59 protein-coding genes and 1 tRNA gene (2 of these 60 only partly in view) are annotated in these 56886 nt (G+C 53.5%); 29 read left to right on the top strand and 31 right to left on the bottom strand.

Annotation, left to right across the window (positions count from 1 at the left end):
- On the top strand, nucleotides 1–7 hold the 3' portion of the coding sequence (mntR, locus tag ACUTSU_RS16740; RefSeq protein WP_261095170.1) for a manganese-binding transcriptional regulator MntR. The gene continues 464 nt to the left of window position 1, outside the view; 7 of the gene's 471 nt are visible here — the last part of the coding sequence; its start codon lies off the left edge, out of view; the stop codon is at nucleotides 5–7.
- A 56-nt stretch (nucleotides 8–63) separates the two neighbouring features.
- Here the strand turns inward: mntR and ptsG are convergent, their stop codons facing one another.
- The 14 genes from ptsG to yceD form a co-directional block, all read right to left on the bottom strand.
- A complete protein-coding gene (ptsG, locus tag ACUTSU_RS16735; protein WP_445650841.1) occupies nucleotides 64–1497 on the bottom strand; it encodes a PTS glucose transporter subunit IIBC in 1434 nt (477 codons plus the stop codon).
- 338 nt (nucleotides 1498–1835) lie between these two features.
- Nucleotides 1836–2612: a metal-dependent hydrolase gene (locus tag ACUTSU_RS16730; RefSeq protein ID WP_012006337.1), complete on the bottom strand. Its 777-nt coding sequence runs from the start codon at nucleotides 2610–2612 to the stop codon at nucleotides 1836–1838.
- Between the two features lie 14 nt (nucleotides 2613–2626).
- Nucleotides 2627–3634, bottom strand: coding sequence for a DNA polymerase III subunit delta' (gene holB / locus ACUTSU_RS16725; RefSeq protein WP_445650839.1), 1008 nt, complete (start codon nucleotides 3632–3634; stop codon nucleotides 2627–2629).
- A complete protein-coding gene (gene tmk, locus ACUTSU_RS16720) occupies nucleotides 3634–4272 on the bottom strand; it encodes a dTMP kinase (protein WP_445654419.1) in 639 nt (212 codons plus the stop codon). Before tmk ends, holB begins: the two co-directional genes overlap by 1 nt.
- Nucleotides 4262–5287, bottom strand: coding sequence for an endolytic transglycosylase MltG (gene mltG / locus ACUTSU_RS16715; protein ID WP_445654418.1), 1026 nt, complete (start codon nucleotides 5285–5287; stop codon nucleotides 4262–4264). Before mltG ends, tmk begins: the two co-directional genes overlap by 11 nt.
- Nucleotides 5288–5300: 13 nt before the next feature.
- Entirely contained in the window at nucleotides 5301–6098 is a 798-nt protein-coding gene (pabC, locus tag ACUTSU_RS16710) for an aminodeoxychorismate lyase (RefSeq protein WP_445650836.1), read from the bottom strand.
- A 174-nt stretch (nucleotides 6099–6272) separates the two neighbouring features.
- Nucleotides 6273–7514, bottom strand: a complete 1242-nt coding sequence (fabF, locus tag ACUTSU_RS16705) for a beta-ketoacyl-ACP synthase II (protein WP_445650835.1) — start codon at nucleotides 7512–7514, stop codon at nucleotides 6273–6275.
- Between the two features lie 81 nt (nucleotides 7515–7595).
- Nucleotides 7596–7832: an acyl carrier protein gene (gene acpP, locus ACUTSU_RS16700; protein WP_004719003.1), complete on the bottom strand. Its 237-nt coding sequence runs from the start codon at nucleotides 7830–7832 to the stop codon at nucleotides 7596–7598.
- Between the two features lie 154 nt (nucleotides 7833–7986).
- A complete protein-coding gene (gene fabG, locus ACUTSU_RS16695; RefSeq protein WP_020826338.1) occupies nucleotides 7987–8721 on the bottom strand; it encodes a 3-oxoacyl-ACP reductase FabG in 735 nt (244 codons plus the stop codon).
- An 11-nt stretch (nucleotides 8722–8732) separates the two neighbouring features.
- A complete protein-coding gene (fabD, locus tag ACUTSU_RS16690) occupies nucleotides 8733–9662 on the bottom strand; it encodes an ACP S-malonyltransferase (RefSeq protein ID WP_445650834.1) in 930 nt (309 codons plus the stop codon).
- Between the two features lie 17 nt (nucleotides 9663–9679).
- Nucleotides 9680–10633, bottom strand: a complete 954-nt coding sequence (locus tag ACUTSU_RS16685; RefSeq protein WP_261088858.1) for a beta-ketoacyl-ACP synthase III — start codon at nucleotides 10631–10633, stop codon at nucleotides 9680–9682.
- A 6-nt stretch (nucleotides 10634–10639) separates the two neighbouring features.
- The gene (gene plsX, locus ACUTSU_RS16680; protein ID WP_445650833.1) at nucleotides 10640–11674 is read right to left on the bottom strand and encodes a phosphate acyltransferase PlsX; all 1035 of its coding nucleotides are present in this window, start codon (nucleotides 11672–11674) and stop codon (nucleotides 10640–10642) included.
- 11 nt (nucleotides 11675–11685) lie between these two features.
- A complete protein-coding gene (gene rpmF / locus ACUTSU_RS16675) occupies nucleotides 11686–11853 on the bottom strand; it encodes a 50S ribosomal protein L32 (protein ID WP_012006327.1) in 168 nt (55 codons plus the stop codon).
- Between the two features lie 16 nt (nucleotides 11854–11869).
- Nucleotides 11870–12391, bottom strand: a complete 522-nt coding sequence (gene yceD, locus ACUTSU_RS16670; protein ID WP_012006326.1) for a 23S rRNA accumulation protein YceD — start codon at nucleotides 12389–12391, stop codon at nucleotides 11870–11872.
- A 141-nt stretch (nucleotides 12392–12532) separates the two neighbouring features.
- Here yceD and ACUTSU_RS16665 point away from each other — a divergent pair, with 141 nt between their 5' ends.
- Nucleotides 12533–13114 (top strand): Maf family protein, encoded by a 582-nt coding sequence (locus ACUTSU_RS16665; protein WP_445650832.1) that lies wholly within the window; start codon nucleotides 12533–12535, stop codon nucleotides 13112–13114.
- 8 nt (nucleotides 13115–13122) lie between these two features.
- Here ACUTSU_RS16665 and rluC read toward each other — a convergent pair whose 3' ends face one another.
- A complete protein-coding gene (rluC, locus tag ACUTSU_RS16660; protein WP_445650831.1) occupies nucleotides 13123–14085 on the bottom strand; it encodes a 23S rRNA pseudouridine(955/2504/2580) synthase RluC in 963 nt (320 codons plus the stop codon).
- A gap of 551 nt (nucleotides 14086–14636) precedes the next feature.
- Between rluC and rne the strand changes: the two genes are divergently transcribed.
- Complete coding sequence (gene rne / locus ACUTSU_RS16655; protein ID WP_445654417.1) at nucleotides 14637–18008, top strand: ribonuclease E; 3372 nt, start codon at nucleotides 14637–14639, stop codon at nucleotides 18006–18008.
- A gap of 62 nt (nucleotides 18009–18070) precedes the next feature.
- On the opposite strand, the gene ACUTSU_RS16650 is transcribed toward rne, so the two are convergent.
- Nucleotides 18071–18358: a putative quinol monooxygenase gene (locus tag ACUTSU_RS16650; protein ID WP_445650829.1), complete on the bottom strand. Its 288-nt coding sequence runs from the start codon at nucleotides 18356–18358 to the stop codon at nucleotides 18071–18073.
- A gap of 224 nt (nucleotides 18359–18582) precedes the next feature.
- Between ACUTSU_RS16650 and pyrC the strand changes: the two genes are divergently transcribed.
- The 7 genes from pyrC to ACUTSU_RS16615 all read left to right on the top strand — a co-directional run bounded on the left by pyrC (nucleotide 18583) and on the right by ACUTSU_RS16615 (nucleotide 23281).
- Nucleotides 18583–19629: a dihydroorotase gene (gene pyrC, locus ACUTSU_RS16645; RefSeq protein ID WP_445650828.1), complete on the top strand. Its 1047-nt coding sequence runs from the start codon at nucleotides 18583–18585 to the stop codon at nucleotides 19627–19629.
- A gap of 80 nt (nucleotides 19630–19709) precedes the next feature.
- Complete coding sequence (gene dinI / locus ACUTSU_RS16640) at nucleotides 19710–19949, top strand: DNA damage-inducible protein I (RefSeq protein WP_153857159.1); 240 nt, start codon at nucleotides 19710–19712, stop codon at nucleotides 19947–19949.
- Between the two features lie 126 nt (nucleotides 19950–20075).
- Nucleotides 20076–20354, top strand: a complete 279-nt coding sequence (locus ACUTSU_RS16635) for a hypothetical protein (protein ID WP_135316079.1) — start codon at nucleotides 20076–20078, stop codon at nucleotides 20352–20354.
- 198 nt (nucleotides 20355–20552) lie between these two features.
- On the top strand, nucleotides 20553–20807 hold the full coding sequence (gene bssS / locus ACUTSU_RS16630; protein WP_012006318.1) for a biofilm formation regulator BssS: 255 nt from the start codon (nucleotides 20553–20555) through the stop codon (nucleotides 20805–20807).
- 268 nt (nucleotides 20808–21075) lie between these two features.
- Nucleotides 21076–22191 (top strand): N-methyl-L-tryptophan oxidase, encoded by a 1116-nt coding sequence (gene solA, locus ACUTSU_RS16625; protein WP_445654416.1) that lies wholly within the window; start codon nucleotides 21076–21078, stop codon nucleotides 22189–22191.
- Nucleotides 22192–22417: 226 nt separating this feature from the next.
- Nucleotides 22418–23044, top strand: coding sequence for a LuxR C-terminal-related transcriptional regulator (locus ACUTSU_RS16620; protein ID WP_445650826.1), 627 nt, complete (start codon nucleotides 22418–22420; stop codon nucleotides 23042–23044).
- 120 nt (nucleotides 23045–23164) lie between these two features.
- Complete coding sequence (locus tag ACUTSU_RS16615; RefSeq protein ID WP_012006315.1) at nucleotides 23165–23281, top strand: DUF2770 family protein; 117 nt, start codon at nucleotides 23165–23167, stop codon at nucleotides 23279–23281.
- Nucleotides 23282–23389: 108 nt separating this feature from the next.
- Here the strand turns inward: ACUTSU_RS16615 and ACUTSU_RS16610 are convergent, their stop codons facing one another.
- Entirely contained in the window at nucleotides 23390–24442 is a 1053-nt protein-coding gene (locus ACUTSU_RS16610) for an AI-2E family transporter (protein WP_445650825.1), read from the bottom strand.
- Between the two features lie 423 nt (nucleotides 24443–24865).
- On the opposite strand from ACUTSU_RS16610, the gene ACUTSU_RS16605 reads away from it, so the two are divergent.
- Both ACUTSU_RS16605 and ACUTSU_RS16600 read left to right on the top strand, forming a co-directional pair.
- The gene (locus ACUTSU_RS16605; protein ID WP_445650824.1) at nucleotides 24866–25420 is read left to right on the top strand and encodes a cytochrome b; all 555 of its coding nucleotides are present in this window, start codon (nucleotides 24866–24868) and stop codon (nucleotides 25418–25420) included.
- A gap of 23 nt (nucleotides 25421–25443) precedes the next feature.
- Nucleotides 25444–26022, top strand: coding sequence for a YceI family protein (locus tag ACUTSU_RS16600; protein WP_445650823.1), 579 nt, complete (start codon nucleotides 25444–25446; stop codon nucleotides 26020–26022).
- A 52-nt stretch (nucleotides 26023–26074) separates the two neighbouring features.
- Here ACUTSU_RS16600 and trhO read toward each other — a convergent pair whose 3' ends face one another.
- The gene (gene trhO / locus ACUTSU_RS16595) at nucleotides 26075–27136 is read right to left on the bottom strand and encodes an oxygen-dependent tRNA uridine(34) hydroxylase TrhO (RefSeq protein WP_445654415.1); all 1062 of its coding nucleotides are present in this window, start codon (nucleotides 27134–27136) and stop codon (nucleotides 26075–26077) included.
- A gap of 175 nt (nucleotides 27137–27311) precedes the next feature.
- Between trhO and ACUTSU_RS16590 the strand changes: the two genes are divergently transcribed.
- Nucleotides 27312–27788, top strand: coding sequence for an oxidoreductase (locus ACUTSU_RS16590; protein ID WP_445650821.1), 477 nt, complete (start codon nucleotides 27312–27314; stop codon nucleotides 27786–27788).
- Nucleotides 27789–27806: 18 nt separating this feature from the next.
- Here the strand turns inward: ACUTSU_RS16590 and ACUTSU_RS16585 are convergent, their stop codons facing one another.
- On the bottom strand, nucleotides 27807–27968 hold the full coding sequence (locus ACUTSU_RS16585; protein ID WP_017892410.1) for a hypothetical protein: 162 nt from the start codon (nucleotides 27966–27968) through the stop codon (nucleotides 27807–27809).
- Nucleotides 27969–28244: 276 nt separating this feature from the next.
- On the opposite strand from ACUTSU_RS16585, the gene ACUTSU_RS16580 reads away from it, so the two are divergent.
- The 4 genes from ACUTSU_RS16580 (at nucleotide 28245) to ACUTSU_RS16565 (ending at nucleotide 33041) form a co-directional block, all read left to right on the top strand.
- Nucleotides 28245–29165: a Kdo(2)-lipid IV(A) acyltransferase gene (locus ACUTSU_RS16580; RefSeq protein ID WP_445654414.1), complete on the top strand. Its 921-nt coding sequence runs from the start codon at nucleotides 28245–28247 to the stop codon at nucleotides 29163–29165.
- A 125-nt stretch (nucleotides 29166–29290) separates the two neighbouring features.
- A complete protein-coding gene (locus ACUTSU_RS16575) occupies nucleotides 29291–29575 on the top strand; it encodes a YciI family protein (RefSeq protein ID WP_261088870.1) in 285 nt (94 codons plus the stop codon).
- A gap of 199 nt (nucleotides 29576–29774) precedes the next feature.
- Entirely contained in the window at nucleotides 29775–31010 is a 1236-nt protein-coding gene (gene mdtG, locus ACUTSU_RS16570; RefSeq protein ID WP_445650819.1) for a multidrug efflux MFS transporter MdtG, read from the top strand.
- Nucleotides 31011–31487: 477 nt separating this feature from the next.
- Nucleotides 31488–33041, top strand: a complete 1554-nt coding sequence (locus tag ACUTSU_RS16565) for a peptide MFS transporter (protein WP_445650818.1) — start codon at nucleotides 31488–31490, stop codon at nucleotides 33039–33041.
- Between the two features lie 95 nt (nucleotides 33042–33136).
- Here ACUTSU_RS16565 and ACUTSU_RS16560 read toward each other — a convergent pair whose 3' ends face one another.
- Genes ACUTSU_RS16560 through ACUTSU_RS16550 form a run of 3 tightly spaced genes read right to left on the bottom strand, consistent with a single transcriptional unit; the run spans nucleotide 33137 to nucleotide 34303 of the window.
- Nucleotides 33137–33556, bottom strand: a complete 420-nt coding sequence (locus ACUTSU_RS16560; protein ID WP_445650817.1) for a DUF6691 family protein — start codon at nucleotides 33554–33556, stop codon at nucleotides 33137–33139.
- A 4-nt stretch (nucleotides 33557–33560) separates the two neighbouring features.
- Nucleotides 33561–33995: a YeeE/YedE family protein gene (locus ACUTSU_RS16555; protein ID WP_445650816.1), complete on the bottom strand. Its 435-nt coding sequence runs from the start codon at nucleotides 33993–33995 to the stop codon at nucleotides 33561–33563.
- Nucleotides 33992–34303 carry an ArsR/SmtB family transcription factor gene (locus ACUTSU_RS16550; RefSeq protein ID WP_445651144.1) on the bottom strand — a complete coding sequence of 104 codons (312 nt, stop codon included), beginning with the start codon at nucleotides 34301–34303 and terminating at the stop codon, nucleotides 33992–33994. The genes ACUTSU_RS16555 and ACUTSU_RS16550 overlap by 4 nt, the downstream gene beginning before the upstream one ends.
- A gap of 141 nt (nucleotides 34304–34444) precedes the next feature.
- On the opposite strand from ACUTSU_RS16550, the gene ACUTSU_RS16545 reads away from it, so the two are divergent.
- The gene (locus ACUTSU_RS16545; RefSeq protein ID WP_445654413.1) at nucleotides 34445–35206 is read left to right on the top strand and encodes an AraC family transcriptional regulator; all 762 of its coding nucleotides are present in this window, start codon (nucleotides 34445–34447) and stop codon (nucleotides 35204–35206) included.
- On the opposite strand, the gene leuA is transcribed toward ACUTSU_RS16545, so the two are convergent.
- Nucleotides 35191–36861, bottom strand: a complete 1671-nt coding sequence (gene leuA / locus ACUTSU_RS16540; protein ID WP_445654412.1) for a 2-isopropylmalate synthase — start codon at nucleotides 36859–36861, stop codon at nucleotides 35191–35193. The genes ACUTSU_RS16545 and leuA overlap by 16 nt on opposite strands.
- Nucleotides 36862–37068: 207 nt before the next feature.
- Between leuA and ACUTSU_RS16535 the strand changes: the two genes are divergently transcribed.
- A complete protein-coding gene (locus tag ACUTSU_RS16535; RefSeq protein ID WP_445650814.1) occupies nucleotides 37069–37446 on the top strand; it encodes a MysB family protein in 378 nt (125 codons plus the stop codon).
- Nucleotides 37447–37511: 65 nt separating this feature from the next.
- The gene (locus ACUTSU_RS16530) at nucleotides 37512–38060 is read left to right on the top strand and encodes a GNAT family N-acetyltransferase (RefSeq protein WP_445654411.1); all 549 of its coding nucleotides are present in this window, start codon (nucleotides 37512–37514) and stop codon (nucleotides 38058–38060) included.
- A gap of 2 nt (nucleotides 38061–38062) precedes the next feature.
- Here ACUTSU_RS16530 and ACUTSU_RS16525 read toward each other — a convergent pair whose 3' ends face one another.
- The 3 genes from ACUTSU_RS16525 to mdoG all read right to left on the bottom strand — a co-directional run bounded on the left by ACUTSU_RS16525 (nucleotide 38063) and on the right by mdoG (nucleotide 42592).
- Complete coding sequence (locus tag ACUTSU_RS16525) at nucleotides 38063–38308, bottom strand: YceK/YidQ family lipoprotein (RefSeq protein WP_445650812.1); 246 nt, start codon at nucleotides 38306–38308, stop codon at nucleotides 38063–38065.
- A 161-nt stretch (nucleotides 38309–38469) separates the two neighbouring features.
- Nucleotides 38470–41031 (bottom strand): glucans biosynthesis glucosyltransferase MdoH, encoded by a 2562-nt coding sequence (mdoH, locus tag ACUTSU_RS16520; RefSeq protein WP_445654410.1) that lies wholly within the window; start codon nucleotides 41029–41031, stop codon nucleotides 38470–38472.
- A complete protein-coding gene (gene mdoG / locus ACUTSU_RS16515; protein ID WP_445650810.1) occupies nucleotides 41024–42592 on the bottom strand; it encodes a glucans biosynthesis protein MdoG in 1569 nt (522 codons plus the stop codon). Before mdoG ends, mdoH begins: the two co-directional genes overlap by 8 nt.
- 259 nt (nucleotides 42593–42851) lie before the next feature.
- Here mdoG and mdoC point away from each other — a divergent pair, with 259 nt between their 5' ends.
- The 5 genes from mdoC to ACUTSU_RS16490 all read left to right on the top strand — a co-directional run bounded on the left by mdoC (nucleotide 42852) and on the right by ACUTSU_RS16490 (nucleotide 48165).
- Nucleotides 42852–43982 (top strand): glucans biosynthesis protein MdoC, encoded by a 1131-nt coding sequence (mdoC, locus tag ACUTSU_RS16510; RefSeq protein WP_445650809.1) that lies wholly within the window; start codon nucleotides 42852–42854, stop codon nucleotides 43980–43982.
- A gap of 217 nt (nucleotides 43983–44199) precedes the next feature.
- Nucleotides 44200–45216, top strand: a complete 1017-nt coding sequence (locus ACUTSU_RS16505; protein WP_445654409.1) for an acyltransferase family protein — start codon at nucleotides 44200–44202, stop codon at nucleotides 45214–45216.
- A gap of 307 nt (nucleotides 45217–45523) precedes the next feature.
- On the top strand, nucleotides 45524–45748 hold the full coding sequence (locus ACUTSU_RS16500) for a hypothetical protein (protein ID WP_445650807.1): 225 nt from the start codon (nucleotides 45524–45526) through the stop codon (nucleotides 45746–45748).
- A gap of 287 nt (nucleotides 45749–46035) precedes the next feature.
- Nucleotides 46036–47757, top strand: a complete 1722-nt coding sequence (locus tag ACUTSU_RS16495) for a potassium/proton antiporter (RefSeq protein ID WP_445650806.1) — start codon at nucleotides 46036–46038, stop codon at nucleotides 47755–47757.
- A 279-nt stretch (nucleotides 47758–48036) separates the two neighbouring features.
- Nucleotides 48037–48165, top strand: coding sequence for a hypothetical protein (locus tag ACUTSU_RS16490; RefSeq protein ID WP_017892392.1), 129 nt, complete (start codon nucleotides 48037–48039; stop codon nucleotides 48163–48165).
- A gap of 80 nt (nucleotides 48166–48245) precedes the next feature.
- On the opposite strand, the gene ACUTSU_RS16485 is transcribed toward ACUTSU_RS16490, so the two are convergent.
- The 4 genes from ACUTSU_RS16485 to ACUTSU_RS16470 all read right to left on the bottom strand — a co-directional run bounded on the left by ACUTSU_RS16485 (nucleotide 48246) and on the right by ACUTSU_RS16470 (nucleotide 49658).
- Complete coding sequence (locus ACUTSU_RS16485) at nucleotides 48246–48377, bottom strand: hypothetical protein (protein ID WP_012006291.1); 132 nt, start codon at nucleotides 48375–48377, stop codon at nucleotides 48246–48248.
- 69 nt (nucleotides 48378–48446) lie between these two features.
- Complete coding sequence (locus ACUTSU_RS16480; RefSeq protein ID WP_445650805.1) at nucleotides 48447–48950, bottom strand: YlaC family protein; 504 nt, start codon at nucleotides 48948–48950, stop codon at nucleotides 48447–48449.
- A 127-nt stretch (nucleotides 48951–49077) separates the two neighbouring features.
- Complete coding sequence (locus tag ACUTSU_RS16475) at nucleotides 49078–49377, bottom strand: hypothetical protein (protein WP_012006289.1); 300 nt, start codon at nucleotides 49375–49377, stop codon at nucleotides 49078–49080.
- Nucleotides 49378–49564: 187 nt separating this feature from the next.
- Nucleotides 49565–49658: transfer RNA gene (locus ACUTSU_RS16470), tRNA-OTHER, on the bottom strand.
- Between the two features lie 238 nt (nucleotides 49659–49896).
- Between ACUTSU_RS16470 and ACUTSU_RS16465 the strand changes: the two genes are divergently transcribed.
- From ACUTSU_RS16465 to proP, 4 genes are all read left to right on the top strand, one after another.
- Nucleotides 49897–51078, top strand: a complete 1182-nt coding sequence (locus ACUTSU_RS16465) for an efflux RND transporter periplasmic adaptor subunit (RefSeq protein ID WP_445650803.1) — start codon at nucleotides 49897–49899, stop codon at nucleotides 51076–51078.
- The gene (locus ACUTSU_RS16460; protein WP_445654408.1) at nucleotides 51075–53015 is read left to right on the top strand and encodes a MacB family efflux pump subunit; all 1941 of its coding nucleotides are present in this window, start codon (nucleotides 51075–51077) and stop codon (nucleotides 53013–53015) included. The genes ACUTSU_RS16465 and ACUTSU_RS16460 overlap by 4 nt, the downstream gene beginning before the upstream one ends.
- Nucleotides 53016–53018: 3 nt before the next feature.
- Nucleotides 53019–54383 (top strand): TolC family protein, encoded by a 1365-nt coding sequence (locus ACUTSU_RS16455; protein WP_445654407.1) that lies wholly within the window; start codon nucleotides 53019–53021, stop codon nucleotides 54381–54383.
- A 406-nt stretch (nucleotides 54384–54789) separates the two neighbouring features.
- Nucleotides 54790–56292: a glycine betaine/L-proline transporter ProP gene (gene proP, locus ACUTSU_RS16450; protein ID WP_445650800.1), complete on the top strand. Its 1503-nt coding sequence runs from the start codon at nucleotides 54790–54792 to the stop codon at nucleotides 56290–56292.
- A gap of 52 nt (nucleotides 56293–56344) precedes the next feature.
- Here the strand turns inward: proP and eptB are convergent, their stop codons facing one another.
- Nucleotides 56345–56886: the 3' portion of a kdo(2)-lipid A phosphoethanolamine 7''-transferase gene (gene eptB, locus ACUTSU_RS16445; RefSeq protein ID WP_445650799.1), read on the bottom strand. Its footprint extends 1111 nt past the window's final position; the window shows 542 of its 1653 coding nt (coding positions 1112–1653); the start codon falls outside the window, past its right edge; its stop codon occupies nucleotides 56345–56347.

Genomic DNA, 56886 nt, shown 5'->3' with positions numbered 1-56886 from the left:
AAAATAAATTCTCGCCAATAAAAAAGGGAGGCTTTCGCCTCCCTCAAAACTCCCCTGCCTGAATTAATGATTACGGATGTATTCGTCCATATCGGTTTTCAGGTTGTCAGATTTGGTACCAAAGATAGCCTGAACGCCCGAGCCTGCGACAACGACGCCGGCAGCACCCAGTTTTTTCAGATCAGCCTGGTCAACCTTGCTCACGTCCGCCACGCTAACGCGCAGACGGGTGATACAGGCATCCAGGTTGGTGATGTTATCTTTACCGCCAAAGGCCTGAACCAGCGCCGCAGACATTTCGGAACCGCCCTGCGCAACCTGCTCAGAAACCGTATCTTCACGGCCTGGGGTTTTCAGATCCAGCTTGGCAATCAGCACGCGGAAGATGGTGTAGTACACCAGACCGTAGATGATACCGACGATTGGGAACAGCCAGATTTTGCTGCTGTTGCCGCTCAGGACGATAAAGTCGATCAGACCGTGTGAGAAGCTGGTGCCGTCACGCATCCCCAACAGGATACAGATCGGGAACGCCAGGCCAGCCAGGATGGCATGGATTGCGTACAGGATCGGCGCAACGAACATGAAGGAGAACTCGATCGGCTCGGTGATACCGGTCAGGAAAGAGGTCAGCGCAGCGGAGATCATGATACCGCCGACTTTAGCGCGGTTTTCCGGCTTGGCTGAGTGCCAGATGGCAATCGCCGCAGCAGGCAGACCGTACATTTTGAACAGGAAGCCACCGGACAGTTTACCCGCAGTTGGGTCACCCGCCATATAACGTGGAATATCGCCGTGGAACACCTGGCCCGCTGCGTTGGTGTATTCACCAATTTGCATTTGGAACGGCACGTTCCAGATATGGTGCAGACCGAACGGCACCAGCGAACGTTCAACCACGCCGTAGATACCAAACGCCACTACCGGGTTCTGATAAGCCGCCCACTGGGAGAAGGTCTGGATAGCCGTACCGATTGGAGGCCAGATAAAGGAAAGCACTACGCCCAGAACGATTGCCGCCAGGCCGGAGATAATCGGCACAAAGCGCTTACCGGCAAAGAAGCCCAGATATTCCGGCAACTGAATGCGGAAGAAACGGTTAAACATATAGGCCGCGATGGAGCCGGAGATAATCCCCCCGAGCACACCGGTATCCGCCAGGTGTTTGGCCGCAATTTCTTCAGCCGGCAGGTGCAGTACCAGCGGTGCAACCACCGCCATGGTTTTCACCATGATGCCGTAAGCCACTACCGCAGCTAACGCGGAGACGCCGTCGTTATTGGTGAAGCCCAGGGCAACACCGATGGCAAAAATCAGCGGCATGTTGGCGAAAACGGAACCGCCGGCTTCCGCCATCACGTGTGAGACTACCGCCGGTAGCCAGCTAAAGTTGGCGGAACCGACGCCCAGCAGGATACCTGCGATAGGCAATACGGATACCGGCAGCATTAGCGACTTACCTACTTTTTGCAGGTTTGCAAATGCGTTCTTGAACATAGTTGAGTGTGCTCCTGAGTAATAGTGCTTTGCTACTTTTCGCGATTCTTCGCGTTGCAAGGGGGGGAGAAAAACCCCTGCAATTCAGGGTGTCTGAGCACCCCTTGAATTATTACGCAGAGTAAAATAAATAGACTGCGCAATGTTTGATGACAGTCACGTTTCGATGAACAAAACCGGGTATTTTTCTTACATCGCCTATTTTTTGGTAAAAATGAGCGAAAAACGCCCGCACTTCGCCCGAAAAACGGGTGAGAACATTACCCGTTTCGGCAATTAATTACGAGCTTAAAAAGAATTCAGATTTCGTTAATCACAGCTATAGCCTAGGTCAAAGATTAGAGTTCGATGTGAAATAAGCGTGAAAAGTTGGCGGTGGTGGCTTCGGCCAGTGTTTCCAGGCTCACACCCTTTAATACCGCCATGTATTCAGCCACATCACGCACATAGGCAGGTTGGTTTTCTTTGCCGCGATGCGGCACCGGAGCCAGATACGGTGAGTCGGTTTCCACCAGAATACGATCCAGCGGCACATAGCGCGCCACTTCACGCAGTTGTTCTGCATTGCGGAAGGTCAGGATTCCGGAGAAAGAAATATAGAACCCCAGATCCAGCAACGCCTCTGCGGTAGCGCAATCTTCGGTGAAGCAGTGCAGCACACCGCCACAGTCCTGGGCATTTTCTTCACGCAGAATAGCCAGTGTGTCTTCTCGCGCATCGCGGGTATGCACGATCACCGGCTTGTTCAGATCGCGACCGATACGAATATGTTCACGGAACGACGCTTGCTGCAACTCAAGATTGTCTTTCTGATAGAAGTAGTCCAGCCCGGTTTCACCCAGTGCCACCACTTGCTCTGCTGCTGCCAAACGGCGCAGCTCAGCGTAGTCGTAGCCACCTTCCAGATTGAGCGGATGCACCCCGCAGGAGAAGGCGACGTCATCGCGTTGGCCAATCAATTGCGTCATCGCCTGATAGCCCGGCAAAGTGGTGGCCACCGCCAGCACGTAACCGACGTCGCGCGCTTTGGCCTTCGCCAAAGCATCATCCACATTTTGATGCAGCGTTTGGTAATCCAGGCCGTCGAGGTGACAATGAGAATCTACTAACAACATAATATTTAACTCTTTTACAGCGAATGGGGGTGAGAATAGCCGGTAGCGCCAAGCAACTGCTCCCAGCCAAGTAACTGTTCGGTCAGCAGCAGTTCACGGTTAACGCCGACGACACCAAGCAACTGATGGCGACAATGCAGCCATTGCTGCACGGCTTGCTGCAGCGACGTACTGCTCAGACGGCTGGCCAGTTGATGCACCAGCGGTTGCTGATCCTGGTTCAGAACAAAGCTGGCGGCACCCTGCTGCCACTTCATGGCGTCCATCAGCAATGAACATAGCCAGTGAAGCCGCTCAGCGACGTCTTCGTGATTCAATACCGGCAACAACGACAACATGTCGTGCTGCGGCAAAGCGGCGCTCAGGGCCGTGCACAACACGCTACGCTGTTGCCAACGTTCCGGCTGGAGCAATTGCTCTGCGGCCAACGGCGCACCGTCATGCAGGCGCAAGGCAGTCAGGAGATCAACCTGATTACCCGGCGTCTGTCGATTCAGCCATTGCAGGCTGAGCGGTTCGTCCGGACTGGCGAGATGCCAGTACAAACAACGGCTGCGTAACGTCGCCAGCAACCGTGATGGCTCGCGGCAGCTCAGCAGAAAATAGGTTTTTTCCGGCGGTTCTTCCAGCGTTTTCAACAGGGCATTAGCGGCAGCCTCGGTCAGCAACTCCGCCTGTGGCAACCAAATCACCTTGGCACCGCCCTGCTGCGCATGAGAATAAAGGACATCAATCAGCTGGCGGATGGGTTCCACCCCCAGGCTGCTTCTACCTTTTTCCGGCGTCAACACGTGGTAATCCGGGTGATTTCCCGCCAGCATCAACCGGCAGCTATGGCATTCACCGCAGCTTTTCTCACCGTTGCGACGTTGACAGATCAGCCAACGGCTCAGGCCATAAGCCAGCGCATCCTCACCATGGCCCACAGCAGCATGCAATAACAGAGCGTGATGTCCACGCCCGGTAGCATATTGCCCGACCAACTGCCGGTAAGGGGTATTCAGCCACGGGTACCAGTTCATTACACGCCTTCCTGCTGCTGTAACCATTGGCTGACGCAATGACGAATCGTCGCCGTCACCTGGTCAAGCGATTGAGAAGCATCTACGGTGATGATGGACGCATCTTGCGCCGCCAACTCCTGATAACGTGCGCGGGTACGTTCAAAGAATGGCAGTGCTTCCTGCTCGATACGATCCAGTTCGCCCCGTGCTCGGGCACGCTGCAGACCCACTATCGGCGGCAAATCCAGGTAAAGCGTCAGGCCAGGACGAAAATCCCCTAATACCGTGTCACGTAGCGAGGCCATAAGTTGTTGATCCACACCCCGACCGCCGCCCTGGTAGGCTTGAGAAGACAGGTCGTGACGATCGCCAACCACCCAGGCGCCACGTGCCAACGCCGGTTTGATCACCGTTTCCACCAACTGTACACGAGCCGCATACAGCATCAGTACCTCGGCCTTGATGGTCGGCAATTCACCATCCACGCCGCGTTTGAACAGGTCGCGCAGCTTTTCCGCCAGCGGCGTACCGCCAGGTTCACGGGTAAATGCAATGTCGTTGATGCCGTGCTCGCGCAGTACGTCGACTACGGTATCGCGTGCAGTCGTTTTGCCCGCACCTTCAAGCCCTTCGATAACCACGAATTTACTTTTCATTCTTTTCCTTTAACGCCTGGCGATAGGCACGCACCGCCTGATTATGGCTGGCCAGGTTAGTGGTAAATTGATGCCCGCCCTTACCGTCGGCAACAAAGTACAAATAAGGCGTCTTCGCCGGCTTGGCAGCGGCTTCCAGTGAAGCCTGGCTCGGCATGGCAATCGGCGTTGGCGGCAGACCATTGATCACGTAGGTGTTGTACGGCGTCGGCGTTTCCAAATCCTTGCGGGTAATATTGCCATTATAAGCCTCGCCCATGCCGTAGATCACCGTCGGGTCGGTCTGCAAACGCATGCCAATACGCAGGCGATTTATGAATACCGAGGCCACTTTGGTCCGTTCTTCCGGCACCGCAGTCTCTTTCTCAATGATTGAGGCCATGGTCAGCAACTCTTCCGGCGTTTTGTAAGGCAGGCTGGCTTCACGGCCCAGCCAGGCGCTCTCCAGCGCTTTAATCATACGCAGGTGGGCACGCTTCAACAGGGCCATATCGGTCATGCCTGCGGTGTACAGATAGGTATCCGGGTACAGCCTCCCTTCCGGGTTGGCGCCTTCTGGCAAGCCCAGCGCCTCGGCAATTTCCGCCTCGCTTTTACCAGCCAAGGTATGCTTGAGGTATTTTGACTGTTGCAGCACCAGCAGCCAGTCCCGCAGGCGGGAGCCTTCAATAAAGCGTGCGCTGAATTGGGCTTCTTTACCGCTGGCCAACAGTTTAAGCATTTGACGCACCGTCATACCCGGCGTAAAGCGATAGGTTCCGGCCTTAAACTCGGCTAATTCCGGCTCCAGGCGCAACAACCATGGGAACCACTGGCCATTGCGGATCAGTTTGTCTCGCACCAGCAGCCCCTCCAGGGCCACCCGACCGGTCCCTGCCGGCAGTTTGAAAATGGCTTCCTGCTGGATCGCCAATGGCGTATCCGCGAAGCGTTCAACCTTCTGGTAGCCCCAAAACAGCAGGCCCAATACCAGAACAACAATAATAGAAACGAACTTCAGCTTTCTTTTCTTCATCAATCAGCCATCGTTAACAGTGTGGGCGCAAAACATCATAAAGTTGGCGTGAAGGGTAACACCATGATTGCACAGTATTGACCGGCAGCAACGGCATTAACGCATTGCTCACCAGCACTTCTTCAGCATCGGCCAGCGTCTCTAGAGGTTCGCTGACACAATGCAGCGAGTATTCACTGCCCGCCAGCAGCTCAATAACCCGGCGACGCATCAACCCAGCCACGCCTGCCTGGCTTAAATCTGGCGTAAATACTGCTTTTCCCTTACGCCAGAACAAATTAGCCGCACAGCATTCCACCAGCATACCGGCAGTGTCAAGCACCAGCGCCTCGTCGGCGGTTGTCTGGTCAAGATGCGTGCGGATCAACACCTGCTCCAAACGATTCAAATGCTTCAGCCCAGCCAACAGCGGGTTGCGTCCCAGCGCTACCGGGCTGAGCGTCAGGCTGATGCCCTGCTCTCGCCATGGCAAATAGTGCATGGGATAGGTGCTACGAGAGACTATGCGTGTGGGGGCCTCACACCCTTGCGGGCTGTATCCCCTGCCACCGCTGCCGCGTGTCAGTATCGCTTTGACCACGCCCAAAGGGATAGATTCTGCCGCGCGCACCATTTCATCTTTCAAAGCGTTCCAGTCGCAAGGCGGCAGCATCAACCGCTGCGCTGCCAACTGTAGCCGCTCGATATGCCAGGGCAGCAGGTCTATTTTCCCCTCAGTCACCCGGGCGGTAGTGAAACAGCCGTCACCAAACTGCAAGCCGCGATCGCTTGGCGCTAACACATCGTGTTGATGCCCATTAATCCAGTACATAGACTCCCCCTGACCGCTTTGGTATCACTACAGAATAACAGGCGCAGGTGCCGTTAGCCGCAGCTTGCCGTTTGGCTACAGAGCCAACAAGCAGAGCTTTCCGAGTCGCGGTCGCGCCATAAAAAAAGCCCGGTTTAAAAAACCGGGCTTTTTTACCGTCTGCCAGCAGAGGCATTATACCTTGCGGAAGATCAGTGAACCGTTGGTGCCGCCGAAGCCGAAGGAGTTACACAGCGTGAACTGCATATCACTCACCTGGCGAGCCTCATGCGGAACAAAGTCCAAATCACAACCTTCATCCGGATTATCCAGGTTGATGGTTGGCGGAACTGCCTGGTCACGCAATGCCAAAACGGTGAAGATCGACTCAATCGCGCCTGCGGCACCCAACAGGTGGCCGGTCATCGATTTGGTCGAGCTGACCATCACGCGCTGTGCATCGCTGCCAAATACCGACTTCACCGCCTGCGTTTCGGCTTTGTCACCGGCCGGCGTTGAAGTCCCGTGCGCATTGATATAACCAATTTGTGACGTAGTCACACCGGCATCAAGCAATGCATTTTCCATCGCCAGCGCCGCACCCGCACCATTCTCAGGGGGAGACGTCATGTGATAAGCATCGCTGCTCATCCCAAAGCCGACAACTTCAGCATAAATCTTGGCACCGCGTTTTTTGGCATGTTCGTACTCTTCCAGCACCATCATACCGGCACCGTCACCCAGAACAAAACCGTCACGGTCTTTGTCCCATGGGCGGCTGGCCGCTTGAGGATCTTCGTTACGGGTCGACAACGCGCGTGCTGCGCCGAAGCCACCGACACCCAACGGAGTACTGGCTTTCTCTGCCCCACCGGCCAACATGACGTCGGCATCATTGTAAGCAATGATACGCGCGGCATGGCCAATGTTATGCACACCTGAAGTACAGGCGGTGGCGATCGAAATACTCGGGCCACGCATGCCGTACATGATGGTCAGATGGCCTGCAATCATGTTTACGATGGTTGACGGCACAAAGAACGGACTGATTTTCCGTGGGCCACCGTTAACCAGTGAACTGTGGTTCTCTTCAATCAAACCCAGGCCGCCGATGCCAGAGCCGATAGCGGCACCAATGCGGCTGGCGTTAGCCTCGGTGATATCCAATTGTGCATCCTGCATGGCTTGCATGCCGGCAGCGATACCGTATTGAATAAAGGCGTCCATCTTGCGCGCATCTTTGCGTGAGATGAAATCCTCTGAATTAAAATTCTTTACCAGGCCAGCAAACTTGGTCGCATAGGCTGTGGTATCGAAATGGTCGATCAGGCTGATGCCACTCTGACCGGCAAGAAGAGCTGTCCATGTGGACTCTACCGTATTGCCGACAGGAGACAACATGCCCAGTCCGGTCACAACTACTCGACGCTTAGACACGTTTGTCCTCCAAGGAGGGAAAATATGACACTAGGGATAGAAAAAACTTAGGCGGTCGAGTGACCGCCTAGATATGTTCTCTTACTGCTGGCTGGCGTTGATGAAATCAATAGCTGCCTGAACAGTAGTGATTTTCTCAGCTTCTTCGTCTGGAATCTCTGTGTCGAACTCTTCTTCCAGAGCCATTACCAGCTCAACGGTGTCAAGAGAATCAGCACCCAGATCTTCAACGAAAGAAGCGTTATTTAAAACTTCTTCCTGTTTAACACCCAATTGCTCAACAATGATTTTCTTAACGCGTTCTTCGATAGTGCTCATACTCTTAAATTTCCTATCAAAACTCGCTTTCGCGATGGTTTTCGTAGTGTATAAAATGTTGAAAAAGATGCAACTAAATCCCGGCTGGTCAAACCACGATTTTACGCTATTCTGCGGTTTTTACCCCAAATAACGCAAATAGTTTTCGCATTTTTTAAATCATGTACATGCCGCCATTGACATGTAACGTTTCACCGGTGATGTAGCCAGCCTCATCAGAGGCTAAAAATGCAACAGCGCTGGCGATTTCTTTAGCATCCCCCAGCCGATTGGCTGGAACTGATGACAAAATGCCTGCACGCTGATCATCTGTCAACGCCCGAGTCATGTCCGTCTCAATAAAGCCAGGTGCCACGACGTTGACCGTAATGCCACGCGAAGCAACTTCGCGTGCCAAAGACTTACTAAAACCAATCAGACCGGCTTTAGCCGCCGCGTAATTAGCCTGCCCTGCATTCCCCATGGTACCAACTACGGAACCGATGGTGATGATACGGCCAAACCGCTTTTTCATCATAGCTCGCATTACCGCTTTTGACAGACGGAATACGGAAGTCAGATTGGTGTTCAGGATATCCTGCCACTCGTCGTCCTTCATACGCATCAGGAGGTTATCACGCGTAATACCGGCATTATTCACTAAAATGTCGATTTCGCCAAATTCAGCACGAATAGATGCCAGAACGCTGTCGATAGATTGAGCATCGACCACATTCAACGCGAACCCTTTGCCGTTTGCACCCAGGTAGCTGCTGATAGCCTCAGCGCCGCTTTCACTGGTGGCGGTGCCGATGACTTTGGCGCCACGTGCCACAAACGTTTCTGCAATAGCCCGGCCAATACCCCGGCTGGCACCGGTGACCAGAACAACTTTACCTTCGAAGCTCATTGTTTTCCTCTTTATTGTTCAAGCGCCGCTGTCAGGCTGGGCGCGTCATTAACCGCCCCCGCCGTCAGGGTGTCAACAATACGTTTAGTCAGACCGGTCAGAACTTTGCCCGGACCAACCTCTAGCAGCAAGGTAACGCCCTGTGCCGCCATAAACTCTACGCTTTCGGTCCAACGTACCGGGCTGTACAACTGGCGCACCAGAGCACTGCGGATCGCTTCTGGATCGGTTTCGGTACGCACGTCTACGTTATTTACCACTGAGACCTGCGGTGCGTTGAAGGTAATCTCCTGCAACGCCACAGCCAGCTTGTCTGCAGCCGGTTTCATCAGTGCGCAGTGCGAAGGCACGCTCACCGGCAACGGCAACGCACGCTTGGCGCCAGCGGCTTTACAGGCCGCACCTGCACGTTCAACCGCTTCTTTGTTACCGGCGATCACCACCTGGCCCGGTGAGTTAAAGTTCACCGGTGAAACAACCTGCCCTTGGGCAGACTCTTCACAAGCCTTGGCAATGGCTGCGTTGTCCAGGCCGATAATGGCGGACATCGCGCCAGTGCCTTCCGGCACCGCTTCCTGCATCAGTTTGCCGCGCAGCTCAACCAGACGAATAGCCGCCTGGAAATCCAGCACGCCCGCACACACCAATGCCGAGTATTCACCCAAGCTATGGCCAGCCATGATGGCCGGCGTTTTGCCGCCCTGCTGCTGCCAGACGCGGAAAATCGCTACGGAAGCGGCCAGCAATGCCGGCTGCGTCTGCCAGGTTTTGTTCAGTTCTTCCGCCGGCCCTTGCTGCACCAGCTGCCACAGGTCGTAACCCAGGACGGAAGAGGCTTCGCTGAAGGTCGCTTCAACGATCGGATATTGAGCGGCCAAATCGGCCAGCATGCCCAGAGTCTGTGACCCTTGGCCTGGAAAAACAAAAGCAAATTGCGTCATTTTTTCTTCCTGTTATATCAGAAACGAACCAGCGCCGAGCCCCAGGTAAAGCCGCCGCCAAAGGCTTCCAGCAGCACCAGTTGGCCGCGTTGAATTCGCCCATCACGCACCGCTTCGTCTAGCGCTGCAGGGACCGAGGCGGCAGAGGTGTTACCGTGACGATCGAGCGTCACTACCACTTTATCCAGCCCCATACCCAATTTTTTCGCCGTCGCGCTGATAATGCGCAAATTGGCCTGGTGCGGCACCAGCCAGTCCAGCGCGCTGCGATCCAGATTATTGGCCTGCAGCGTTTCATCAACGATGTGAGCCAGTTCGGTAACCGCAACCTTGAAGACTTCATTACCCGCCATGGTGACATAGGCCGGCTTGTCCTGATCCTGACGATCCTTGAACGGCAAGGTCAACAAACCGCCGTAGCTGCCGTCGGCGTGCAGATGGGTCGACAAAATGCCCGGCTCTTCAGAAGCCCCCAACAGCACCGCGCCTGCGCCATCACCAAACAGAATGATAGTGCCGCGATCTTCCGGATCCAGCGTGCGTGACAACACGTCTGCGCCGATCACCAGAGCATGCTTCACCGCGCCGTTTTTAACATACTGATCGGCGACGCTCAACGCATAGGTGAAACCGGCACAGGCCGCAGCCAGATCGAATGCCGCGCAGTCTTTAATGCCCAGCATCTGCTGCACCTGGCAGGCAGAACTTGGGAATGCGTGGCTCGAGGTGGTGGTCGCCACAACGATCAGCCCGATGTCTTCTTTAGCCACACCTGCCATTTCCAGCGCTTTTTCAGCAGCATGGAAGCCCATCGTCGCGACTGTTTCATCAGCGGCGGCAATACGGCGTTCACGGATACCCGTACGTGAGACGATCCATTCGTCAGAGGTATCCACCATTTTTTCAAGGTCAGCGTTGGTGCGCACTTGTACGGGTAAATAACTCCCCGTACCGAGAATCTTTGTATACATGTACGATCAGTCACTCTTAGGTAATACAGCTTCAAGGCGCGCAGCAATCCTGTCAGGGACTTGCCGCTGCACCGCCTGCACAGCCTGTTCGATTGCCACTGCAAACGCGTGTGGGTTTGCAGCGCCGTGGCTCTTGATTACGGTGCTGCGCAATCCTAACAGACATGCGCCATTATACTGGTCGGGGTTCAGGTGGCCGAACCGCTTTACCACCCGTTTTTGCAACCAACGGCCCAACAATTTTAACCACCACGCCTGCTTGCCACCGTCTCCGGATGATTTCAGCAGCGATAAAAATACTCTTACCACCCCTTCCATGGTCTTCAGGGTGACGTTACCCACAAAACCGTCGCAGACCAACACATCGGTTTTACCGGTGAGAAGATCGTTGCCTTCCAGGTAACCAATATAGTTGATTGCCGGAGTATTTTTTAGCACGGCGGCCGCTTCGCGGATATTATCCAGGCCTTTGGTTTCTTCTTCACCAATATTCAGCAGCGCCACGCGAGGTTGCGCAATCCCCACCACCTCTTCGGCCATCACCGCTCCCATCACCGCGAACTGCACCAGCATGGTACTGTCGCATTCGACGTTGGCGCCCAGATCCAGCACCACGGTTTTACCCCCCAGCTGATGAGGGATCACCGTCATCAGCGCCGGCCGTTCAATACCGTCCAGCGGCTTGAGCAGCATTTTCGCCAAGCCCATCAACGCACCAGTATTCCCTGCGCTGACACAACCTTGCGCATCGCCGTTTTTAGTCAGTTCCAGCGCAATGCGCATGGAAGAACCGCGGCTGGCGCGTATCGCTTGTGAGGGTTTGGCGTCGCCGGCAATCACAGATTCAGCGGGCACAACTTGCAAACGTTCCAGAAGAACCGGATCGGCTTTGGCAAGTAAGGGAGAGAGGGTGTCGGGATTGCCGACCAGCAGAAGATGAAGCTGTAAATTAGAGGCCAGTGCCTGCAATGAAGCAGGCACTGTGACGCAGGGACCGAAGTCCCCGCCCATTGCATCTAACGCCAGGGTTAGACGAGTCAAGGTATCGCTACTTAGCCGATAACCTTGCGACCGCGGTAGAAACCGTCGGCAGTGATATGGTGACGCAGGTGAGTCTCGCCAGATGCTTTATCAACAGACAAAGTGGCGGTGGTCAGAGCATCGTGTGAACGACGCATGCCACGCTTGGAACGGGTTGGTTTATTTTGTTGTACGGCCATGGACCTTACTCCTTGATTACTTACGCTTTAAACTGGCTAATACGGCAAATGGATTTGGTTTCTCCGCCTCTTCAGGCAGTTTGCCAAACACCATATCCGCTTCGGACACTTCACAGTGTTCAGATTCATGTACCGGGACGACAGGCAGTGAAAGAATAATTTCGTCTTCAATCATTGCCAGCAGATCGACTTCGCCAAACTCATCGACTTCGATCGGCTCATACGCTCCCGGTAATGCCTCAGCCTGCTCATCATTGACGACCGGGCTAAAACAATATGTTGTGTGAACATGATGTTCAAACGGGACTCCACAGCGTTGGCACATCAGCATTACCTGGACGTCCGCATGCCCTGTTATCACCGCGAGGCGCTGGTTATCAATATCAAAGGATAACGAGACCTCAACATCACTGTCCACACTGACCACAGAGGCGGCGACACGAGTAACCTGCTCAGGCGCATAGGAACCAACATAATCCAGGCGTTTCTGAGCGGTACGTACCGCATCAATGGTCAAGGGTAATTTTACCTTTTGCATAGGGCGCGCATATTAACTTTGTAACGACTTAGAGTCAAAGAAAAAGGCCGTAAAACGGCACCTTTCACCAATATTCGCTTCCTCAGCGGCGGACAGTTTAAAATGCCTACTCTATTTACGCTACGGTTTAAGAAAAAAATTATGCAAAGACTCCTGCTTGCCTCCACTTCGCCCTACCGCAAGATGCTGTTGGAAAAACTGCATCTGCCTTTTATCTGTGATGCTCCCCAGGTCGATGAAACCCCACTGGCTGGGGAAAGCGCCGAAGCGCTGGTGCTGCGATTGGCAACGGCAAAGGCCCAGGCATTGGCCGCCGCCTACCCCGACCACCTGATTATCGGCTCCGATCAGGTCTGCGTGATCGACGATAAAATCACCGGGAAACCACACACCGAAGAAAATGCCCACGCGCAATTACGCCAGGCCAGCGGCCAAAGGGTCACCTTTTATACCGGCCTTGCGTTATACAACAGCCATAGCAAACACCTGCAAGTGCTTTGCGAACCCTTTCACGTGCACTTCCGTGCGCTGAGTGACGCTGAAATCGCCGCCTATATCCGCCTTGAGCAGCCACTCAACTGCGCGGGCAGCTTTAAAAGCGAAGGTTTGGGCATCGCGCTGTTCGAAAAACTGGAGGGGCGGGATCCGAATGCGTTGATCGGCCTGCCGTTGATCGCGCTACTGGAGATGCTGCGGGCTGAAGGCATCAACCCGCTGGCATAAAATACGGTTTACTGCGGTTTGGACTGCTTGCGCAATACCTGCAGGCAGTGGCGCAACTCTGCGTCCATCGGTGCTTCGATACGCATGGTTTCGCCGGTGCCCGGATGTTCGAACCGCAACGCCGCTGCGTGCAGGAACAAACGTTTGAGCCCGGTCCCCGCCAATTGGCGATCGAACTCACGATCGCCATAACGATCGTCAAAGGCTATTGGATGGCCGGCGTGCAGTGCGTGAACGCGGATTTGGTGAGTACGCCCGGTGATCGGGCTGGCCTTGACCAGCGTCGCATGCTCAAAACGTTCTTCCACCTTGAAGCGGGTTTCCGATGGCTTGCCTTCGCTGCTGACACGCACGATCCGTTCACCGCTCTGCAGAATGTTTTTCAGCAACGGTGCCTGCACCGCTTTGCAATGCGACTGCCACTCACCGCGCACCAGTGCCAAATAATCCTTCTGCATCCCTTTCAAGCGCAGTTGCTCATGCAAGGAGCGCAGCGCAGAACGTTTTTTCGCCACCAGCAGCACGCCCGAGGTATCGCGGTCCAAACGGTGAACCAACTCCAGGAAGCGGGCTTCCGGGCGCAACGCGCGCAAAGCTTCGATGACACCGAAGCTCAGGCCGCTACCGCCATGCACCGCAGTGCCGGAGGGTTTATTCAGCAATAGCAGGTGATCGTCTTCATACAAAATGCAATTGGCCAGCGCGGCCACTTTATCGAGTTTGGCCGAGACAGGTGCTTCCTCACGCTCAGCAACACGCACTGGCGGCACACGCACCACATCACCAGGGGCCAGCTTGTATTCCGCCTTGATGCGTCCTTTATTAACGCGCACCTCGCCCTTGCGCACTATGCGATAAATCATGCTCTTCGGCACGCCTTTTAAGCGGGCAAGTAGAAAATTGTCGATTCGCTGACCGGCTTCGTCATCAGAAATCGTGATTAGTTGTACTGCAGGAATGTTCGTTTTCATGGGGCAGGATTCTAAATAGAGCGCGTAAATAGCGCCACTTCTTTTTATGTGCTTAACTGTCTCTCTGACTGCAGGCGAAATCCCAGCGGACAATAAGGCAGCAAGCCGGTTTGAACGTTTGCGATTTCTTCCGCAGTTAAGGAAAAGTCACCTTGCTATAACAGTATCAGCAGTGGAATAATGCGTTTACTTTCCACGTTGATTCTCGTTAAACAGGGAAAACTGTGGAATTATAAATTTGTCTGATGGCACAAAAACGCAGCAATGGCGTAAGACGTAATGTGAAATCAAACAATTAGCGGGCTGCGGGTTGCAGCTTGGCCGGCAAACGGAATCAGATCTGTCGACGTAAATCAGAGGCTATTCCCCTAGTAAAAGTGCTGTTTTTCACAAAGAAATACAGGCTTACCGAGATAATGCGCCCCTATGCAGGCGACAACCGTGAGGTTGACGGCTTTGCGAGAAGACACGGGGTTTTCGGTTTTAATCCGGCCATGAGGTTATTTTGCCCGCAGCTTTGTCGATAATGTAAAAATAACGAGTAAGTTAAGATGAAAAGAATGTTGATTAACGCAACTCAGCAGGAAGAGTTGCGTGTTGCTTTGGTAGATGGGCAGCGGCTGTATGATTTGGATATTGAAAGTCCGGGTCATGAACAGAAAAAAGCGAATATTTACAAAGGCAAAATCACTCGTATAGAACCAAGTCTTGAAGCAGCGTTCGTTGATTACGGCGCCGAACGACATGGTTTCCTCCCTCTTAAAGAAATCTCTCGCGAATATTTCCCAAGTAACTACTCCTCTCATGGTCGCCCAAACATCAAAGATGTGCTGCGCGAAGGCCAGGAAGTGATCGTTCAGGTTGATAAAGAAGAACGTGGTAACAAAGGCGCAGCCTTGACCACTTTCATCAGCCTGGCCGGCAGTTATCTGGTGTTGATGCCGAACAACCCACGCGCCGGTGGTATTTCACGCCGCATTGAGGGTGACGACCGCACCGAACTGAAAGAAGCGCTTTCTTCCCTGCAACTGCCAGATGGCATGGGTCTGATTGTTCGCACCGCGGGCGTGGGCAAATCTGCCGATGCGCTGCAGTGGGATCTGTCATTCCGCCTGAAGCACTGGGAAGCGATTAAAAAAGCCGCTGAAGGCCGCGCTGCACCATTCCTGATCCATCAGGAAAGCAACGTTATCGTGCGTGCATTCCGCGACTATCTGCGCCCGGACATCGGCGAAATCCTGATCGACAACCCAAAAGTTCTTGATCTGGCCAAAGAGCACATCGCTGCCCTGGGCCGTCCGGATTTCAGCAGCAAGATCAAACTGTACAGCGGCGAAATCCCGCTGTTCAGCCACTATCAAATCGAATCCCAAATTGAATCCGCTTTCCAGCGTGAAGTTCGCCTGCCTTCCGGCGGTTCGATCGTTATCGACTCCACCGAAGCGCTGACCGCTATCGATATCAACTCCGCGCGAGCAACCCGTGGCGGCGATATTGAAGAGACCGCGTTCAACACCAACCTGGAAGCGGCGGACGAGATTGCTCGCCAGCTGCGCCTGCGTGACCTTGGCGGCCTGATCGTTATCGACTTTATCGATATGACCCCAGTTCGTCATCAACGAGAAGTAGAAAACCGTCTGCGTGACGCGGTTCGTCAGGACCGTGCACGTATCCAAATCGGTCGCATTTCCCGTTTCGGCCTGCTTGAGATGTCACGTCAGCGCCTCAGCCCATCACTGGGTGAATCCAGCCATCACGTCTGCCCGCGCTGTAACGGCACCGGCACCATCCGTGATAACGAATCGCTGGCACTTTCCATTCTTCGTCTGATCGAAGAAGAAGCGCTGAAAGAAAATACCAAAGAAGTTCACGCCATCGTGCCAGTACAGGTCGCATCTTACCTGCTGAACGAAAAGCGTGAATCGGTGAGCGCGATCGAAAAGCGTCAGGGTGGCGTGAAAGCGATCATCGTGCCGAACGATCAGATGCAAACCCCGCACTACTCTGTACTGCGCGTGCGTAAGGGTGAAGAAACACCAACCCTGAGCTACCTGTTGCCGAAACTGCACGAAGAAGAGATGGCCCAGCCGCTAGAAGATGCACCGATGGAGCGCAAGCGTCCGGAACAACCGGCACTGGCTTCATTCTCTCTGGCTGCAGACGCCCCACCACCTGCAGAAGAACCTGTTGTGGCTCAAGCTACCGTCGCCGCAGCTGCAACCAGACAATCCGCGCCAGCCACTGCCAAGCAGGGCCTGTTGGGCCGTCTGTTCGGTGGTCTGAAAGCACTGTTTGCCGGTGAAGAACAACCGGTTGTCGAAGCCAAGCCTGTAGTTGAGGCGCCGAAGCCTGAAGGCAACGGTGAAAACCGCCGTCAGGATCGTCGTGGTCAACGTCGTCAGGGCACCGGTCGTAAAGATCGTGGTGAGCGCGGAGAACGAGGCGATCGTCCAGAGCGTGGAGAGCGTAAAGAGCGCGGTGAAGGTCGTGATAATCGTGAGCCGCGTGAACCTCGTGACAACCGCGAAGGCCGTGAAACACGTGAAGTACGTGATGAACAGCGTCGTAACCGCCGTAATGCGCCACAAGCCAATGCTGCCGTTACCGAAGAGCCGCTGTCTGAAGAAGCCGTCAAGGCACAGCGCGAAGAGCAGCAACAACGCCGCGACCAACGTGCCGATCGCCAGCGTCGTCGTCAGGAAGAGAAACGTCAGGCTCAGCAGGAAGTCGCCGCGCTGGAAAGCGTAGAAACCGCAACCTCTGCCAACGCCAGCGTTGACGAAGATCTCGAAGAACGTCAGATGCAGAACATGCAGCGCCGTCAGCGTCGTCCTCTGTCGCAGAAAGTTCGCGTGCTGTCTGCGGAAGAAGAACTGCATCGTGCAGCGGAAGAACTGCTGGCGCCAAAAGCACCGGTAGTGAAAGCCCAGGACGTGAAGCCCGCCCAGGTTGAAGACAGTGTTAAACTGCTGCCGGAAACCCTTGAGGCACCGGCCGAAGATGATGCACAGGAAAACCGCGCTAATGGCGAAAACGGCATGCCACGCCGTTCACGTCGTTCTCCGCGCCACCTGCGTGTTAGCGGTCAACGCCGTCGTCGTTACCGTGATGAACGTTACCCTACCCAGTCCCCAATGCCGCTGGCAGGTGCTTTCGCCTCTCCAGAAATGGCTTCCGGCAAGGTATGGGTGAGTTACCCTGTCACTCAAGCAGCGCAAGTGATTGAAGAAGCAGGCGTTCAGACTGAAGCTGTTGAGATCGCCGCCGACAACGTCATGGCACAAGAAGCCGTCAGCGTAGCCGCTCCGGTTATTGCCCAAGCCGTTACGCCGGTGATCGAACCAGAAGTTGTAACCCCGGCAGAAGAACCAGCCCAACCGGTTGTTAAAGCCGCTGAGCAGGCAATCACTGCCCACGCAGAAGAAACCCCACCAGCCCCGGTCGCTGAAGCGCCTGCAGTAGTAGAAGAAACTGCGGTGGTAGAAGCTGCACCGGTGGTAGAAGAAACCGCGGCGGCTGAACCTGCCCCAGTGGTTGAAGAAACGCCAGTCGTTCCAGCAGCAACCGTTGCGGAAGAAACTGTCGCTGAACCAGCCCCGGTGTTCGTTGAGCCCGTCGTTGAAGTCGCACCAGTGGTCGTTGAAGCCGCACCAGTGCAGGAAGTTGCTGCCGCGGTAGTGGTCGAACAAAAAGCGCCGGTTGTGCAACAGCAACCAGCGCCAGTGCAAGATGTACTGTATAAACACATCGCCACTGCCCCAATGACCAAGGCTCCTGCGCCGGACTATGTACCGGAACAGCAGCAGCAAAGCGATTGGCAGCGCCCTTCCTTCAACTTCGAAGGCAAAGGTTCTGCGGGTGGTCATGCGGCGGCAAACCAGGCCACCGCACCGGCAACCAAACCGCAGCCGGTTAACGATTAAGTTAATCTGCTCCGATAAAAAAACCCGTCACTTGGCGGGTTTTTTATTGCCGAAAAATCGACTCAGGCTATTTTCTTCAACTGTTTGATATCCAGTAAATCCAGCTTGCCCTCTAACTGGCCGACGAAATGCTTGAAATGATCGGTGGCATTGTGTTTTTCCAGTGCCTCAGCGCTTGCCCAACGCTCAAAAAATACGAAGGTACCCGGCTTTTCCAGATCACGGTGCAGATCATATTGCAGGTTACCCAGTTCCTGGCGGCTTGGATCGATAATCGCATGCACTACGTCGCTGACGGCGGACACAAACTCAGGTTTAGCTTGTAAGGTGGCAATGACACGTACTTCCATTTTTCTCTCCCATTCCACATGATTAACGTTGATAACCTGATAGTTATGACGCAGGTATCATTCAAATCCCTGTCACTATGCCCCCGATAGCCAATTGATTTCAACTTGCCGTGAACAAACAGATGCATCGCAAACGCTTTACGCTTATCCTTACACCCCGGCGTGAATAACCCCCATTATTCGCTTTTACATAGACCCGTTTCTAACCGCCGGAGCCTTGCAACATGACCGCACAACCTCAAGCCCTAAAAATTCGCCGCCCTGACGACTGGCACATCCATCTGCGCGATGACGACATGCTGAAAACGGTATTACCCTATACCAGTCAGGTCTTTGGCCGGGCGATTGTGATGCCGAACCTGGCTCCGCCAATTACTACCGTCGCCGCGGCTTGCGCTTATCGTGACCGTATTTTGGCAGCGGTCCCTCAGGGGCATAATTTCACCCCGCTGATGACCTGTTACCTGACCAATTCACTGGATGCAGTCGAGCTGGTCAACGGGTTTGAGCAAGGCGTGTTCACCGCCGCCAAGCTGTACCCGGCCAATGCCACTACCAATTCCAGCCACGGCGTCAGCAATGTGAAAGGCATTTACCCGCTGTTCGAGCAAATGCAGAAAATCGGCATGCCACTGTTGATTCACGGTGAAGTGACCGATGCCGCCGTTGATATTTTCGATCGCGAGGCTCGCTTTATTGAGCAGGTTATGGAGCCGATCCGTCAGCAGTTCCCTGAACTGAAAATCGTCTTCGAGCACATCACCACCAAAGAAGCGGCTCAATACGTGCAGGAAGGCAATCGTTTCCTTGGCGCTACCATCACCCCGCAGCACCTGATGTTTAACCGCAATCACATGTTGGTTGGCGGCATCCGTCCGCATCTGTTCTGCCTGCCAATCCTGAAACGTAATATTCACCAGGACGCACTGCGCAAAGCCGTTGCCAGCGGTTCGGATCGCTTCTTCCTCGGCACCGACTCCGCACCGCATGCCAAACATCGCAAGGAATCAAGCTGCGGCTGTGCCGGCGTATTTAACGCTCCCAACGCGATCCCAGCTTACGCCAGCGTGTTCGAGCAACTCGGTGCTCTGGAGCATCTGGAAGCCTTCTGCTCGTTGAATGGCCCACGTTTTTATGACCTGCCGATCAATACCGATTTCATCGAGCTGCAACGCGTAGCGACGACCCAGCCGGAAGAGATCGCCATGGGCAGTGAAACGGTCATTCCATTCCTGGCCGGAGAGAGTCTGAGCTGGTCGGTAAAAGCATAATTATCTTTTTTTAATCCAGCCTCTTGCCCCCGTGCAAGGTTGACTGTATAAATATCCAGTAAATCACTTCGGGGGCAATTATGCGTGTTGAAGTCACTATAGATAAAACCAAGCCGCTACCGTCAGGGGCCATCGAAGCCCTGACCGGTGAGTTGAGCAAGCGGGTAAACCGCCTGTTTCCAGACACTGTGGTTCAGGTCCGTTATGCCGGGTCAAATGGGCTGTCTGTACTGGGTGGCCTGAAAACAGATAAAGATCTGATCGCGGACATTCTCCAGGAAACCTGGGAAAGTGCCGACGATTGGTTTAGCGCAGAATAATACTGCAATGTAGTTTTTGCCGGAGGTCGCTCTCCGGCTTTTTTGTATTTGAAACCCGTTTAATTTTCCGCTGGAAGAAAAGTCTTATCTGGTCTGTACTGAATACTTTAACAGGAGGTATTCAAGATGGCCCCGGACAAGGTAAAAACCGAAGAAGCGATGACCTTTGGCGAACTGCTGGCGCTGATTGCCGACCAAAAACGGCGTTTGAGCGTGCTGGAAGTGGCATTTTCCTATCTGGCTTTTGGTCTGGATGACAAAGCCAATCAATTGCTAATTCACAGTTTGAAGCTTGAATCGCAAAATCAAAATCGTGATGCCGAAACCCAGCAACACTTTGCCCATCTGGCCCTCGAGCTGGAAAAACGATTGCACAGTGTTCCACTCCCCCCTGATGTTGAATGAACGTGATGTCTCCGTTCTCATGTCTTTGCGTACCGACGTGTAGAATAATCACTCAAATAAATAATTATTTTGCAAAAGAAAGCAGGAAAGTCTCCACCATGGTAGCCAGATGAGTATACTGTAATTGCTCACATGATGATGAGCCGCATTGATCCTCGTTAGTCACTCACGGTAGTCAGTACTCAATAAGGGGTCTTTATGGACAGAAATGATGAAGTAATTCAGACACACCCGCTTGTTGGTTGGGATATCAGTACTGTCGACGCTTATGACGCCATGATGATACGCCTTCATTACCTGTCTTCACGAGATCAGACACCCGAAGATGCCCAAGTAGACAGAACGCTTTGGCTAACCACAGATGTCGCACGTCAATTAATCAATATCTTAGAAGCCGGCATCGCCAAGATTGAAGCAACGGATTACCAGGACCTTGATCGTAAAAAGCACTAATTCACTGTACCAAAATGCCTAAGGCGCCAGCGATTATCTCTGGCGCCTTTTTCTTTGTCTGCGAGCGGCACAACGGGTGCATTGCGGCTTCCAACCTTTTATCATAACGAAATAAGAAACCTATACCCTATAGCTTTCAAGTTGCAGCTAGGCGGCCAGCTCGCTCATCCCCAGGCGCTTACTCAAGTAAGTAACTGGGGTAAGCGAGTACAGATAACAACGCTGCCACTTGAAAGATGACGGGTATATAACAGAGAGGGTATGGCACGTGGAATATGACTTAATTGTTGTGGGCAGCGGTTCGGTAGGCTCGGCGGCAGGTTACTATGCGACACGAGCCGGCCTGAAAGTATTAATGATCGACAGCGCCATGCCCCCACACCGTAATGGTAGCCACCACGGCGATACCCGCATCATCCGCCATGCTTACGGTGAAGGCGAAAAGTATGTGCCGCTGATCCTGCGCGCCCAGGCCTTATGGAACGCACTGATTAAACAAACTGGCGAAGAACTGTTCCAGGACTGCGGCGTTCTGAACATGGGGCCACAGGATTCTGAATTTATCAACAACGCCCAACACAGTGCACAAAAATTCCGTCTCAATACGCAAAAGCTTAGCGCTGAAAAGATTAACCAGCGCTGGCCGGAATTCAATGCACCGGAAGGTTACGTGGGGATATTTGAGCCTGACGCCGGGTTCCTGCGCTCGGAACAGGCCGTTGCCAGCTTCATCAAGCTGGCTAAAGATGCCGGCTGTGGCCAGTTGTTTAATTGCCCGGTTAGCGCAGTCCAGCCAATTGACGGCGGTGTGGAAGTGATCACCCCCGAAGGCCGCTTTCAGGGGCGTAAAGCCGTGGTCACCGCCGGGACCTGGGTAAAAGCCTTGCTGCCACAGTTGCCGATAGCGCCACTGCGCAAGGTTTTTTCCTGGCATCAGGCGGATGGGCGTTACAGCGTCAACAACCGTTTCCCTGCTTTTACCGTCGAAGCGCAGGACGGCAACCACTATTACGGCTTTCCTGCCGATAATGACGGCTTGAAAGTAGGTAAACACGATGGTGGCCAACCAATGGAGACACCGGAGCAGCGCAAGCCTTTTGGCAGTTTCACCGCGGATGGAACTGAGGTTTTCCATTTTCTGCGCCAATTTTTACCGGGTGTAGGGGTATGTTTACACGGTGAAGCATGTAGTTATGATATGAGTCCTGATGAAGATTTCATTATCGATACCCTGCCAGAATGCGATCGCTTAATGGTCATCAGCGGCCTGAGCGGCCATGGTTTCAAGTTTGCCAGCGTGTTAGGTGAGATCGCCGCGCTGTTTGCTGAAGATAAAACCCCACCGGTGGATATCACTCCTTTCTCACTGAAACGCTTTATTTAACCCCTTCTTGCTTACTTAATCGCAGCCGCAAACTCGCGCTGGCTGCGGTTTAGCCTTTTAGTTACATACCGAAATCATCATAGCAATCTGAAATCTATCGTAAAAAATATTTCAACGGAAATTTCTGGCGTAAGTATCCGGATTTCCGAATTGATCCCCCGTGGTGTAAGTTCTATTTTACAGCTGATATGCCCCTGCTAATTGTTCGAACAACAAGGACGTCACCATGAAACTGCTTGTCGTGGACGAATGCTGCTTCACTCGGGTCGGGATCGATAACTATTTTACGGACAATGTTTTCGCCCAGATAAAATGTTGCCACAGCCTTGAACAGGCGACTCCCCTGCTGGAGCACTACCGGCCTAGTCATATCCTGGTCAACCTGACCAAACAGTGCCGCCATAGTGAAGATGATGCCCAGCTGCAGGCTTTTATTGAAGCCACCCAATCGGCATTGCTGTTTATTTACCTGGACACCCCCTATCCCTATAGCGAAGCGCCAATGCGTATCGCCGACCATGCTTTCCTGTTCAATAAAGCCACGTTGCCGGTGACATTACGTATGATGCGTGAAAAACCGGTGTCACTGATGGATTGCAGTGTTGAACATTCGCTGTTCAGCCCGCAGGAACTGACGGTAATGAAGCACTGGATGGCGGAAATGCCCAATTACCGCATAGCAAAAAAGCTGCAAATCAGCTCGCACACCGTCTATGTTCACAAACGCCATATCACAGAGAAAATCAACGCCCGCAACCGGCTGGAATTTTATTCGCTGTATAACGTGCTGCGTTACTTCTACCCGACAAGCGTTCCTGCCAGCCCGATGTCATTGTCCCTACTGGCGGTATGATCAGGTTAGGCTGATTTTAGCGGTGAAATTGGCCTATCTACACGCTTTGCTCTATCGGCAGTATTAACGCGGACCGCAAAAATCTATACTCTGCCAGTCCCTATCTTTTGGCTGCTGAGAATGCTAAACAAAATACTGTCGGCGATCGTCAACAACGTACGCGAGCATCTGGTGCTGTATATCTGCCTGTGGCTGGTATTGTTAGCGCTGGACGTCTATTTCTTCTTTATGCCTTAACTCATGCCGCCCACTTTATCCCGCTTGTGCTTTAACCGTTTTGCCTTCCCGGAACAATTCCCTGGCCGTGAAGGCCTGGTGGCGTGACAAGTCAGGGGAAGGTATTCTTTACTCCGGAGTAATCGGTTTGCCCGGTTGGCCATCACCGAGAATCACCGCCAATTTATGCCCACCTTCTGTGGTCTCCAGCGCGATACGGGTAATAATGGTCAGCGGCACCGACAGCAACATCCCTACCGGCCCCATCAACCAACCCCAGAAGATCAATGACAGGAACACCACCAGCGTTGACAGCCCCAGCCCGCGTCCCATCACACGCGGCTCCAGCATATTACCAATCACCAAATTGATGGTGATAAAGCCTGTGGCCACGACCAGAGCATCGCCAAATCCGTTAAACAACAGAGCCTGAATCAGCGGAGGAACAGCGGCGATCACCGAGCCAATATTAGGAATATAATTCAGCAGGAACGCCAGCAGCCCCCAGATAAAGGCAAAACGCACGTCAACAACCGCAAGGAAGGCCCATACGATAATCCCGGTCGCCAGACTGATCGCCGTTTTGATCAGCAGATAACGGGTAACGCCATCCAGCGCGCGCTGAATATTGGCCATACCTTCACTTGGCTTATCCAACGCCTGCTGCAATTTGTAAGGCAATAGCTGCACTTCAAACAGCATAAATACCACGGTCATCAGCAACAAGAAGATATTGGTCATCGCGCCTGAAAACCGGCTCAACAGGCGAGTGATCAGATTCATCGCCGCGCTGGGGTCGACGTACTGCAGCATCGCCTCGGTGGAAATGGTAATTTTGAAACGGTCGGCGTAGTGCTGCAGTTCGCTCAATTTTTCCAGCATCAAGCCGCGATACTGCGGCAATGAGCGAGCAAATTCGTTTAAAGATGCCCCCAGTACACCGACAAACAGCATCAGCAATACCACCACAACCACCACCAGCAAGCTCACACCCAGCACTCGGGGTATCCGCCAGCGCTCGAGCTGTGCCACCAGCGGATTGAGCACCATCGCGAGGAACAGTGCCAATAGGAAGGGCACCACAACTTCCACTGCCGCTTTCACGCCGGCAAGAATAATCACTAACATCGCCAGCATAATTGCCAGACGCAGGCTGCGATCGCTCAACAGGGTTCGGCCCATACATTTCCTTTGCGTTAATAGCGCAGGCCCCAAGGGCCATCAGATGAGTGTTATGTTAGCAAACTCTCCCCTTACGCCGCAGAGGTATTACTCCGCGCATTAAAATCCTCGTTTTGCCAAATCCTGGCTGGAAATAATCAACAATCTTGACTAGGGTTTATTTGTTAAAAAAATTCACGACACTTACGTAACATGACAAAAGCTGACAATAATGTATAAATCCTTTTGTTTTCAATTCATAGCAAAAAAAAACACGTTCACACAGTAAGCACTTCAACGATTTCACTGATTGATTTAACGCTATCTCAGCCAAATTCACTGATTAATATTATTAAGAAGTAACATAGTTAAATTTATTATTGATTTTATGTTTCTTAAAGTTTAATTATTGCAACCGGATAATGAGGATAGTAAGGAAACAGGATGCTGTGGAAAAATACCGCCAATCGTTTTGGTCATATTTCAGTGCTGATTCACTGGCTGGTTGCACTGACGGTGTACGGCATGTTTGCCCTGGGCCTCTGGATGGTCACACTGGGGTATTACGATGTCTGGTACCACCAGGCACCGGAGATTCATAAAAGCATCGGGACACTGCTGTTTATCGTCATGGTGGTTCGGGTCATTTGGCGTTTCGTTTCACCGCCGCCCAAACCTTTGGCCAGCTACAGTCGTTTTACTCGCGTCAGCGCGATCCTCGCCCATCTGGCGTTATATGTCGTGCTGTTCAGCATTCTAATCAGCGGCTATCTGATCTCTACCGCTGACGGTCAACCGATCAGCGTTTTTGGCTGGTTCGATATACCCGCTACCGTCACCGGTATGGCGGAACAGGCCGATACGGCCGGTTCCGTTCACCTTTACCTGGCCTGGATTGTTGTTGTGCTTTCCGTACTGCACGGTCTGGCTGCGCTTAAACATCACTTTGTTGATCGTGATGTTACTTTGAAACGGATGCTGGGTAACAGCGCCGATTAACCTTTGGATTTATGGAGATTGCTATGTTGAAGAAAACCCTACTAGGCCTGACCGCAGGCGCAATGCTGCTGAGCGCCGGTTCCGTGCTGGCTGCCGACTACAAGATTGACAAACAGGGGCAGCACGCCTTTATCGAGTTCCGCATCCAGCACCTGGGTTACAGCTGGCTGTACGGCACCTTCAAGGATTTTGACGGCGGCTTCACCTTCGACGAAAAAGATCCGTCCAAGGACAAGGTTAACGTCACGATCAACACCGCCAGTGTCGACACCAACCACGCCGAGCGGGACAAACACCTGCGCAGCGCCGAGTTCCTGAATGTGGAAAAGAACAAACAGGCCAAGTTTGAATCTACCGAAGTGAAAAAGAACGGCGAAGGTTATGCGGTAATCGGTAATCTGACGCTGAATGGCGTGACCAAGCCGGTCACGCTGGACGCTAAGCTGATCGGCCAGGGTAATGACCCGTGGGGTGGCTACCGTGCCGGATTTGAAGCCAACGGTAAAATCAAGTTGAAAGACTTTGGCATCACCACCGATCTTGGCCCGGCATCGCAGGACGTGGAACTGATTATTTCTGTGGAAGGCGTTCGCGCGAAGTAATTCCCGCGAAGAAATAATAAAGCGCGGCAAGGCTGCCGCGCTTATCAACGACTCAGTTTGACGAGTCTTCCGGTGCCGGAATGTGCATCGTGGTCTGCAATAACCCTTTCGACTTATTGAAAATCTTGATGCCGTTTTCACGGCCGGCTCGGCGCGCGCGTTGTTCTTCACGCGGCAGCTTCAGCTCTTCGCGGCAGATCTCACTGCAGCAACCTTCAAATTTGGCCGCACAGCTCGGGCACTGAATAAACAACAGGTGACAACCGTCATTCAGACAGTTGGTGTGAGTATCGCAAGGCGCACCGCACTGATGACAATTGGCGATCACATGGTCAGAAATTCGTTCACCCATACGCTCGTCAAACACAAAGTTTTTGCCGACAAACTTCAGCGGCAACCCCTGCTCTTTTGCCTTACGCGCATACTCGATAATACCGCCTTCCACGTGATAGACGTTCTTGAAGCCGTTATGCAACATATAGGCACTGGCTTTTTCACAGCGGATCCCGCCGGTGCAGTACATGACAATATTTTTGTCTTTCTTGTCCTGCAGCATCTCAACCGCCATCGGCAGTTGCTCACGGAAGGTGTCTGATGGCACTTCGATGGCGTTTTCAAAGTGGCCGACTTCATATTCGTAATGGTTACGCATATCGACAAACAGTGTATCCGGATCGTCAATCATCTGATTAACGCGATCGGCTTGCAGATACTCACCGACATTCGCCGGGTTGAAGCTATCGTCATCGAGGCCGTCGGCAACGATGCGTTCACGCACTTTCAGGCGCAGCGCCCAGAAGGATTTTCCATCATCTTCCAGGGCGATATTCAGCCGAACCTGATCCAGCGCCGCATGTGAGGCAAAGAGTGCGGCTTTGAACGCCTCGAATTTATTCTGCGGCACGCTGATTTGCGCGTTGATGCCCTCTTTCGCCACATAAATGCGGCCGAACACCTTCAGCTTGTCGAACTGAACGTACAGGCTGTCGCGAAACGCTTTGGGATCTTCGATGGTGAAGTATTTATAAAAAGAAACTGTGGTACGCGGCTCGGTTTCCGCCAACATGCGCGCCTTCAGTTCCTCATTAGAAATTCGGTTATGTAACACTGGCATGGTGTACTTTCCTGTCTTTCGGGAGGTGACTTATTTACACGCGCGCCGACCGCCGGCCCACGCGCGGCGCACATAATACCCGATGATGTTAAGCGCTGGCAACTTGACGCTGCTCACAAATCCCGATACTCCTAACAGGAGTTCCCCTCTATTTATCACGGTTCAGGAGGACGTCATGAGTCAGCTATTTACCCCCATTACACTGGGAAAATTGAGTTTACCCAATCGTATTATTATTGCACCTATGTGCCAATATTCCGCCGACCACGGCAAAGCCACCGAATTGCATACCCTGCATCTTGGGCATCTTTCCTTGTCCGGTGCCGGTCTGCTGATTGTCGAAGCCGCCTCGGTCGGCCCCGAAGGGCGCATTACGCCCAGCGCTCTCGGGCTGTGGGACGAAACAACCGAACAGGCGCTGGACGAGGTCGTGAAGGCGGTCAAAAAACACGCCACCATGCCACTGGGTATCCAAAGCGCTCGGCGTGCGTATTCCGGCCAGGCCGATATGGTGGCGCTGGCACGCGGCATCCTTTATAACCCTCGTTGGCCGTGGCACGCCGCGGCGAAACTGGGTGAGAAAGTCAGCGCACCACCGCAATATTGGCGCTCTGAACCGCACGTATTGAAAGGCTTGTTTAAAAACGGCTAAAGTTACCGGGGCAGATGTTCAGCGCCCGCCCCGGCATTCGGTAAAACCGGAAATCACCGTTCCCGCAGCCAGGGCGATACCCGCCACCAGCAGCAACGGATTAAACTGCAGATGCGCCCCCAGACTGCCCAGCAGTGCTCCACTAACCAACAATCCCGCACTCAACCATGTAGCCAACATAAGATCTCCCTAACAAATTGCGCGAGATAATACGCTTCTGTCGAGTAAGGATTTTATCCTTTAGAGCCATTTAGCTTAATTTACCGCCAACTTATATCCGTTCATCATTAAAAATGATGTTTTAATGCGGTGCCTTTTCACGTTCTACGATAAAAATGCCACAATAGCCGGTTATAAACGGCAGAAAATAAACGTCTGGTCAAAATTCCTCCGCAGGAGAGACCATTCGAGAACTCTGTTATTATCATTAAATGACTGCTTCTAAGCTGAGAACACATGACTCAAGTTCCTTCTTTTAATCGTTCTTTACTGCATCCGCGTTACTGGCTTACCTGGATCGGCATCGGTTTGCTTTACCTATTGGTCTTGCTGCCTTATCCGATTATTTATCGCCTCGGCACCCGGCTTGGCCGTTTTTCCATGCGATTTCTCAAGCGCCGCGTGGCAATAGCCCAACGTAATCTGGTGCTGTGCTTCCCGGAGATGCCGCAAGCCGAACGCGATGCATTGGTGGTGCAAAATTTTGAATCCGTCGGTATGGGGCTGTTTGAAACCGGTATGGCGTGGTTTTGGCCAAACTGGCGTATCGAACGCTGGTTCCAGGTTAGCGGGCTGGAACATATTCAGAAGGCACGAGACAACCATCAAGGGGTTTTGCTGATCGGTCTGCATTTCCTGACGCTGGAACTGGGTGCCCGTATCTTTGGCATTCATAATCCGGGCATCGGCGTTTATCGACCGCACGACAACAAGCTGATGGACTGGCTGCAGACCTGGGGCCGCATGCGTTCCAACAAATCGATGCTGGACCGTAAGGACGTAAAAGGCATGATCCGCGCGTTAAAGCAGGGGGAGATCATCTGGTACGCCCCGGATCATGACTATGGCCCACGCAGCAGCGTGTTCGCCCCACTGTTCGCCGTAGATAAAGCCGCCACCACCACCGGCAGCTACATATTGGTCAGAATGGGCAAACCGGCCATTATTCCCTTTACCCCGCGCCGTCTGCCGGATGCCAAAGGGTATGAGCTGATTATGCAGCCGGCGGTGGAAAACTTCCCGCTGGATAATGAGCTCGAGGCCGCCGCCTTTATGAATAAGGTAGTGGAGAAGGAAATTCTGATGGCGCCGGATCAGTACATGTGGCTACACCGCCGCTTCAAGACCCGCCCGGAAGGTGAACCTTCACTGTATTGATCCGTTAAACCGTTAAACCGTTGAACCGCTAACCCGCCACCCGGCGGGTTTTTTATGCCGCAAACCTTGAGAATCAATAGCAACGGTGGGATGGTAAAGCCTTCGTCGTTAATTCTGGAGCCACCATGTACATCGTTAACCTGACCTACCACCGCCCGATAGAAGAGGTCGACAGCCACCTTGAAGGGCACATCGCCTGGCTAAAAAAATATTTCCAGGACGGCACCTTCATCGCCTCCGGCCGTAAGAACCCGCGCACCGGCGGTGTGATCCTGGTAAAAGGCATCGAGCGTGCACAGCTGGATATCATTGTCGGACAAGATCCTTTCAACGCCGTAGCCCACTATGAAATTACCGATGTCGCCCTCTCCACCACCGCCAGTGGTTTTGAACTGCTTGCCGGGCTTTAAATTCGCCTTTTTCCGCGCGTACAGCGCGGAATACTGCCAATATTCTATTTTTAAAACTTTATTTCATTTCCGGTATATCTCCCCCCACATCAATTGATGCCACCTATAATTAAGCGCATACTTACCAGGCTAACTTTTTTGCTTTGCCCGACTGTCTGATAATGCAAGCAAAGCCCTCTACTTTACGTAACAGGAACTTATGGCTCCGGCACCCGAACTCATCAACTGGAAACGCAACCTCTTTGTTGCCTGGCTGGGGTGTTTCCTCACCGGTGCCGCCTTCAGTCTGATCATGCCATTCCTGCCGCTTTATGTAGAAACCCTCGGCGTTACCGGCCACCAGGCACTGAACATGTGGTCTGGGCTGGTATTTAGCATTACCTTCCTGTTCTCTGCGATTGCCTCTCCATTCTGGGGCGGTTTGGCCGATCGCCGTGGGCGCAAGTTGATGCTGTTGCGATCGGCATTGGGCATGTCGATAGTGATGCTGTTGATGGGCATGGCGCAGAATATTTGGCAGTTTTTGGCGCTACGCGCAGCGCTGGGACTGCTCGGTGGTTTTATCCCCAACGCCAATGCGCTGATTGCCACACAGGTGCCGCGCAATCGTAGCGGTTGGGCCCTGGGTACCCTGTCCACCGGCGGCGTCAGTGGTGCATTGATTGGGCCGCTGATTGGCGGCCTGCTAGCCGACCAGTATGGTCTACGGCCGGTGTTCTACATTACCGCCGCTGTGCTGCTGGCCTGCTTTGTTCTGACGCTGCTGTATGTCAAAGAACAGTTCATCCCGGTGCAGAAAAAGGACATGCTGCACGCCCGTCAGGTATTCGCGGCGCTAAAAAGCCCCAAGCTGATCCTCAGCCTGTTTGTCACCACCATGATTATTCAGATTGCCACCGGCTCCATAGCGCCGATCCTGACGCTGTACGTCCGTGATTTGGCCGGTAACATTCATAATCTGGCCTTTGTCAGCGGCCTGATCGCGTCAGTGCCGGGTGTCGCCGCGCTAATAAGTGCGCCACGGCTGGGCAAACTGGGCGACAGGATCGGCCCGGAGCGCATTCTGGTGTTTATGCTGATCGTATCGGTGCTATTACTGATCCCGATGGCGTTTGTGCAAACCCCGTGGCAACTCGGCGTACTTCGCTTCCTGCTAGGCGCTGCCGATGGCGCACTGCTGCCGGCGGTACAAACCTTGCTGATCTACAACTGCACCAATCAGGTCGCCGGGCGGATCTTCAGCTATAACCAATCGTTCCGCGATATCGGCAACGTCAGTGGCCCATTAATGGGGGCCGCCGTCTCCGCCAGTTATGGCTTCCGTGCGGTATTCTGCGTCACCGCTCTGGTGGTGCTGTTCAACGCCGTTTATTCCTGGTGGTGTTTGCAACGTCGCCAGAAACGAATGAGAGAAGACACTCTGCAGGAAGAGTAATAGCCGTAATTATCACCATTTCCTTCACTAGAATGGGTCGACGACCCGTTTACCCTACTTTTAGTATTGATACCTTCTCCCCCCGCCTTGCCAACCCCCATCAGATAAATCTTAGTTCAATTTATTGTTTTTAAAAAAGTTATTAAATTTTAGCGCAATAAACCACCTGTCAATAACATTCCCCTCGAAACCAACATAAAAACCAGGAAAGGAGATGTTTGTCGACTTTTCATCTAAAAAATGGGATACAGGGACTAGACAAAACCACCATCCAGTTATCAAATGGTTAAATAATATCACGCCCAATGTAAACCATTGGCCAAGTGAAAAAAGGCCGACGCGCTTTCCACGGTTAACGGGCGCTGCGGCTGCGGTTTTGTCGGGTAATCTGCCACTGGCTGGATCACCTTCCTTAAATACACATACATACCACAGTATAAGCTGCATAAATGCGGCGCATTTTATTGGGAAGACGTTATGCAATCCTCTGTTAATAACCAAGAAAGCCGGACCTTCTTCGGCCACCCTTATCCGCTGGGATCCTTGTTCTTTACCGAAATGTGGGAGCGGTTCTCGTTTTATGGCATTCGCCCATTACTGATCCTGTTTATGGCCGCGACGGTCTACGACGGCGGCATGGGCCTGGCCCGTGAGAATGCCTCGGCCATTGTCGGTATTTTTGCCGGCAGCATGTATCTGGCGGCCCTGCCGGGCGGCTGGTTGGCCGATAACTGGCTGGGCCAGCAGAAAGCGGTCTGGTACGGCTCTATTCTGATCGCCCTCGGCCACCTGTCGATCGCGCTGTCCGCCTTAATGGGCAACAACCTGTTCTTTATCGGTCTGATGTTTATCGTGTTGGGTTCCGGCCTGTTCAAAACCTGTATCTCGGTGATGGTCGGTACGCTCTACAAGAAAGGCGACAACCGCCGCGACGGTGGCTTCTCACTGTTCTATATGGGCATCAACATGGGCTCGTTTATCGCCCCGCTGATCTCTGGCTGGCTGATTCGTTCCCACGGCTGGCACTGGGGCTTCGGTATCGGCGGTATCGGTATGCTGGTGGCGTTGGTGATTTTCCGTGTGTTCGCCGTACCGGCGATGAAACGCTATGACAGCGAAGTGGGCCTGGACTCCACCTGGAACAACCCGGTCTCCAAGAAAAACGGTGTCGGTGCCTGGCTGATTGCGCTGGCGGTCGGCGTGGCGGTGGTTATCACCCTGATTGCCCAGGGCATCATTGTGATTAATCCGGTCGCCGTGGCCAGCATGTTGGTTTACGTGATCGCGGCCTCGGTTACCCTGTACTTCATTTACCTGTTTGTGTTTGCCGGTCTGAGCCGTAAAGAGCGCGCCCGCCTACTGGTCTGCTTTATCCTGCTGGTGTCCGCGGCCTTCTTCTGGTCAGCCTTCGAACAGAAACCGACCTCGTTCAACCTGTTCGCCAACGACTATACCAACCGTATGATTGGCGACTTCGAGATCCCGGCGGTGTGGTTCCAATCCATCAACGCCTTGTTCATCATCCTGCTGGCACCGGTGTTTAGCTGGGCATGGCCGGCACTGGCGCGCAATAAAGTCCGCCTGAGCAGCATCACCAAGTTTGTTATCGGTATTCTGTTTGCCGCTGCGGGCTTTGGCCTGATGATGCTGGCTGCACAGAACGTGCTGAGCAACGGTGGTGCCGGTGTCTCTCCGTTGTGGCTGGTGGGCAGTATCCTGATGCTTACACTGGGCGAACTGTGCCTTAGCCCGATTGGGCTGGCAACCATGACCCTACTAGCACCGGAAAGAATGCGGGGCCAGATGATGGGCCTGTGGTTCTGCGCCAGCGCACTGGGTAACCTGGCAGCCGGTCTGATTGGTGGCCACGTGAAAGCCGACCAGCTGGACATGTTGCCTGACCTGTTCGCACGCTGCTCGATTGCACTGCTGATCTGTGCTGCGGTGCTGATCCTGCTGATCGTCCCGATCCGCCGGATGATGGAAAATACTCAGGGTAAAAGCGCGCAGAAATCAGCTACCAACGCCTGATAACCGTTTCGCTTAACCCTTCAGCCAGCGCCCGGTGCGCTGGCTTTTTTATGTTTCCCACGCCCGCTGTTGCAGCACCGCGTTGGCTATTGGCATTATTTTCTCTTTATCATGATGAATTCATACAGCGCCATGCCCACCAGCATGGCCGCCACGAACTGCCAGCCGGCCGAAGACCCGGCCCCGGCCAGTACCCAGGCCGGTCCGGGGCAAATACCCGCCATGCCCCAACCGATACCAAACAGCGCGCTGCCTGCCAGCAAACGGCCATCGAGCCGGCGGTTAGCTGGGATCTGCATATCTTCCCCCAGCAAACTACGCTGTCGCCTGCGCGCCCAGTAAAACGCCGGTGCGGCCACCGCAATGGCACCCACCATCACCAGAGCCAATGAGGGATCCCAGTGGCCGGTAATATCGAGAAACGCCAATACCTTGGCCGGATTGGCCATCCCTGCAACGATCAGTCCGAGGCCAAAAATGGCGCCACTCAGCAAAGCAAACAGGTATCTGAACATGCGATTAGCCTCCCACCCAGTGACGGACTGCCCATACCGTGGCAAACCCCAACAGCATAAATACCGCCGTGGCCGCCAGCGAACGCGGTGCCAGTCTTGCCGTACCGCAAACCCCATGGCCGCTGGTGCAACCGCCACCCAACCGGGTCCCCAAGCCAACCAACAATCCGGCCAGCACCAGCCACAGGCTGCTGCCGCTCACCGCCAGAGCCGGTAAAGGTGCGGCAATACCATACAACCAGGGCGAAGCCAGCAACCCGACAAGAAATGCGACTCGCCAGGCTTTTTCTTTACCCTGGGGTGTCAACAGGCCGCCGGTAATGCCGCTAATACCGGCGATACGGCCGTTAAACATCAGCAGCAGTACCACCGCGACGCCAATAATGCCGCCACCGGCCAGGGCAGATACAGGCGTAAAATGCAGCCAGTCAATGGTCATGGTGTCGCCCCCTCTTGTGGGCAATAGAGTTGGTACAGGGTATTAAGTATCGCCAACGCCTTTTCGTCGCTAACGACGTAGTAGATTTGCTTGCCTTCACGTCGAGTGGATACCAGCCCTTCCTGACGCAATACGCCTAGCTGCTGTGAAAGTGTCGGCTGACGAATTTCCAACGCTTGCGCCAATTCCCCGACCGACATCTCACCCTGGCTGAGTTGGCACAGCAGCAATAAGCGATCCTCGTTGCCCAGCGTCCGCAGTAATGCTCCGGCCTGCGCCGCTGCCTGCCGCATACTGTCGATATCCATCATTCCCCGAACAATTTATAAAATAATATATTGTATATGTATAAACTATATTCCCTCTCCTCACCATAGGCTGGTGCGAAAGGTTTCAGCATGGCATGCTGCCGTTATGACTTTTCCGCGAACAGGGGATGAACCCTAACAATGCTGCTTTTCCATGACGCTGTGCCCGCCAATCGGTCGATTGTGCCGGTTGCCAAAGATTATCAGCACGGCGACTTCGAGCCTCCCCACTACCATGATTGCGCGCAACTGATTCATAGCCTCAGCGGTGTGGTGCAGGTCAATACCCGTCAGGGAAGTTGGGTGGTGCCCCCCGGACGCGGCGTCTGGCTCCCTGCGAGGGTTGAACACAGCCTGCGTATCACCGGCAAGGTGGCGGCAAGAGCGCTGTTGGTCGATCCGCTGGCGCGTGCCGATCTGCCGGCCTGTTGTGAAGTGGTACAGGTTTCCCCGTTACTGCGTGAGCTGATTATCTGCGCGATGGATATCACGGCTGATTACCCCGTAGGGGGACGTGAAGAACGAATAATGGAGTTGATCCTGGATGAGCTGCGCGTGCTGCCTATTTTGCCGCTGAATTTACCTGAGCCGCGTACCGAGGCCCTGCTGACACTGTGTCGGCATATTCAGCAATCGCTGGCCCATCCCTGGGAATTAGAGCAGGCAGCCGGTTATATCAGCGTTAGCGGCCGCACGCTGTCACGGCGCTTTCAGCGTGAAACCGGGCTGCGCTTCGGTGACTGGGTGCGTCGCGCCCGTTTAATGGCGGCATTGAACGCCCTGGCCGCCGGGCATTCGGTGCTGGAAGTGGCGCTGGATCTGGGTTACGACAGCCCCAGTGCTTTCAGCGCTATGTTCCGCCGCCTGTTGGGCATTGCGCCCAGTGCTTATTTTGCCAAATAGCGTGCGGCAACGTTGAACAATGCCTGCAGCGAGGCGCTGGCGGAATCGACGTCGATGCCTACGCCATAAGCCGCCGCACCGTGCGCTAGCGTGCAGCGGATATAGGCAACGGCGCGACTCTGGCTCTGATGCCCCAGCGTATGCTCGTGATAGTCCTCTATCGCCAGGCCCAGACCAAAGCGCTGGCGCAATGCATCTACCGCGCTGGATAACAGGCCGTTCCCTACCCCCAACAACCGCTGCTGTTGCCCATCGAACAATACCCGAGCGCTAAAGCTGTAGGCTTCGACGCTGTGGCTTTCGGTCTGGTAGCTCAGCAATTGCAGGCGCGGCTGCTCAACCAGCCCATAACTGAGGCGAAACAGCCGCCACAGCTCTGCCGTGGTCATTTCTTTGCCGCTGCCGTCGGTGACTTGTTGCACCACCTTGCTGAAATCAATCTGCAGCCCACGTGGTAATGACAACCCATGGTTCTGTTCCAGCAGCCATGCCGCTCCACTTTTGCCTGACTGGCTGTTAACCCGGATCACCGCTTCATAACTGCAACCAACGTCCGCCGGATCGAGCGGCAGATAAGGCACCTGCCACAGGCCGTCCTGCCGTTGCTGTTGGGCGGCGAAACCCTTTTTGATTGCATCCTGATGCGAGCCGGAAAAAGCGGTGAACACCAGTTCACCGGCATAAGGATGACGCGGATGTACCGGCAGCTGGTTGCACAGCGCCACCACCTCCACTACCTGTTTCAATTGGCTAAAATCCAGTCCCGGCGCGATCCCCTGGGTGTACAAATTGAGCGCCAACGTCACCAGATCGACATTGCCAGTGCGCTCACCGTTGCCGAACAGGCAACCTTCCACCCGATCAGCACCCGCCAGCATCGCCAGTTCGGCGCAGGCGACCCCGGTGCCGCGATCGTTATGCGGATGTACGCTGATGGTCACCCGATTTCGCTGACTGAAGCGCCGACAAAACCATTCAATCTGGTCGGCATAAACGTTCGGCGTACTGACTTCCACCGTCGCCGGCAGGTTGATGATCATCGGTCGCCCGGGGCCTGGCTGCCAGACATCCGCCACCGCTTCGCAAATTTCCAGGGCGAATTCCAGCTCGGTAAAGCAGAAGGTTTCCGGCGAATACTCGAAAGTCCAGGCGGTTTCCGGCTGCTGCTCGCACTGCTGACGAATACGCAGCGCGCCATTGACCGCCAACGCTACCGTCGCCGCCTTGTCCTGTTTGAAGACAATGTCACGGAACATCGGTGCGGTGGCGTTATACAAATGCACAATAGCCCTTGGAGCACCTTGCAGAGCCTCAAAGGTGCGATCGATCAGATCGTCACGTGACTGGGTCAATACCTGAATGCTGACGTCGTCCGGGATCAACTGTTCATCGATCAACGAGCGGACAAAATCAAAGTCGGTTTGTGACGCCGAAGGAAAGGCCACCTCAATCTCTTTGAACCCGCACTGCAACAGCAGTTGATAGAACTGCCGTTTGCGGGCGTTATCCATCGGCTCCGCCAGCGCCTGATTGCCATCACGCAGATCGCTGGAACACCAACGCGGTGCCCGCTGCAAGGTGCGGCCCGGCCACTGACGTTCTGGCAACGCCACCGGTGGGAACGGACGATATTTGATTGAAGGGTTGGTTAACATGGCACTCTCCTGGGCTGTCATAAGCGATGCCTTATTATTTCCCACCGGGAAATAGCTTGCTCGCGGCTGGCGGACAACCATCGTCGCGAAACAGACAACAAAAAAATTTGCATCCTGCGCCAGTGCAGCAACAATTAATTTTGACGTCACTCATGGCGGTTTACCTCTGCCAAAATCCTTTCGTTACCCTCACCACTGGAGACGACTATGAGCCTGTATGCAACCCTGGAAGAAGCTATTGAAACGGCGCGCGAGGAGTTTATGGAATCCGCTGAGAGCGGTAGCGACGATCAGCCGCCGACGGTGCAACAATTCAATCTGCAAAAATACGTGATGCTGGATGGTGATATCATGTGGCAGGCCGAGTTTTTTGAGCAAGAAGGGGAGTCGGTCGAATGCCTGACACTACGCAGCGGTGCGGCGGCCCAGGCTGTTTTTGACGGTGATTATGACGAAATCGAAATTAGCGCCGAATGGATAGAAGAAAACACGCTGCACGAGTGGGAGGAAGGTGATTTCCAACTCGATCCGCCGTTGGATACCGAAGAGGGCCAGACCGCCGCCGATGAGTGGGATGAACGTTGAATGATAGCGGGCGGGAACGAGTAAAATCCCGCCCATAAACTCCCCATAATTTTCAGAGAGGCAGTATGATTATCCGTCAGGCACGCCCCGAGGATTACCCCGCCATTCTGCAGTTGCAAACACAAAATACCCCCGGCAATTTAAGCGACAGCCAGAAGCGCCAGGGTTTTATTGTTTCCAGCATGAACGAAGCTCAGTTGGCCCGCATTAATCAGGGCCTCGGTATTCTGGTGGCGGTTGAAGACCAGGCGTTGGCCGGCTTTGTTTGCCTGATGAGCACGGACGCGCAGCCGCGCCCGCCGGTAGTGGATGCGATGCTGGAAAAGCTGGCCGACGAGTCATTCAACGGGAAACCTTTGAGTGAACAACGGGTGTTTATGTACGGTCCGGTGTGCCTGGACTCTGCCTGGCGCGGCAAAGGCGTGTTAAAGCAGCTGTTCGCCGCCGTCAAAGCGCACTCTCGGGAGAAGTTCGACGTTGGCGCCCTGTTTATTGACGACGACAACCCGCATTCGCTGGCTACCCATCAGCAAGGACTAAAGATGACGGTGCTGGCCCCCTTCCACTGTGGCCCCCAGGGATACCAGCTGTTGGTGTTTGCCACCCGGGAATAGACTTACTCGTAAGGCCCGTGCTGTGCATCAAACGGCAGCATAAAAGTATCCACCACCATCGACAGCGGCACATCGATCACCGTGGCATAGCGCCAGGGGGTATCACGCAGATCCCATTGCACACCCGGGTAGTATTGATGACCGTGGCCGGCACCCGGCACTGTGCGGCTGATAATACTGCCGCAGCCAGTTAACAGCATTACACCTGCAGCCAATAATGCCAGCCGAAGAAAAGAAGAGAGATTCACCAAATTGACTCTTAGCCCTGGATATTCTGAAAGTAAACAACGCCCGGCGCGGATGTTAGCATAGTTTTTTCCTTGCAGATCGTCAGCATTGCGTAAGAGAAGAGCCAAAAAAACGGGGAACACGCTGTGCGCATTCCCCGTTTGGACTACCCGGTCAACGCTTAGCGCTGACCTTGCGGGTGAGCCTGTTCATTGTATGGCAGTTGCTGATAATGCTCACGCCATGCGGCGCCTTCCGGCAATAACCAGACACGTTGATGCAAGCGCGACAGAGCAACAGGATCGCTCAACAGCTCCAGGCGTTTGCCCTTCACCAGCTTCTCTGGCCCCAGTTGCAGCGCCTCATTCACCCGCTCTTCACGATTGCGCTCGATAACACCGCACAGATGATGACGCGCGGTCGCCAGCGCAGCCGCCAGAGCATTGAACGACGGGTTAACCACGGCGTGCATAAAGCCATTGGCCAATGCACGTTCACGGTTAAGCTGCAGATACTCTTCGGTCGCCAGCAGTTCACGCGGAGGAGAATACTCTTCCGGGATCAGGAACAGTTTGGCGCGCTTACTCTTGATCCCCAGCGTTGCACGGCTCGACAGAGACGAAACGATCGGTGACAGGATCAGCGAGAAGACGATTGGTGACAACCACCACAGGAAGCGCAGATCCAGCCAGGCCATCCCCCCCGCCCAGACCAGACCGAGCAGCATCTGCGAACCATGACGCTTAAAGGCTTCGCTCCATGGCGTGTCATCATCGTCACGCTGCGGAGAATTCCACACCACTTCCCAACCGAGGAAGGCGCTGACCACAAACACCGTGTGGAACAACATGCGTACCGGAGCCAACAGCACCGAGAACAGCATTTCCAACAGCATCGACAGGAACAGACGCACGCCACCGCCGTATTCTTTCGCCCCCTTCGCCCAGATCAGTACGATACTGAGCAGCTTGGGCAGGAACAACAGCACCAGAGTGGTAGAGAACAGCGCTATTGCCAGTTCAGGACGCCACTGCGGCCAAACCGGGAACAGCTGACGCGGCTGCAGGAAGTACTGCGGCTCCATCAGGGTATGCACCACCTGCAACGCGGTGGACAACGCCAGGAACATAAACCACAGCGGCGCCGACAGATAGGACATTACACCGGTCAGGAACACCGCACGGTGCACCGGGTGCATACCTTTCACCAGGAACAGGCGGAAGTTCATCAGGTTACCGTGGCACCAGCGACGGTCACGCTTCAGCTCATCCAGCAGGTTAGGCGGCAATTCTTCGTAGCTGCCCGGCAGATCATAAGCAATCCACACGCCCCAACCGGCACGACGCATCAGTGCGGCTTCCACAAAGTCATGCGACAAGATGGAACCGGCAAAGGAGCCTTCACCCGGCAGCGGTGCCAGCGCACAGTGCTCGATAAACGGCTTCACGCGGATAATCGCGTTGTGACCCCAGTAGTGCGACTCACCCAACTGCCAGAAATGCAGACCAGCGGTAAACAGCGGCCCGTAGACCCGGGTGGCAAACTGTTGCACACGGGCATACAGCGTATCCATACCCGAAGCTTTCGGTGCAGACTGAATGATGCCGGCGTTCGGATTGGCTTCCATCAGGCGCACCAAACCGGTGAGACACTCGCCGCTCATCACGCTATCGGCATCCAGGATCACCATATAGCTGTACTCGCCCCCCCAGCGACGGCAGAAGTCGTCGATGTTGCCGCTTTTACGTTTCACACGGCGACGGCGACGGCGATAGAAGATACGGCCATGGCCATCTACGTCACGGCACAGTTCCATCCAGGCTTTCTGTTCCGCCATGCAGATATCCGGGTCGTAGCTGTCACTGAGCACGTAGATATCGAAATGTTCAAGCTGACCGGTGGCGGCAACCGACTCATAGGTCGCACGCAGGCCGGCGAACACCCGTTCGACGTCTTCGTTACAGATCGGCATGATCAACGCGGTGCGGTGCGCCGGATTGATTGGCTCATCGCCCTTGATGGTGGAAGAGATACTGTATTTGTCTTTGCCGATCAGCAGCTGCAGGAAGCCCATCAGTGCAGTCCAGAAACCGGCTGATACCCAGCAGAAAAGAATGGCGAACAGGATCAGAATGCCGGTTTGCAGTACATAAGGCAGCAATTGCAACACCGACTGCATCAGATCCTGCTCCAGCATCGCCATTGGGTCGATCAGCGCCCAGCCCTGATACGGCAAAATGGTTTTCATGTACCAGGTGGCGATACCGGTCTGCACCAGCATCAACACCAACAGTACATAACGGCGCATTGAACCGACTACACGCCAGCGGTTTTCCGCGTCTGCCTCCTCTTTGGAAGCATAGCGATTGTGCGGCGAGCGCCCCAGCAGGGAGTCCCAGAAGCGCGCCACCGGATTGGTACGCCAGGCTTCAGGGAACATGCTGGTACGTTTAATCGGTGGCGTGGCCTTCAAAATACTGCGGCCTTCCACGTCATTGTCAAAATCGTCGTCGCTGACCGCATCCGGCCAGGCGCTTTCGATACGCGCCTTTACCGAGGCCAGCGCCACGTCATCCGCCGACAGCGTATTGACGTTGGCATCGGTGGCGCCCATCTTGCGATGCAGCGCCTCCAGTGCCTTGGCGTCATCCGCTCCTGGCTGGGGGGTAAGCGCCTCCGACCGCTCAGCGGCCAGAGGCATTGCCGCAAGATAATCCTGGGCAAGTTGAGTAGGCTTATTCATTGGCAGGTAGCTGATAGCTCCAGGTTTCCGACAGGGTCTTATCACCATTGACCAGCGCGGCGCGCATTTCTACTGGCTTCTTGTCGTCTTTCACTTTCAGACGCAGCGTCAGGCGCCAGCCTTTGGTCACTGGATTATAGCGGACATTGTTTTCTACCATTTCACCGTTATCACCGATGCTCACCTGAGCGGCAACCGGCGTAGCACCATCCAGGCCTTTCAGTACCGGCCCCACGAAGTCAACCAGGAATGCCACGCTGCCGTCTGGCTCGCGGATCAGGTTAGATTGCTTCACGTCACCGGTAGAACGCATGGTCTGGCTGACGTAGGCAATATCCTGAGAATGCAACTTGTCTTCGTCACGGGTGAAGTGCAGGCGATAGTTCAGCGCCAGCGGTGTTTTGGCATCCGGCAACACGTCCGGGGTCCAGAAAGCAACGATGTTGTCATTGGTTTCATCCGCCGTTGGGATCTCCACCAGCTCAACTTTACCCTTGCCCCAGTCGCCACGCGGCTCAATCCAGGCGCTTGGACGCAGATCGTAACGATCGTCCAGATCTTCGTAATCCTTGAAGTTGCGACCGCGCTGCAGCAGACCGAAACCTTTAGGGTTCTCAACCTGATAGGTGCTGACGGACAAATGCTTAGGATTATTCAGCGGACGCCAGATCCACTCGCCGTTGCCGGCATGGATAGACAGGCCGTTGGAATCATGCAGCGCCGGGCGGTAGTTCAGGGTTGGCGAAGGTTGGTTCGGCCCGAACAGGTACATGCTGGTCAGCGGTGCCATGCCCAGTTTGCCGACCTTGTCGCGCAGGAACACTTTAGATTCGACGTCCACCGTGGTATCGCGGCCCGGATAGACCACAAAACGGTAAGCCCCGGTCGCACGCGGTGAATCCAGCAGCGCGTAAATCACCAGGTGCTTGTCGCCCTGTTTCGGACGCTCAACCCAGAATTCGCGGAAACGCGGGAACTCTTCACCAGATGGCAAGGCGGTATCAATCGCCAGGCCACGGGCGGAAATCCCGTACACTTGTCCTTTACCTACCACGCGGAAGTAACTCGCGCCCAGCAGGCTCATAATTTCGTCGTTCTTATCCGCCCTGTTGATCGGATAAATCACCTTGAAACCGGCGAAGCCGAGGTTTTTTACCGAATCCGGATCGTGCTTCACCGAACCAAAGTTGAAGTAGTCCGGGCTGTACTTGATCTGCTTGACGGTGGTCGAGGTGACCTCGTTGATTTTCACCGGCGTGTCGAAGTACATCCCCTGATGATAAAACTCAAGCTTGAATGGGGTTTTCAGCTTGCTCCAATAGGCTTTATCGTGATTGAACTGAATTTGCTGATAGTCCGCGAATTTCATCTCACGGAATTGAGAAGGAAGGTTGCTTTTCGGAGCCTCGAAGCCTTTCCCTGCCAGATCCTGCGCCTGCTTGGCCACATCATCAATAGAAAAAGCCCATGCCGGCGAAGTCAACAGCGTGAACAATACGGTCGCACCTAACCAACGTACGCTCGCGGCGCGTGGTTTCTTGGATAATATATTAACTAGCACATCCCCCCCCTATTCGTGTGCTCAAATCATTTAAATCCATATTAATGGATTATTCAGCTTTCCGACAACATGATAAATTAATGGTTCATGTTTATGGCTCATTGTTTAAGCAACTGACTAAACACCAGCGTAGCAAGCCCCGCAACAAGACGCTATGGAAAAATGTGAAACGCTATAGTAGGGTTTGAGGTTCGATTTAACCATTGCCGACTTATTAAGCGTGCTAATGACCATTCGATAAAATCATCAGCGGTAAACTATGACTAAAGGCAGCAACCAACGCGAGTTTTTCCTCGATTCGATCCGAGCTTATTTGATGCTGCTCGGCATCCCTTTTCATCTGTCTCTGATCTATTCCAGCCATGCCTGGGCGGTGAACAGTGCTACCCCTTCCTTCTCGCTGACAGTGCTGAACGACTTCATCCATGCCTTCCGCATGCAGGTGTTCTTTGTGATTTCCGGCTACTTCTCATATCTGCTCTATGAGCGTTATGAACGCCATAAGTGGTTGAAGGTAAGGCTGGAGCGGGTGGCCATTCCGCTGCTGAGTTCGATCCCGTTAATAACGGTGCCGCAGTTTTTCATGCTGAAATACTTCACCGATAAATTAAACGGCTGGGAAAATTTTACGCTCTACCAGAAAATAAATGTAACAGTTTGGGAACTGGTTTCTCACCTGTGGTTTTTATTAACGCTGTCATTACTGACTACTCTTTGTTTTTATCTATTCAAAAAAATCAAGGTAATTAAAAGTAATTCCCCACCCTATCCAATAAATAAAATGACTGGATTAGGAAAAATCTCACTGCTCTTTCTTATTTATGCTTTATGCTATTCGGCCGGGCACCGTATTATTTTAATTTTTGCTCCATATTTACTCTCCAATGGCCTGTTCAATTTCGTGGTCATGGAGACGATGTTCTACCTGCCGTTCTTCATCCTTGGCGCTTACGCCTTCAAGTACGTGTGGTTGAAAGAGATTTTCCTCAAACCCTCCGTCTGGTCACTGCTCGGTTCACTGCTGCTGTTCGTTGCCTACATGCTGAATCAGAAGTATCTGGCCCACAGTAGCTATATGTTTGAACTGGAAGTGCTGATCAAAACTCTGCTGGGGATCCTGATGGCCAACGTGATTTTCTCATTCGGACATACCCTGCTGAATTATCACTCGCCACGAATCACTTACCTGGTCAACGCCTCGCTGTTTATATATCTGGTGCACCATCCACTGACCCTGATATATGGCGCGTTTGTGACGCCACATATCAACAATAACCTGCTGGGTTTCCTGCTGGGTTTGGTGTTTGTCTTCTCCTGTGCCTTCGCCTTATATGAGTTGCACAAACGCGTCCCACTACTCCGCTTCCTGTTCTCCGGAAAACCGCAATAACCGATTGGCATCACCCTCGCAGGGTGATGCCTCATCTCCTGGCACCAGCAAATTCGTCTTCGTTAACTTTTTGAATGTGTTACGCATCCTGACATATTGAGCATATTCCGAATAATCGTCCTATTCCCGTTATCACATTGCAAAACGGCCATCGCCTGTTACGCTCCTTATGCAGATTTGTAAGTTTTTTTTGTTTTTTCTTGGGCTGGGTAATCATATGAGAGAAGCATGGGTCGACTATGCGAAGGGAATCGGTATCATTTTGGTGGTCTTTGGCCACGTTAATCGCGGTTTATACAGTGCGGGTATTCACCTTTCAGAATCGTTTTACCAACTGACTGACAGCGTTATCTACAGTTTTCATATGCCATTGTTCTTTTTCCTCTCTGGCTTGTTTTTTGTTCATTCATTAGAGAGAAAGGGGAAAGGTCGTTTCATCATCAGTAAAATTGATACCATCGTATACCCCTATGTCATTTGGTCATTACTGCAAGGCACCGTAGAGGTTGTGTTATCACGCTATACCAACAACTCGGCCAGTCTGAACGACATGCTGGCGTTGTTTACGCATCCACGGGCACAATTCTGGTTCCTGTATGCTCTGTTTATGGTGTTTGTCCTTGCGACCTTGCTGTATAACAAAAATAAATTCAACTATATCCTGCCTACACTGATCATCATCAGCGCCGGGTTATACGTATACCAGGACAACCTTACCAAGGCTTTCCACTTTGGTTATATCACTAGTTTTATGATTTTCTTCCTGCTCGGTGCTTTGGCCATTCGTTACTCAGCCACTATTGCCAGAATCAGTATGACTTCCAGTCTGGTAGCCATGTTCGCCTTTGTCCTGCTTGAATGGGGTTTCCATGACTATCTTGGTCTGACCTATACCGATGCAGGCCTGTATTCCATGATCCTGGCCGTAGTCGCCATCACCTTTATCATTTGCCTGTCCGTTTTGTTGGCGAAGGCAGACATAACCTGGCTGAAACGGCTGGGTGAGTTAAGCATGGTGATCTACCTAATGCACATCCTGGCCGCCAGTGGGTTGCGTATAGTGTTGACCAAGTTCCTGCACGTTAATAACTGGTCAGCTCATATTATCGCCGGCACCTTGTTCGGTCTTATTGCACCGATGGTTGCTTACTATTTTATTCAACGGCTGCACCTCAACTTTCTGCTGGAACGTCCGAGTTTCCACCGGGCACAACCCAAAGAAAAAACCTTCTGAACATCCGAGGCGGCTCCGGCCGCCTTCACCTCCGATTTGATTAGTTTCGCTGCATTCATCACTGCCGCGCCACGGCCGTAACACAGGATATTGAGCACGCATTGCTCACCCCGGTGGTGAAAGTTAGGACAAAGTTATGCTGGAGCATATTGTTGCTAGTTGTTATAACTGCAATGCATAAGTGGAAATCCACATCCCTGCCTTACGGTAGCGATTGGGCTCAATGAACCCTGAGGGACGGCGTTGTTGCTATCATTGCGGCAATGTTTGCAGTATCTCCCTTCCGTCACGACAGAGAGGATTTTTAATGACTGATAAAGACACTTCGGCTCCGGAAGCCGTACCAGCAAACGCCACCCTGCTGAAAATTCTTGGTCGGTTGCTTTCCGCACTGGATGCATCCATCAGCGGCAAGGACCGCAGCATTCTGATCACCGAGCTTTCCAGCCTTAACCTTGACGGTATTTCAGAGTCAGAACGAAAACTGGCTGCCGAGCTGATCAAGCGGGCTTTGCAATCACTCGATCATTAATGGCACCACGCCTGCAAACCATTAAGCCTCCTCGCGGGGGTTTAATGGTTTTTCCTTCCCGCCGGTTTATTGCTCGCATAGAACCACAGCAAGCTGATAATTATAGATAAAAGTGAGAAGTTCATCGTTTTCCCCCGACTTCCCCACACTTCCTCTGTTAAATGACAATAAATGCCAAATTGTTTTCGAATCACTCTTGGCGTTTTACCTAGAAAACAGGCTATCATCATGGGGTATCTGCGCCCACGCGCAACGCCTTTCCCCCCAGCCTGCAGGAGAACGTTATTTTGGATGCCAGCACCATTAACAGTTTGTTCATCATCGGTGCCGTGTTGGTGGGAGCAAGTATTCTTCTCAGTTCATTTTCTTCTCGCCTGGGTATTCCCATTCTGGTGATATTCCTCGCCATCGGCATGCTGGCGGGAGTTGATGGACCGGGAGGCATCGTTTTCAGTAATTACCCGGTGGCCTATCTGGTCAGTAACCTGGCACTGGCCGTGATCCTGCTCGATGGCGGCATGCGCACCCGCGTTAGTTCATTTCGCGTGGCGCTTTGGCCGGCGCTTTCCCTCGCCACCGTCGGCGTGGTGATCACCGCAGGGCTGACTGGGCTGGCTGCAGCCTGGTTGTTCAACCTCGACTTACTACAGGGTATGCTGATTGGTGCCATAATCGGTTCTACCGATGCCGCGGCGGTATTTTCACTCCTCGGTGGCAAGGGACTTAACGAACGCGTCAGTGCCACGCTGGAGATTGAGTCCGGCAGCAACGATCCGATGGCGGTGTTTCTTACCATCACCCTGATTGCGATGATTTCCGCCGGCGAAACCACGCTGAGCTGGATGTTCCCACTCCACCTGTTGCAGCAGTTTGGTATGGGCATTGTTTTTGGGCTCGGCGGCGGCTGGCTGCTGCTGACCTTGATCAACCACATCAAACTGGCCGAAGGTCTCTACCCACTGCTGGCCGTCAGCGGCGGCATTTTGATTTTTGCGCTGACCACTGCGCTGGATGGCAGCGGCATACTGGCGGTGTACCTGTGCGGGCTGACGCTGGGCAACCGGCCAATCCGTAACCGACACGGCATTGTCCAAACCTTTGACGGCCTGGCCTGGCTGAGCCAAATCGGCATGTTCCTGGTGCTGGGCCTATTGCTTAATCCGCACGAGTTGTTGCCTATTGCCATCCCTGCCCTGCTGCTGTCGTTATGGATGATCCTGTTCGCCCGGCCGCTTTCGGTATTTATCGGTTTACTGCCGTTTCGCAGCTTTACCCTGCGCGAACGCAGCTTTATTTCCTGGGTCGGTCTGCGCGGAGCCGTGCCGGTTATTTTGGCCGTATTCCCAATGATGGCCGGATTGCCAAATGCGCAGTTGTTCTTCAACGTGGCCTTTTTTGTGGTGCTGGTTTCACTGTTGTTGCAAGGCACGACTCTGTCGTTCGCCGCGAAGAAAGCCAAGGTGATAGTGCCGCCGGCTCTGGCACCTATTTCACGGGTCGGGTTGGACGTACACCCGGAAAACCAGTGGGAACAGTTTGTTTATCAGCTCTCGTCGGAAAACTGGTGTGTGGGTGCTGCACTGCGTGAATTGAAAATGCCACCCGGCACGCGTATTGCCGCATTGTTCCGTGGCAAAGAGTTATTGCATCCTAGCGGCAGCACGCGGTTGCGCGAAGATGACATTCTGTGCGTTATCGGCCACGAGCATGATCTGCCGGTGCTGGGTAAACTCTTTAGCCAAGCGCCGGTAGTCACCATGGACGAGCGTTTCTTCGGCGACTTTATCCTGCAGTCGGACGCACGCCTGAGCGATATTTCGCAGGTGTACGGGCTTAACCTGCAAGAAGGTGTGGACGAACAGCAAACGCTGGGTCAATTCGTCATTAAACTGATTGGCGGCGAACCCGTGGTAGGCGATCAGATCGAATGGGATGGCCTGACCTGGACCATCGCCGAGATGGATGGCAATGCCATCAGTAAAATCGGCGTAAAAATTGTGACTGACTGATCCGCCCCTCAACACCGGTCGCTGTGTGGCAATCCTCGTAGCGACCGCCTCAAAACAGACGGAACTTATAGACCCGGAAAGGTTCTTAAACTCTGTGATTATCAAAACCGGGCGTTTAGCTCCGACGTTTTAACCTTACCTTACTCTGGGAACGCTGCGTAGCAGTGATGGGTATTGATTTGAACAGTAAAACTCGATTTCTATCGGCCATGTTGGGGATCGCACTGACGGTCATTGTGCTGGATCTGGGGATCGCCGATTTGGTCCACAGGCTCTTAATTGGATAATTTTAACGTGGCGCAGCAGCAGCAAGAAAAAGACATTCTGGGCAAGATACTGATTACCGTCTCCGCACTCTGCCTGATTACTGTGGCGGCGTTACTCATTTGGGGTTTTGTGCTGGATTAACCCCCCGCCTGACGGGCGCAATCTTCCCAAATTCGGACATAAAAAAACCGCCTCAGCGGTTTTTTTATTGGCGATGGCGATCAGATCTTGCAGCCTTCGCAATCTGCCTCATCCTCAAGGATTTCGGGCAGCTCTTTTACTTTCTGTGCCGCTTTCTCTTCTGCCTGCGCCAATTCGGCATCGATATCAAAATCGAAAATATCATCACTCATGGTAAGCTCCTCACGCTTAACTGGCTTCAATGCGTGAGTATAATCGACAACTCTTCAGCCGCAAACCCTTCAGTTGAGCACCACCACCCGTGGCTGTTCATCCTGTGGCTTCTTTGAATACGCCAGATCGTAAACGTCATAGAAATCAATTTCGCCTTTATTGGCGATGATTTCCTGCATGCGTGTTTTCATCGCTGCTGCGATCGACGGTTCATCCAACAACGCCTTCACCGACTGCGGCGACAGTGCGCGAGTGAAATACCACTCGCCGTTATAGCATACGCGCAGATCCAGCACGCCGATGTCCTCAAAGCGATACACCGGTTTGATTTCAATTAGCAGCATGGCGAACATGAACAATACGAAGGCGGTGAAAGCCAGGAAAGAGATGAAGCCCATATAGGGAACCTGATACATCACGGCGATCACGGCAAAATAACCGGCAAACATGGCGAGACACAGATAACGGTGATCGCGGGCAAACTCACTGTTAAAACGCAGTTTACCGTCGCGCCCTTCCTGCCTGTTGATCCGCTCGATTTCTTTTACCAAGATGCTTTTAATCGCGTCCATCGCTACAACCTTATGCCTGGGGGACATTATTGCTATCAATAATCATTCCTCAAACTAACACAAGTACAGTTTGCGCAGGTAGATCAGTTAAGCAATTTTAAATGGGTAACTGTTATACCTCTAATGGCTAACGTTGCAGGGAATTCTTGCCTTGAGCAAACATAAACATCCGCTGAGCAATATCGTCAGCCTGTTTGATTTTTTGCTTTTGCGGCTCATTGCAGCGCTGGATGGCACGAGCATAGGCAAGCTCATGTGCCTGGTCAATCATTGCGATAATCTTGTCTCGATCCTGCTTATCCAGATTGCCGAGCATGGTGGTGATAATCGCCTGATAGGCGTTGGAGGCGGCGGTCAGCGACTTTTCTCTGGCTTCAAGTATCGCTACGCGTTGCATTAATTCCTGCAGTTGATCGGACTCTGACATAGCGAGCTCCTGTTGCCGGGCAGCATACCTGCCTGATTACAGTTTAGCAAAGATCGCTGGAACGGAAGAAAACATAAAGAAAGGAAGAGAAACGGTTACGGCAAAGCACACCCGAAAAAACCAATAAGGAGCCGATAGTGCAAATCAACCCGGGTGCACTTTACGGTAACAGTTCACAAAAGCAAGCTGGCGCGCTATGCGGACTCGACCCCGCGTCTATCAATTTTGTAGCCAATAAAACATTTTAAAACCAACCACTCTGCCAACTGAGTTAATAGCGCATTCCTTTGCTTCGGGATGTCATTACCCACATTAAAATTATCGAAATATGAACCGCTGCATTTGCAGAGAAATCTTATATTTTCGCCTATTTAACCTTCAGCGGAGAATTAATTTCACCGTGTGATAATTAATAATGATCATTTTATGGCTCGTCTGCGGCGTGTTTATTGTTAGTTAAGGCGCTGGATGCCACTATAGTGCCTTCCGGGATCATCGTTTTCTGTTATGGATAACATTATGAAAATCACCCCGCGCCGATTGGCGTTTATCCTGACCGGCGCTCTGCTGGTCATCCTTGCCCTGGTAGCATTCTCTTTACAAAGCCCCCCGCAAGCCGCTTCAGTCACGGCACCGGCTCGCCTGGGCGATATTGAAAATGCTGTACTGGCCACCGGCAAACTTGATGCGATAGAACGGGTCAACGTCGGGGCTCAGGTTTCCGGCCAAGTCAAATCCCTGAAGGTCAAACTTGGCGACAGGGTCACCAAAGGCCAACCTATTGCCGACATCGACGATCTACCCCAACGCAACGATCTGCGCAACGCAGAAGCAGCGCTGAATGTCGCCAAGGCAGATTTACAGGCCAAACAGGCACTGTTGAAACAGGCCGAGTCCCGCTTTAAACGCCAAAGGCGCATGTTGATGGATGAAGCTGGCTCCCGCGAAGATTTTGAGACGGCTGAGGCCACGCTCGCCGCCACCCGCGCCGAACTGATCGCGTTGAATGCTCGCATCGTGCAGGCACAGATTGAAGTAGACAAGAAAAAGGTCGACCTGAGTTACACCCGTATTCTGGCGCCGATGGACGGCATTGTTATTGCAGTGATTACTCAGCAAGGCCAAACGGTGAATGCCAACCAGAGCGCGCCCACCATCGTCAAACTGGCACAGTTGGACGTAATGACCATCAAGGCGCAGATTTCCGAAGCCGACATTACCCGCGTTTCTCAGGGGCAAAAGGCCTACTTCACCATTTTCTCCGAACCCGATAAACGTTACGACGCCACGCTGCGCACCGTCGAATTGGCACCGGAATCGGTGATGAAAGACGACTCGATCTCCGCCGGCAGTTCGTCCTCCGGTTCCGGTAACTCCAATGCTTCGGTATATTACAACGCATTGCTGGACGTCCCAAACGCGGATAACCGCTTGCGGATTGCCATGACGGCGCAAGTTTCATTGCTGCTCGGTGAGGCGAAAAACGCGCTGTTGGTGCCGATCCAGGCGGTACATAAAACCGCAGATAATAAACAACAGGTACAAGTGCTGACCGGGGACAACCGGTTGGAAATGCGCGAGGTGAAAACCGGCATTACCAATAATGTCGATATTCAAATCCTGTCCGGATTGAAGGCAGGTGAAAACGTGGTGCTGGTGCAGGAAAATACCAGACCGGGCGAGGAAGACCTCTCACTGTGAACACTATCATTGAGCTGAAAGGTATTGGCCGCACCTACACCAACAGCAGCCAGCCGCTGACCGTCCTGAAAAACATTAATCTGAGCATCGCTACCGGGGAGTTGGTCGCAATCATTGGTGCTTCTGGCTCCGGTAAGTCCACGCTGATGAACATCATTGGCTGTCTGGACGTACCGGATCAGGGTGACTATTACATCAACGGCCAAAACGCGGCTCATCTATCGCCGGACCAACTGGCCAGGCTTCGCCGTGAACACATTGGTTTTATCTTCCAGCGTTATCATCTAATGCCGGATATCAGCGCGTTAGGCAACGTCGAGATCCCTGCGATTTATGCCAACAGCAAGCGGGACCAACGCCAACTGCATGCGGCGCAACTGTTGGCCCGGCTGGGACTGGAAGGTCGTGAACACCATAAACCCGGTCAGCTTTCCGGCGGCCAGCAACAGCGTGTCAGTATTGCTCGTTCGTTAATCAACGGCGCTGAAATTATCCTGGCGGATGAGCCCACCGGCGCCCTGGACACCCGATCAGGTCAGGAAGTGCTGGAGATCCTCAGCGAACTTAATCAGCGCGGCCATACGGTAGTGATCGTCACTCACGATATGAAGGTGGCGCAGCACGCTCAGCGCATCATCGAGCTGCAGGACGGCGAGATCGTCGCCGACAGTGGCTGTAAATCCACGCTTCCTCTGCCGATAATGAAAAAGACCCCACCGGTTGCTCAAGGCTATTGGCAGAGTCTGGTCGATCGCACCCGTGAATCGTTACAGATGGCGCTGAAAGCCATGAATGCCCATCGCTTGCGTACCGCACTGACCATGACCGGTATCATTTTCGGCATTGCTGCGGTGGTGACGGTGGTCGCGCTGGGTGAAGGTGCCAAACAACGCACGCTGGAGAGTATTAAAAGCCTGGGCACCAACGTGGTCAGCATCTATCCCGGCCGTGATTTCTTTGATGATGCCATCGACAGCATCCGCACCCTGGTGCCGGCGGATGCCGACGCGCTGGCCCGCCAAAGCTTTGTCGATAGTGTCAGCCCTGAGGTCACTGCCTCAGACAGCATCCACTTTCGCAGCAAATCAGCCAACGCGTCGATCACTGGTGTTGGACGTGATTATTTACGCGTTAACGGCCTAACTCTGCTGCAAGGTCGCAATTTCCAGGACGACCGCAACGCCCTACAGGAAGTGATCATTGACGAGAACGCACGCCAGTCGTTGTTCGGTGATTTCGGCGTAGAGCCACTGGGCCAGATCGTGTTTCTTGGCGCCGTACCGGCGCGAGTGATTGGCGTGGTGCAAAGTAACCAGGACTCTGCCCCCAACCGCATCAGAGTGTGGATGCCCTATACCACCGTCATGTACCGCATGGTGGGCCAAACCAAGTTGAGCAGCATCAGCGTAAGGTTGAAAGATGACGTTGCCAACGAAGCCGCTGTCGCCGCCATTAACCAGTTGCTGACCCAGCGTCACGGCGTTAAAGACTTTATGTTGTTCAACCTCGATAAATTCCGTAAGTCGATCGAACGAACTTCGATGACCCTCAGCCTACTGATCCTGATGGTGGCCTCAATTTCTCTGATCATCGGCAGCCTCGGCGTGATGAACATCATGCTGGTCTCGGTGACCGAGCGGACGCATGAAATCGGCGTGCGTATGGCCGTCGGCGCACGTCGCAGCGACATTATGCAGCAATTTATGATTGAGGCGGTGCTGGTCTGCCTGATCGGTGGCGTACTGGGCATTTTACTGTCTTTCGCCGCCGGCTCGCTGTTCACCCTGCTGGCGGGCGGCATGCTCACCGCCATCTATTCCTGGCAGGCCGCCGCCGTTGCCTTTTGCTGCTCCACTCTGATCGGCATGATCTTCGGTTATCTCCCAGCCCGCAAAGCGGCACGGATGGATCCGGTCATTTCACTGGCCAGCGAGTAACTTATGAGAATTTTATCCCCCCTGGCGATATGCCTCACCGCCCTGCTCAGCACCGGCTGCGGCAACGCGCTGAAAAGCGAATATCAACCTCCGAAGGTGGACTATCCGCCCCAATGGCAACCCGGTGCCGATGCCGCTACGTCAGTCCCTTTTGCCTGGCATGACTTCCACGATCCCCAACTGGACCGCTGGCTGCAACAGGTGATGCTGGCTAATAACGATCTGGCCGCTGCCGCGTTGCGCGTCTATCGCGCCCAGTTGGCGGCCCAACGGGTCGACATCGGCACCGCTCCCAGCGTAAACGCGACGCTCAATACCGGTACCAGCACCGCTCTGTCCAACTCATCACCCTGGAATAAAAACAGCAGCGCCAACCTCGGCGTCAGCTATGAGGTCGATCTGTGGGGCAAACTGGCACGACAGCGCGATGCCGCACAATGGGCCAGTCAGGCAACTCAACAAGATTTGCAAACTGCACGTTTGGCATTGCTCGCCAACGCCAGCAAAAATTACTGGCGCCTCGGTTTTATCAATCAACGGATTGGCGTCAGTCAGCAAAATATCGCTTACTCCAGACAGATCTTGCAGTTGGTCAATGCCCGCTACCGTGCCGGCAGCATCTCTTCACTGGACGTGGTGGATGCCGAGCAAAATCTGAACAACCAGGAGAGCAGCCATCTGGCGCTGTTGCGTGAGCGTCAACAAGCCTTGAATGAACAAACGGTGTTACTGGGCTCGCCCCCGGGCAAGACTTTGGTAGAACCCGCCCGTTTACCCACCGGCCCGCTGCCGCAAATCAATGCCGGTATCCCGGTCAACGTGCTGCGTCATCGGCCGGATATCAGCGCCAAAGAGATGCGGCTGCGTGAAGCATTGGCCAACATCGATGTAAAGCGTACCCAGTACTATCCGACCTTCAGCCTGACCGGTTCATTGGGTGCCAGCAGTACCGCATTGCTGGAGTTTTTGCGCAACCCTGTGACTTCGGTGGGGGCAGGGCTGTCGCTGCCGTTCCTTGAATGGCGGCAGATGGACGTAGATATCAAAATTGCCCGCAGCGACTATGATCTGCAGGTGCTGGAATTCAAACAGGCGCTGTATAAAGCCATGGCCGATGTCGACGATGCCTTGTCGTTGCGTGGCCAATTGATAGCTCAGGAAAAACACTTACAGGCCTCGTTGGCGTTGGCGCAAAAATCTGAACGCTTGAATGAGAGGCGCTACCGGCAAGGTGCCGTCCCAATCAGCTTCTGGCTGGATGCGCAGAATCGCCGCAGGCTGGCAGAACTGGCGCTGGATGAAAACCGTTTTGGCCAATATCAGAACCTGGCCCAACTCTATCTGGAATTCGGCGGCTCAGCGCAATAACTCCCCTCCCCGGCCTGACGTCTTCGTCAGGCTTTTTTCAGCCGCAGAACGCATTAATTTTGCCGGTTTTTACCGCAGTTCTTCCTATACTTAATCCATCCCTCACCAGACAAAAAACCGTCAACATGCACAATAGTTAATCTATTTATGCGCTAAATCGGTGCAAATTCATTAGATAAACTGCTAAATTTGATCACCGCAAGATATAACGTTAAGCTATAGATGCAAAATAATTAGTCACCTAAATGACATATTCCCGGTGAAAATTGAAATATTACGTGATTCGCATCACACAAAAAATGGCAATGGTCGATCTCTGCGTATAGCGCTTAGATTAACCAAACTGATAACTGGGCAGAAGGATCGCGAATTCACGTACGACTAAAATTGATTAAGGGATGATTGTATGAAGTTAAGAAAAAAACGTCATAAGCCGATGCATATTAATGACATCACCATTATTGACGACAGCAAGTTGAAAAAGGCCATAACCGCGGCGGCATTGGGCAACGCGATGGAGTGGTTCGACTTTGGTGTTTATGGCTTCGTGGCCTACGCCCTCGGACAAGTATTTTTCCCTGGCGCCACTCCCGGCGTACAGATGATTGCCGCACTGGCAACCTTTTCCGTTCCCTTCCTGGTTCGTCCGTTAGGCGGCATCTTCTTTGGTGCGATGGGCGATAAATTCGGTCGTCAAAAAGTCCTCTCCATCACCATCATTATCATGGCGGTGAGCACCTTCTGTATCGGTCTGATCCCCTCCTACGCTTCGATCGGTATTTGGGCACCAGTGCTGCTGCTGTTGGCAAAATTGGCGCAGGGCTTCTCGGTCGGTGGCGAATACTCCGGCGCGGCCATCTTCGTCGCCGAATACTCTCCAGACCGCAAGCGTGGCTTTATGGGCAGTTGGCTTGATTTCGGCTCGATTGCCGGCTTCGTGCTGGGTGCCGGCGTTGTAGTGCTGATTTCCAGCATTGTTGGGGAAGCCAACTTCCTCGACTGGGGCTGGCGTATTCCATTCTTCATCGCCGCGCCGTTGGGCCTGATTGGTCTGTACCTGCGCCATGCGCTGGAAGAAACTCCGGCATTCCAGCAGCACGTGGAAAAAATGGAGAAGGAAGACCGCAACGCTATCGAAAACCCGCCAAGGACGTCGTTCAAAGAGATTGCGGCCAAGCACTGGAGAAGCCTATTGGTGTGCGTCGGTATTGTGATTTCGACCAACGTGACCTATTACATGTTGCTGACCTACATGCCGAGTTACCTGTCGCATAACCTGCACTACTCGGAAGATCACGGCGTTCTGATCATTATCGCCGTCATGATCGGCATGCTGTTCGTGCAGCCAGTAATCGGCATGACCAGTGACCGCATTGGCCGTAAGCCGTTTATTATTGGCGGCAGCATCGGCCTGCTGGCGCTGGCGATCCCGTGCTTTATTTTGATCAACAGTAATGTGATTGGTTTAATTTTCGTCGGGCTGTTAGTCCTGGCGGTGCTATTGAACTGCTTCACCGGCGTGATGGCTTCGATTCTGCCGGCAATGTTCCCAACGCACATTCGTTACAGCGCATTGGCAATTTCGTTCAATATTTCGGTACTGGTTGCCGGTGCAACCCCAACGGTGGCCGCCTGGTTGGTCGAGTCGTCCGGAAACCTGTATATGCCGGCTTACTACCTGATGACAGTAGCGGTAATCGGTCTCGCCACCGGCCTGTACATGAAGGAAACCGCCAATAAACCGCTGCGCGGTGCTACCCCAGCCGCTTCAGACCGCTCGGAAGCCAAAGAACTGCTGCAGGAGAACTACGACAACATCGAACAGAAAGTCGAAGAAATCAACGAGCAGATCGCCGAGCTGGAAAAGAAAAAACAGACGTTGGTCGACCAGCATCCAAAACTGGACTAAAACCATGCTCTAATAAAAAAGTGCTCCTGGTGTCCCGTCCCAAGCGGTTGGTTTAGTTAACCTGGCACCAGTTATGCTGTTTCACTATCCCCCCGTCCGGCGAGGTGTAACCGATACAGCCCAGAATACTGTCGAACAGTTTCTCGTGGAAAACCGGCGTTTTCGCCTGCTGCAGCGCCTTTAACTGATTAAAAGCCGCCTGATGGTCGGGCTGGCTAAGAAACTTGTCGGATGCCCAGACCATAATAGGAATGGTGCGCTGCGCCTGCGGTGCATGGTCACGCGGGGTACCGTGGAAATGCATATTCTCCGAGATCGATTCACCATGATCCGAGGAGTAAAACACGATGGCATTACGATTACGTAACTGGTTGAAGACCTGCTCAAGGACGTAATCGGTATACAGCAGGCTGTTGTCGTAAGAGTTGATCATTGATTGCGTAGAGCAAGTATCATCAATACCCTGACATTCCGGTTGGTAGCGGGCAAAAGCACGAGGATAACGTTCAGTGTACATATAGTGCGAGCCCTTGGTATGAAGGATCACCAAATGCTTGCCCTGCGGGTGGCGACCTAACGAATCCTTTAACTCGT

This window comes from Serratia sp. NA_13 (genome assembly GCF_052691735.1).
This window is presented reverse-complemented; position numbering and strand designations above follow the sequence as displayed.

Coding starts and splice junctions, on each gene's coding strand:
- rpmF (WP_012006327.1), bottom strand. CDS start 11,853: ATGGCCGTACAACAAAATAAACCAACCCGTTCCAAGCGTGGCATGCGT.
- ACUTSU_RS16500 (WP_445650807.1), top strand. CDS start 45,524: ATGACTGATAAAGACACTTCGGCTCCGGAAGCCGTACCAGCAAACGCC.
- ACUTSU_RS16455 (WP_445654407.1), top strand. CDS start 53,019: ATGAGAATTTTATCCCCCCTGGCGATATGCCTCACCGCCCTGCTCAGC.
- mltG (WP_445654418.1), bottom strand. CDS start 5,287: ATGAAGAAAAGAAAGCTGAAGTTCGTTTCTATTATTGTTGTTCTGGTA.
- ACUTSU_RS16685 (WP_261088858.1), bottom strand. CDS start 10,633: ATGTATACAAAGATTCTCGGTACGGGGAGTTATTTACCCGTACAAGTG.
- holB (WP_445650839.1), bottom strand. CDS start 3,634: ATGAACTGGTACCCGTGGCTGAATACCCCTTACCGGCAGTTGGTCGGG.
- mdoC (WP_445650809.1), top strand. CDS start 42,852: ATGACTAAAGGCAGCAACCAACGCGAGTTTTTCCTCGATTCGATCCGA.
- fabG (WP_020826338.1), bottom strand. CDS start 8,721: ATGAGCTTCGAAGGTAAAGTTGTTCTGGTCACCGGTGCCAGCCGGGGT.
- ACUTSU_RS16600 (WP_445650823.1), top strand. CDS start 25,444: ATGTTGAAGAAAACCCTACTAGGCCTGACCGCAGGCGCAATGCTGCTG.
- ACUTSU_RS16620 (WP_445650826.1), top strand. CDS start 22,418: ATGAAACTGCTTGTCGTGGACGAATGCTGCTTCACTCGGGTCGGGATC.
- pabC (WP_445650836.1), bottom strand. CDS start 6,098: ATGTACTGGATTAATGGGCATCAACACGATGTGTTAGCGCCAAGCGAT.
- ACUTSU_RS16480 (WP_445650805.1), bottom strand. CDS start 48,950: ATGGACGCGATTAAAAGCATCTTGGTAAAAGAAATCGAGCGGATCAAC.
- mdtG (WP_445650819.1), top strand. CDS start 29,775: ATGGCTCCGGCACCCGAACTCATCAACTGGAAACGCAACCTCTTTGTT.
- ACUTSU_RS16555 (WP_445650816.1), bottom strand. CDS start 33,995: ATGACCATTGACTGGCTGCATTTTACGCCTGTATCTGCCCTGGCCGGT.
- ACUTSU_RS16605 (WP_445650824.1), top strand. CDS start 24,866: ATGCTGTGGAAAAATACCGCCAATCGTTTTGGTCATATTTCAGTGCTG.
- pyrC (WP_445650828.1), top strand. CDS start 18,583: ATGACCGCACAACCTCAAGCCCTAAAAATTCGCCGCCCTGACGACTGG.
- ACUTSU_RS16505 (WP_445654409.1), top strand. CDS start 44,200: ATGAGAGAAGCATGGGTCGACTATGCGAAGGGAATCGGTATCATTTTG.
- yceD (WP_012006326.1), bottom strand. CDS start 12,391: ATGCAAAAGGTAAAATTACCCTTGACCATTGATGCGGTACGTACCGCT.
- leuA (WP_445654412.1), bottom strand. CDS start 36,861: ATGTTAACCAACCCTTCAATCAAATATCGTCCGTTCCCACCGGTGGCG.
- ACUTSU_RS16610 (WP_445650825.1), bottom strand. CDS start 24,442: ATGGGCCGAACCCTGTTGAGCGATCGCAGCCTGCGTCTGGCAATTATG.
- rne (WP_445654417.1), top strand. CDS start 14,637: ATGAAAAGAATGTTGATTAACGCAACTCAGCAGGAAGAGTTGCGTGTT.
- ACUTSU_RS16535 (WP_445650814.1), top strand. CDS start 37,069: ATGAGCCTGTATGCAACCCTGGAAGAAGCTATTGAAACGGCGCGCGAG.
- ACUTSU_RS16585 (WP_017892410.1), bottom strand. CDS start 27,968: ATGTTGGCTACATGGTTGAGTGCGGGATTGTTGGTTAGTGGAGCACTG.
- rluC (WP_445650831.1), bottom strand. CDS start 14,085: ATGAAAACGAACATTCCTGCAGTACAACTAATCACGATTTCTGATGAC.
- ACUTSU_RS16465 (WP_445650803.1), top strand. CDS start 49,897: ATGAAAATCACCCCGCGCCGATTGGCGTTTATCCTGACCGGCGCTCTG.
- ACUTSU_RS16590 (WP_445650821.1), top strand. CDS start 27,312: ATGAGTCAGCTATTTACCCCCATTACACTGGGAAAATTGAGTTTACCC.
- ptsG (WP_445650841.1), bottom strand. CDS start 1,497: ATGTTCAAGAACGCATTTGCAAACCTGCAAAAAGTAGGTAAGTCGCTA.
- ACUTSU_RS16730 (WP_012006337.1), bottom strand. CDS start 2,612: ATGTTGTTAGTAGATTCTCATTGTCACCTCGACGGCCTGGATTACCAA.
- ACUTSU_RS16485 (WP_012006291.1), bottom strand. CDS start 48,377: ATGAGTGATGATATTTTCGATTTTGATATCGATGCCGAATTGGCGCAG.
- ACUTSU_RS16615 (WP_012006315.1), top strand. CDS start 23,165: ATGCTAAACAAAATACTGTCGGCGATCGTCAACAACGTACGCGAGCAT.
- dinI (WP_153857159.1), top strand. CDS start 19,710: ATGCGTGTTGAAGTCACTATAGATAAAACCAAGCCGCTACCGTCAGGG.
- trhO (WP_445654415.1), bottom strand. CDS start 27,136: ATGCCAGTGTTACATAACCGAATTTCTAATGAGGAACTGAAGGCGCGC.
- ACUTSU_RS16665 (WP_445650832.1), top strand. CDS start 12,533: ATGCAAAGACTCCTGCTTGCCTCCACTTCGCCCTACCGCAAGATGCTG.
- tmk (WP_445654419.1), bottom strand. CDS start 4,272: ATGAAAAGTAAATTCGTGGTTATCGAAGGGCTTGAAGGTGCGGGCAAA.
- mdoH (WP_445654410.1), bottom strand. CDS start 41,031: ATGAATAAGCCTACTCAACTTGCCCAGGATTATCTTGCGGCAATGCCT.
- ACUTSU_RS16635 (WP_135316079.1), top strand. CDS start 20,076: ATGGCCCCGGACAAGGTAAAAACCGAAGAAGCGATGACCTTTGGCGAA.
- ACUTSU_RS16545 (WP_445654413.1), top strand. CDS start 34,445: ATGCTGCTTTTCCATGACGCTGTGCCCGCCAATCGGTCGATTGTGCCG.
- ACUTSU_RS16580 (WP_445654414.1), top strand. CDS start 28,245: ATGACTCAAGTTCCTTCTTTTAATCGTTCTTTACTGCATCCGCGTTAC.
- ACUTSU_RS16650 (WP_445650829.1), bottom strand. CDS start 18,358: ATGGAAGTACGTGTCATTGCCACCTTACAAGCTAAACCTGAGTTTGTG.
- ACUTSU_RS16575 (WP_261088870.1), top strand. CDS start 29,291: ATGTACATCGTTAACCTGACCTACCACCGCCCGATAGAAGAGGTCGAC.
- acpP (WP_004719003.1), bottom strand. CDS start 7,832: ATGAGCACTATCGAAGAACGCGTTAAGAAAATCATTGTTGAGCAATTG.
- bssS (WP_012006318.1), top strand. CDS start 20,553: ATGGACAGAAATGATGAAGTAATTCAGACACACCCGCTTGTTGGTTGG.
- fabD (WP_445650834.1), bottom strand. CDS start 9,662: ATGACGCAATTTGCTTTTGTTTTTCCAGGCCAAGGGTCACAGACTCTG.
- ACUTSU_RS16565 (WP_445650818.1), top strand. CDS start 31,488: ATGCAATCCTCTGTTAATAACCAAGAAAGCCGGACCTTCTTCGGCCAC.
- ACUTSU_RS16475 (WP_012006289.1), bottom strand. CDS start 49,377: ATGTCAGAGTCCGATCAACTGCAGGAATTAATGCAACGCGTAGCGATA.
- ACUTSU_RS16550 (WP_445651144.1), bottom strand. CDS start 34,303: ATGGATATCGACAGTATGCGGCAGGCAGCGGCGCAGGCCGGAGCATTA.
- ACUTSU_RS16560 (WP_445650817.1), bottom strand. CDS start 33,556: ATGTTCAGATACCTGTTTGCTTTGCTGAGTGGCGCCATTTTTGGCCTC.
- proP (WP_445650800.1), top strand. CDS start 54,790: ATGAAGTTAAGAAAAAAACGTCATAAGCCGATGCATATTAATGACATC.
- ACUTSU_RS16530 (WP_445654411.1), top strand. CDS start 37,512: ATGATTATCCGTCAGGCACGCCCCGAGGATTACCCCGCCATTCTGCAG.